Source organism: Pseudoalteromonas sp. Z1A8 (assembly GCF_011378855.1).
Classification (GTDB): domain Bacteria; phylum Pseudomonadota; class Gammaproteobacteria; order Enterobacterales; family Alteromonadaceae; genus Pseudoalteromonas.
This window is the reverse complement of record NZ_WTLB01000027.1, coordinates 1-57,671: the sequence shown is the minus strand read 5'-3', so window position 1 is coordinate 57,671 and position 57,671 is coordinate 1. Positions and strand designations below refer to the sequence as shown.

At 39.5% G+C, this 57,671-nt stretch carries 45 protein-coding genes (1 of these 45 running past the window's edge); 26 read left to right on the top strand and 19 right to left on the bottom strand.

Annotation, left to right across the window (positions count from 1 at the left end; all coding sequences use genetic code 11):
- The 5 genes from GQR55_RS12025 to GQR55_RS12005 form a co-directional block, all read left to right on the top strand.
- Nucleotides 1–267: the 3' portion of a DUF3413 domain-containing protein gene (locus GQR55_RS12025; protein WP_166420795.1), read on the top strand. It extends 1,230 nt beyond the left edge of the window; the window shows 267 of its 1,497 coding nt (coding positions 1,231–1,497); its start codon lies beyond the left edge, outside the window; its stop codon occupies nt 265–267.
- A gap of 103 nt (nt 268–370) precedes the next feature.
- On the top strand, nt 371–850 hold the full coding sequence (locus GQR55_RS12020) for a DUF4124 domain-containing protein (RefSeq protein ID WP_166420794.1): 480 nt from the start codon (nt 371–373) through the stop codon (nt 848–850).
- 103 nt (nt 851–953) lie between these two features.
- Nucleotides 954–2,672 (top strand): bifunctional isocitrate dehydrogenase kinase/phosphatase, encoded by a 1,719-nt coding sequence (aceK, locus tag GQR55_RS12015; RefSeq protein ID WP_166420793.1) that lies wholly within the window; start codon nt 954–956, stop codon nt 2,670–2,672.
- A gap of 16 nt (nt 2,673–2,688) precedes the next feature.
- Entirely contained in the window at nt 2,689–3,627 is a 939-nt protein-coding gene (locus GQR55_RS12010; RefSeq protein ID WP_166420792.1) for a LysR family transcriptional regulator, read from the top strand.
- A gap of 177 nt (nt 3,628–3,804) precedes the next feature.
- Nucleotides 3,805–4,248, top strand: a complete 444-nt coding sequence (locus tag GQR55_RS12005) for a PA2169 family four-helix-bundle protein (protein WP_166420791.1) — start codon at nt 3,805–3,807, stop codon at nt 4,246–4,248.
- 210 nt (nt 4,249–4,458) lie between these two features.
- Here the strand turns inward: GQR55_RS12005 and GQR55_RS12000 are convergent, their stop codons facing one another.
- Genes GQR55_RS12000 through GQR55_RS11990 form a run of 3 tightly spaced genes read right to left on the bottom strand, consistent with a single transcriptional unit; the run spans nt 4,459 to nt 9,146 of the window.
- On the bottom strand, nt 4,459–7,494 hold the full coding sequence (locus GQR55_RS12000) for a TonB-dependent receptor (RefSeq protein ID WP_166420790.1): 3,036 nt from the start codon (nt 7,492–7,494) through the stop codon (nt 4,459–4,461).
- A 9-nt stretch (nt 7,495–7,503) separates the two neighbouring features.
- The gene (locus GQR55_RS11995) at nt 7,504–8,583 is read right to left on the bottom strand and encodes a FecR domain-containing protein (protein WP_166420789.1); all 1,080 of its coding nucleotides are present in this window, start codon (nt 8,581–8,583) and stop codon (nt 7,504–7,506) included.
- Entirely contained in the window at nt 8,580–9,146 is a 567-nt protein-coding gene (locus GQR55_RS11990) for a sigma-70 family RNA polymerase sigma factor (RefSeq protein ID WP_166420788.1), read from the bottom strand. Before GQR55_RS11990 ends, GQR55_RS11995 begins: the two co-directional genes overlap by 4 nt.
- Nucleotides 9,147–9,251: 105 nt before the next feature.
- Here GQR55_RS11990 and GQR55_RS11985 point away from each other — a divergent pair, with 105 nt between their 5' ends.
- Entirely contained in the window at nt 9,252–9,767 is a 516-nt protein-coding gene (locus GQR55_RS11985; protein ID WP_166420787.1) for a DUF2937 family protein, read from the top strand.
- On the opposite strand, the gene GQR55_RS11980 is transcribed toward GQR55_RS11985, so the two are convergent.
- Nucleotides 9,747–10,634: a LysR family transcriptional regulator gene (locus GQR55_RS11980; protein WP_165739734.1), complete on the bottom strand. Its 888-nt coding sequence runs from the start codon at nt 10,632–10,634 to the stop codon at nt 9,747–9,749. The two genes, GQR55_RS11985 and GQR55_RS11980, sit on opposite strands and share 21 nt — an antisense overlap.
- Nucleotides 10,635–10,756: 122 nt before the next feature.
- On the opposite strand from GQR55_RS11980, the gene GQR55_RS11975 reads away from it, so the two are divergent.
- The 8 genes from GQR55_RS11975 (at nt 10,757) to GQR55_RS11940 (ending at nt 19,661) form a co-directional block, all read left to right on the top strand.
- Entirely contained in the window at nt 10,757–11,407 is a 651-nt protein-coding gene (locus tag GQR55_RS11975; protein ID WP_166420786.1) for a peroxiredoxin-like family protein, read from the top strand.
- Nucleotides 11,407–12,174 carry a haloacid dehalogenase type II gene (locus GQR55_RS11970; RefSeq protein WP_165739737.1) on the top strand — a complete coding sequence of 256 codons (768 nt, stop codon included), beginning with the start codon at nt 11,407–11,409 and terminating at the stop codon, nt 12,172–12,174. Before GQR55_RS11975 ends, GQR55_RS11970 begins: the two co-directional genes overlap by 1 nt.
- A gap of 220 nt (nt 12,175–12,394) precedes the next feature.
- Nucleotides 12,395–13,003, top strand: a complete 609-nt coding sequence (locus tag GQR55_RS11965; protein WP_165739739.1) for a PilZ domain-containing protein — start codon at nt 12,395–12,397, stop codon at nt 13,001–13,003.
- Nucleotides 13,004–13,060: 57 nt separating this feature from the next.
- Nucleotides 13,061–14,116: an agmatine deiminase family protein gene (locus GQR55_RS11960; RefSeq protein ID WP_165739741.1), complete on the top strand. Its 1,056-nt coding sequence runs from the start codon at nt 13,061–13,063 to the stop codon at nt 14,114–14,116.
- Complete coding sequence (locus tag GQR55_RS11955; RefSeq protein WP_166420785.1) at nt 14,113–15,006, top strand: carbon-nitrogen hydrolase; 894 nt, start codon at nt 14,113–14,115, stop codon at nt 15,004–15,006. The genes GQR55_RS11960 and GQR55_RS11955 overlap by 4 nt, the downstream gene beginning before the upstream one ends.
- Before the next feature lie 71 nt (nt 15,007–15,077).
- The gene (gene mfd, locus GQR55_RS11950) at nt 15,078–18,551 is read left to right on the top strand and encodes a transcription-repair coupling factor (RefSeq protein WP_166420784.1); all 3,474 of its coding nucleotides are present in this window, start codon (nt 15,078–15,080) and stop codon (nt 18,549–18,551) included.
- Entirely contained in the window at nt 18,551–19,387 is an 837-nt protein-coding gene (locus GQR55_RS11945) for a peptidoglycan binding protein CsiV (protein ID WP_166420783.1), read from the top strand. Before mfd ends, GQR55_RS11945 begins: the two co-directional genes overlap by 1 nt.
- A gap of 19 nt (nt 19,388–19,406) precedes the next feature.
- On the top strand, nt 19,407–19,661 hold the full coding sequence (locus GQR55_RS11940) for a hypothetical protein (protein ID WP_010554066.1): 255 nt from the start codon (nt 19,407–19,409) through the stop codon (nt 19,659–19,661).
- A gap of 48 nt (nt 19,662–19,709) precedes the next feature.
- Here the strand turns inward: GQR55_RS11940 and GQR55_RS11935 are convergent, their stop codons facing one another.
- The 3 genes from GQR55_RS11935 to GQR55_RS11925 form a co-directional block, all read right to left on the bottom strand.
- Nucleotides 19,710–21,062 carry a hypothetical protein gene (locus tag GQR55_RS11935; RefSeq protein WP_024599138.1) on the bottom strand — a complete coding sequence of 451 codons (1,353 nt, stop codon included), beginning with the start codon at nt 21,060–21,062 and terminating at the stop codon, nt 19,710–19,712.
- A gap of 107 nt (nt 21,063–21,169) precedes the next feature.
- The gene (locus tag GQR55_RS11930; protein WP_166420782.1) at nt 21,170–23,857 is read right to left on the bottom strand and encodes a TonB-dependent receptor; all 2,688 of its coding nucleotides are present in this window, start codon (nt 23,855–23,857) and stop codon (nt 21,170–21,172) included.
- Nucleotides 23,858–24,477: 620 nt separating this feature from the next.
- Nucleotides 24,478–24,903 carry a hypothetical protein gene (locus tag GQR55_RS11925; protein ID WP_166420781.1) on the bottom strand — a complete coding sequence of 142 codons (426 nt, stop codon included), beginning with the start codon at nt 24,901–24,903 and terminating at the stop codon, nt 24,478–24,480.
- Between the two features lie 339 nt (nt 24,904–25,242).
- Here GQR55_RS11925 and ccoN point away from each other — a divergent pair, with 339 nt between their 5' ends.
- From ccoN to ttcA, 11 genes are all read left to right on the top strand, one after another.
- The gene (gene ccoN, locus GQR55_RS11920) at nt 25,243–26,676 is read left to right on the top strand and encodes a cytochrome-c oxidase, cbb3-type subunit I (RefSeq protein WP_166420780.1); all 1,434 of its coding nucleotides are present in this window, start codon (nt 25,243–25,245) and stop codon (nt 26,674–26,676) included.
- A gap of 12 nt (nt 26,677–26,688) precedes the next feature.
- Nucleotides 26,689–27,363 (top strand): cytochrome-c oxidase, cbb3-type subunit II, encoded by a 675-nt coding sequence (ccoO, locus tag GQR55_RS11915; RefSeq protein ID WP_166420796.1) that lies wholly within the window; start codon nt 26,689–26,691, stop codon nt 27,361–27,363.
- Nucleotides 27,364–27,368: 5 nt separating this feature from the next.
- Complete coding sequence (locus GQR55_RS11910; RefSeq protein WP_166420779.1) at nt 27,369–27,554, top strand: cbb3-type cytochrome c oxidase subunit 3; 186 nt, start codon at nt 27,369–27,371, stop codon at nt 27,552–27,554.
- Nucleotides 27,551–28,585 (top strand): cytochrome-c oxidase, cbb3-type subunit III, encoded by a 1,035-nt coding sequence (gene ccoP / locus GQR55_RS11905; protein ID WP_166420778.1) that lies wholly within the window; start codon nt 27,551–27,553, stop codon nt 28,583–28,585. Before GQR55_RS11910 ends, ccoP begins: the two co-directional genes overlap by 4 nt.
- A gap of 149 nt (nt 28,586–28,734) precedes the next feature.
- Nucleotides 28,735–29,226 carry a FixH family protein gene (locus GQR55_RS11900; RefSeq protein WP_166420777.1) on the top strand — a complete coding sequence of 164 codons (492 nt, stop codon included), beginning with the start codon at nt 28,735–28,737 and terminating at the stop codon, nt 29,224–29,226.
- Nucleotides 29,227–29,234: 8 nt separating this feature from the next.
- The gene (locus GQR55_RS11895; protein ID WP_166420776.1) at nt 29,235–31,610 is read left to right on the top strand and encodes a heavy metal translocating P-type ATPase; all 2,376 of its coding nucleotides are present in this window, start codon (nt 29,235–29,237) and stop codon (nt 31,608–31,610) included.
- The gene (gene ccoS / locus GQR55_RS11890) at nt 31,607–31,774 is read left to right on the top strand and encodes a cbb3-type cytochrome oxidase assembly protein CcoS (RefSeq protein WP_002963071.1); all 168 of its coding nucleotides are present in this window, start codon (nt 31,607–31,609) and stop codon (nt 31,772–31,774) included. The genes GQR55_RS11895 and ccoS overlap by 4 nt, the downstream gene beginning before the upstream one ends.
- Nucleotides 31,767–32,438 (top strand): sulfite exporter TauE/SafE family protein, encoded by a 672-nt coding sequence (locus GQR55_RS11885; RefSeq protein ID WP_166420775.1) that lies wholly within the window; start codon nt 31,767–31,769, stop codon nt 32,436–32,438. The genes ccoS and GQR55_RS11885 overlap by 8 nt, the downstream gene beginning before the upstream one ends.
- Nucleotides 32,439–32,480: 42 nt before the next feature.
- Nucleotides 32,481–33,227, top strand: coding sequence for an FNR family transcription factor (locus GQR55_RS11880; RefSeq protein WP_165728835.1), 747 nt, complete (start codon nt 32,481–32,483; stop codon nt 33,225–33,227).
- A 94-nt stretch (nt 33,228–33,321) separates the two neighbouring features.
- Entirely contained in the window at nt 33,322–34,248 is a 927-nt protein-coding gene (uspE, locus tag GQR55_RS11875; protein ID WP_166420774.1) for a universal stress protein UspE, read from the top strand.
- Nucleotides 34,249–34,421: 173 nt separating this feature from the next.
- On the top strand, nt 34,422–35,336 hold the full coding sequence (gene ttcA, locus GQR55_RS11870; protein WP_166420773.1) for a tRNA 2-thiocytidine(32) synthetase TtcA: 915 nt from the start codon (nt 34,422–34,424) through the stop codon (nt 35,334–35,336).
- A 67-nt stretch (nt 35,337–35,403) separates the two neighbouring features.
- Here the strand turns inward: ttcA and GQR55_RS11865 are convergent, their stop codons facing one another.
- From GQR55_RS11865 to GQR55_RS11820, 10 genes are all read right to left on the bottom strand, one after another.
- Nucleotides 35,404–36,465, bottom strand: coding sequence for a hypothetical protein (locus tag GQR55_RS11865; protein ID WP_166420772.1), 1,062 nt, complete (start codon nt 36,463–36,465; stop codon nt 35,404–35,406).
- A 217-nt stretch (nt 36,466–36,682) separates the two neighbouring features.
- A complete protein-coding gene (locus GQR55_RS11860; protein ID WP_166420771.1) occupies nt 36,683–37,753 on the bottom strand; it encodes a hypothetical protein in 1,071 nt (356 codons plus the stop codon).
- Between the two features lie 295 nt (nt 37,754–38,048).
- A complete protein-coding gene (locus tag GQR55_RS11855; protein WP_166420770.1) occupies nt 38,049–39,374 on the bottom strand; it encodes a PAS domain-containing methyl-accepting chemotaxis protein in 1,326 nt (441 codons plus the stop codon).
- 162 nt (nt 39,375–39,536) lie between these two features.
- Complete coding sequence (gene recD, locus GQR55_RS11850; RefSeq protein WP_166420769.1) at nt 39,537–41,579, bottom strand: exodeoxyribonuclease V subunit alpha; 2,043 nt, start codon at nt 41,577–41,579, stop codon at nt 39,537–39,539.
- Complete coding sequence (gene recB / locus GQR55_RS11845; protein ID WP_166420768.1) at nt 41,576–45,154, bottom strand: exodeoxyribonuclease V subunit beta; 3,579 nt, start codon at nt 45,152–45,154, stop codon at nt 41,576–41,578. The genes recD and recB overlap by 4 nt, the downstream gene beginning before the upstream one ends.
- Entirely contained in the window at nt 45,141–48,440 is a 3,300-nt protein-coding gene (recC, locus tag GQR55_RS11840; protein ID WP_166420767.1) for an exodeoxyribonuclease V subunit gamma, read from the bottom strand. The genes recB and recC overlap by 14 nt, the downstream gene beginning before the upstream one ends.
- Nucleotides 48,441–48,598: 158 nt before the next feature.
- Complete coding sequence (locus GQR55_RS11835) at nt 48,599–49,660, bottom strand: alkaline phosphatase D family protein (RefSeq protein WP_166420766.1); 1,062 nt, start codon at nt 49,658–49,660, stop codon at nt 48,599–48,601.
- Nucleotides 49,657–50,781: an alkaline phosphatase family protein gene (locus tag GQR55_RS11830; protein WP_166420765.1), complete on the bottom strand. Its 1,125-nt coding sequence runs from the start codon at nt 50,779–50,781 to the stop codon at nt 49,657–49,659. The genes GQR55_RS11835 and GQR55_RS11830 overlap by 4 nt, the downstream gene beginning before the upstream one ends.
- A 74-nt stretch (nt 50,782–50,855) precedes the next feature.
- The gene (locus GQR55_RS11825) at nt 50,856–53,225 is read right to left on the bottom strand and encodes a TonB-dependent receptor (protein ID WP_166420764.1); all 2,370 of its coding nucleotides are present in this window, start codon (nt 53,223–53,225) and stop codon (nt 50,856–50,858) included.
- Nucleotides 53,226–53,424: 199 nt separating this feature from the next.
- The gene (locus tag GQR55_RS11820; protein ID WP_166420763.1) at nt 53,425–54,468 is read right to left on the bottom strand and encodes an alkene reductase; all 1,044 of its coding nucleotides are present in this window, start codon (nt 54,466–54,468) and stop codon (nt 53,425–53,427) included.
- Between the two features lie 236 nt (nt 54,469–54,704).
- Between GQR55_RS11820 and GQR55_RS11815 the strand changes: the two genes are divergently transcribed.
- Nucleotides 54,705–55,094 (top strand): DUF2750 domain-containing protein, encoded by a 390-nt coding sequence (locus tag GQR55_RS11815; protein ID WP_138585855.1) that lies wholly within the window; start codon nt 54,705–54,707, stop codon nt 55,092–55,094.
- A 67-nt stretch (nt 55,095–55,161) separates the two neighbouring features.
- On the opposite strand, the gene GQR55_RS11810 is transcribed toward GQR55_RS11815, so the two are convergent.
- Complete coding sequence (locus tag GQR55_RS11810; RefSeq protein ID WP_166420762.1) at nt 55,162–56,031, bottom strand: alpha/beta hydrolase; 870 nt, start codon at nt 56,029–56,031, stop codon at nt 55,162–55,164.
- A gap of 106 nt (nt 56,032–56,137) precedes the next feature.
- On the bottom strand, nt 56,138–57,463 hold the full coding sequence (locus GQR55_RS11805) for an OprD family outer membrane porin (protein WP_166420761.1): 1,326 nt from the start codon (nt 57,461–57,463) through the stop codon (nt 56,138–56,140).
- Nucleotides 57,464–57,671: the final 208 nt, after the last annotated feature.

Sequence of the window (57,671 nt, the reverse complement as noted above, 5' to 3'; positions counted from 1 at the left end):
GCTACAAGTGTTGGCCAATATTTAAATTGTAAAGCTATTGCTAAGCAAACAATGCTGGGCGTTAACTTATACAAGAAAAAAGATGATATGGGCGTTAATTATTCACAAGGCGTAGTTATAGCCTATAAAAAAGATAGAATTACTTTGATTGACTCAGATGGTAACTTTAAAAACATATCTGCAGCCGAAGGGTTTTCTATTGAACAAAGACTCGACATCCCATTTTTAGTACAGAGCATTAAAAAGCTCAAGACCTTTACCCAATAACCTTGGGTGTGCTGTCTAATAACCTAGCTTGCTATATCGCCAAGCTAGGTTATAGTTTTATATTGTTTTGCTAGCCAAAATATAAAAATCAAGGATGACAGACATGTTTCAAACTCTTCGCTATATCCTCTATTCTAGCTTTTTACTTATCAGTTTTTTTAGCTTTAGCGATACCACTTACTATAAATGTGTAACAGAAAAAGGCACTACCTTTTCTCAACTTCCCTGTGACGACGAAGCAACAACTTATAAAGTTAACACAACGGGTAATCAGTATTCAGGCCCAAAAGTTGATTACACTAAACAACTGAACGAACTAGAACGTGAAAGACTCCTGTCAGGTTTACAGGCAGAGCTACGCAGTAATAACCACAAACTCACAATACTTGATCGTAATAAGCAGCGTGCTGAATATAAACAACAAGAACGGTTAAATCATATTCTAGCCGTTGATGATAAAAAACGTATTACTAAAGATATTACTAAAAAACTAAAAATGATTAATAAAGAGTATAAAAAAGACGTATCGGCCATCGCTAAGCAGATTAAAATTCTCGAAAAAAAGATAGCTAAATACCAATAACTTCTCATTAAATAGCGCGTAATATTTATCTTGGTTTTAAACTTAAAATAACATACCCTTAACACTATAGAGTATAAGCTCTAGGGACTATTAAGGAGTGCAAATGCAGCCTCGCCATATTGCTGAATTAATTTTAACGGGTTTTAAAAAGCACTATCAGTTATTTCAAAAAACAACAGCCAAAGCCCCCCTCGCCTTTGCAAAAAAAGATTGGCAAGCAATTAATGATATTAGCCGTTTGCGTATCAGCTATTATGATGATCGTGTTAACGAAACCACACAAGCTCTAAAAAAAGAAACCCCAACAGAACAGCTTGATGAAAGCCTATGGCTTGAAGTTAAAATAATATATCAACATTTTTTATGTTTCCACCCTCAAGCAGAACTCGCCGAAACCTTTTATAACTCTGTCTTTTGCCGGCTGTACCATAGGCGCTATTTTCATAATGACTTTATATTTGTAGAAGCAACTTTAAAAGATGCGCCTTCGGTGCCTGTAGAGGCAGAATATAGAACGTACTTTCCAGTAGTTGATGGCCTAAAGCCAACAATAAAACGCATTATTAATCATTTTGATTTTAAAGCCCCATTTGTAAATTTAGAGCGTGATATTCGCCTTCTTGTAAAAGCTTTTTATAAACAAGCCCCCGATACTCACCATCAACCTTGGCAAATGCGCTTTGATATTTTGCACACACCTTTTTATCGTAATAAAGCAGCTTATATTGTTGGTCGTGTTGTTTCAAAAAGTGGCGTTCAGCCTTTTATAATCGCCGTATTGCACGATGAAGATAACGGGTTATATTTAGATGCTCTTTTGACTAAGTCATCTCAAATGCGTGTTATTTTTGGCTTTGCCCGCGCTTATTTTATGGTAGAGACCCACGCACCTTCAGCACTTGTTCGGTTTTTAAATCAGCTTATGCCAAACAAAACAATTGCTGAACTTTATAACGCAGTGGGTTTTCATAAGCAGGGTAAAACTGAGTTTTACCGAGAGTTTTTAAACCACTTATCTCACTCTAGTGATGAGTTTACAATTGCACCAGGTACTCCCGGTATGGTGATGATGGTATTTACCCTTCCCTCATTTGGCTATGTTTTTAAAGTAATAAAAGACAAATTTGGTGAGAGTAAACCCTTTGGCCGTGATACCGTATTAAAGCGCTATCAACTGGTAAAAAACCATGATCGCGTTGGCAGAATGGCCGACACCATAGAGTATTCTAACGTCGTATTTCCTTTAGCGCGTTTTGATAGTAATTTACTTGCGCAATTACATAAAACAATTGGCTCATCAATGGTAATTGAAGGCGATTGGTTGATCATCAAGCATTTGTATATTGAACGGCGCATGACACCACTCAATTTATTTTTAGAAAATGCTGATGAAGAAAGCGCCGCAGACGCGATTGAAGAATACGGACAAGCTCTAAAAGAAATGATTGCCGTTAATATATTTCCTGGCGATATGCTGTTAAAAAACTTTGGTGTCAGTAAGCACAAACGTATTATCTTCTACGATTATGATGAAGTTCAATACCTAACCGATATGAACTTTAGAGCGTTACCGAAAGCAAAGTGCTACGACGATTATTTAATGGATGAACAAAGTTACTCTGTTGCACCACAAGACGTATTCCCAGAGCAGTTATGTACATTTGTAATGCCTAATCCTATGTATAAAAATTTTTTTCTCAGCACTCATCCAGAGCTTATAGATGTTAGCTTTTGGAAGCAGGCGCAACAAAATATAAAAAATGGGCAGGTAAGTCATATTTACCCATACCCGACAGCACAGCGATTTATCCATCACTGGTAGACGCAAAGGACACACAATGAATATAAGTAAAATAGATTTAAATTTACTCGTTTACCTCGATACATTGCTTCGAGAATGCAACGTAACACGCGCTGCTAATCAATTGAGCATAACGCAACCTGCAATGAGTAATGGCCTTAAACGCCTTCGTAACTTATTTAACGACCCTATTTTGGTTCGTACCAGCGATGGTATGGTCCCGACAGAGCGCGCTTTGGAGTTACAGCCTGTAATACGTGGCATATTAATGACGCTTGAAGAAACTCTAGCACCTAATCGAGAATTTGAGGCAAGCCAAAGTAAACGTGTGTTTAGAATCATGGCCAGTGATTACGCGGCAAGTACATTAGCCCCAAAACTACTTAGTAAATTGCACGACGAAGCTCCAGACACTACATTAGATATACTTACCCCAAGTGATGTAACCTTTCATGACGTAGAAAACGGTAAAGTAGATATGGCAATCAACCGTTTTGAAAACTTACCTCAGTCTTTTCATCATAAACGCATTTGGAAAGACAGTTTTTGCTGCTTAGTTAAGGCCGATAATCCTATAATTGAAAACTTTAGTCTCGACAGCTACTTAAAAGCACGCCATATATGGGTGAGTAAAACAGGTTTTGGCGTAGGTGTAGGTATGGACCCTAAAGATGTGCAAAAACTTGGTTGGGTTGACGAAGCACTTGCCCACTTTGGAAAACATCGTAACATTGCCACTTTTACGCGTAACTATCATGTAGCGATTCATTTAGCTAAAGAGAAAAATTTGATTGCGACCCTTCCTTCAAAAGCCGCTAATATATACTTAGATGATCCGGGGCTTAAAATTTTAGAACCACCGTTTCCAATTCCTCCTTTTGAGCTTGATATGATTTGGAGCCCGTTGTTACATCGAGATGCAAGTCACATTTGGTTACGTCAAAAAGTAGCTGAAGTAGCTGAAGAGCTAAAATAACTTTATTACACAATATGATGTAAAATTTGCTAGGTTAATACTTGTTCTATTAACCTAGCAACTCCAAAAGAAAAAATAAAACCTTAATAAACAGAAGCTTAAAACAAGGCATCAACTTGGAACACACCTTGCTTTTATTAAATCGAACTATACATCCATTTAATAAAAGAGGTCATTATGAACACCCATCAAGGATCAGAAGTAAATCATATTACTGACATCATTCAAGTTATGAACAGCGGCATCGATTTTTATCAACAAGCACAGGCAAAAGTTGAAGACCCTGCTATTGGCGCACTTTTTCAGCGCATGATAGATGCCCGAAAAGTGAGTGTTGAGCGCTTGCAGCCCTATGCAATTAATGAAAAAGGCGAACGCGAAGATGGCTCTTCTTTCGCAGTCGAAGCACGACGTGCATACACAGCTTTATTAACTACATTCAGCTCACATAACGACAGCACATATGTAAAAGAGCTTGAGGAAGTGGAAGATAAAACCCTTGCAGAAATTAAAGCAGCGATGGATAAACCACAACCCGCTGATTGCGAAGCTGCACTGGCTAAAACATTATTAACAATGCAAAGCTGCCATGCAGAAATGAGCCGTATGCAAAAGCATTAAGCTTACATAACGCATAAATAGAACCCAGCCTAGCGCTGGGTTTTTTATTGCCTCTAATACACCGCCTCGCTTCACGTCGTATTTAAAGTATATTGTTTAAAAAATTCATTTTGAAGGGCTTGATGATCATCAATAAAATCAGCCCAAGCTAAAACCAAAAAAAGGGCCTTACGGCCCTTTGAGTTAAATAACGAAAGGGAGTGTTATTAATTAAAAACGGTATTCTGCGCCTACGTAGTAGTAAGCACCGTTAAATCCAAATGGTGCCGAACGACGTGAGTAGTCAAACACACCTGAGCTACTTATTACTGTGTTGCCACTAGCATCCACAATAGTACCTGAGCGAGAGTTACCTATTTCGTTTTTATCTGGGTAAACGTCAAACAAGTTGTTTGCACCAATGTTTACCGACAAATCTTCAGTAACGAAGTAGTTAACTTTAACGTCAGTTAAAATCTCTGCACCATACGTTTGACGACCACCATCTTCTACTGTGTACTCACCAAAGCGATTAAGTGAAAGGTTAACTGTCCAATCATCACGTTGATAAAGCGCACTTAAGTTAATACGATCCTCTGGTTGCCACTCTTCAATAATAGAGATGTCTTCCGCTGAAAATATATCGTCTACATTTACTGTCTCAAGGCTTGAGCCAGCAGGCGAAAATAACGATACAACATCTGTTTTAGTAAAGTTAGCTGCAAGTGTAAAATCAAGCGTACCGCCTAAACCTTCAGTGTTCCACGTTGCTACAAAATCAACACCACGAGTTTCTGTATCTGCACCATTTAAGAAGAACTGACCTACGCCAGCACCCGCACTATTCAGTGCAGCATCAAGGCTTGTAGATAAACCTTTACCTAAGCGGTCACTAATTACAATACGGTCGTCAATATCAATTGAGTAGTAATCAACGGTTACATTAATATTATCGGTAACGTTATACACAATACCTAAACTACGGTTTTGTGATTTTTCTTCTTTAAGCTTTGGAATACCTAAGCTTTGCGCAAGTGTTGAATCATTTCTAAATGTCCCTACTTCTTCTGCCACTAAGTTACCATTAGTACCAACAACAAATTGCGTACTTACATTGTTGAAGTAAAGCTGTTGCATTGAAGGCGCTCTAAAACCTGAGCTTAATGCACCACGTAGTGAAATATCGTCGGTTACAGACCAGTTACCAGCAAGTTTAAAGTTTACAGTGTCGCCAAAGCCTTTGTAGTTATCGTAGCGAAGTGCACCCGATAAAATTACATCTTCAATTACATAAGCTTCTGCATCTATGTAAAATGAAATTACATCACGCGATTCATCAACTGATGATGCAGGAGACGAGCCACCAAAACCTTGCGAACCACCCGATGCGTCTTCAGAGCCAACACCGCCACTTAAACCGTTGTAAATACTTACACCGTTAGTTGTATCGTAATCGCGGTATGCGTACTCATTGCCTTCTAAAATGCGGTATTCGTCAGTACGTATTTCAGCACCCATTGCTAAAGAATAATCATCAAAGTTTTGCGTAAAATCAATATTGATTGTTTGCAGTGATAATCCCATGCCGTAAGCGTATGCTTCACGTGGGATAGTTGTACGAATATCAGCAGCACTTAAACCTTGGTCATAACGTAAAAAGTTAGCGTATGAGGCATTGATAGTGTCACTTGTCGTGTAATCAATGCTGTTTTCACCGTAGGTATATGATAAATCAAGGCTTGCATCGTTATCAAACTCAGTTTTATAACCAAAGTTGTACGAGATATCGTCGATAGTTGTATTAATTTTTGGTAAGAAGCCTAGCGGAATAGTCGCATCGTTATCTTGCAGTACAGGGTTACCACCAGCATTTGCATTATGACGGAAAAATGCAGCCGACTCGTTTTCGCGTGTTGAGTAAGTAATAAAGCCGTAAAGCTCGCCATCACCTAACTCGTAACCGGTATTAATTGTTAAACCAAACTGCTGAGAATCAGCATCACCAATTCTAAATGTATCTCTATCAGCTGTTAATTCACGCGGATCGCCAGCAAGTAAAGTACCGTCACTTAGTTCTGTACAACCATAAAACTGACAAGAGCCATGTAAACCTGCACGGTTAGTCGGTGCACGGTCACGGTAATTGATAGTTGTATTTAAATAACCGTCATCACCTAGCGCAAAGCCTTTATTAAAATCAAGGTTAATGGTTTCGCCATCGCCTTCAGAATATTGACCGTAGTTAATAGCCGCTTTGCCACCTTCGCTACCATCTTTAAGCACAATATTAATAACACCTGCAATTGCATCAGAACCATACTGAGCAGCAGCGCCATCACGTAATACTTCAATGCGTTTAATTGCAGAGGCTGGAATTGCATTCATGTCAGTACCTGCGGTACCACGCCCAACAGAGCCATTAATATGAATAATACTTGCTTGGTGACGACGTTTGCCGTTAATTAACACCAATGTTTGATCGGGACCTAAACCGCGAAGTGTCGCAGGTCTTAAAGCATCAGTACCGTCACTAATTGCAGAGCTTGAAAAGTTAAATGAAGGGGCGATAGACTGTAGCATACGACCAACTTCTGTTTGGCCTGTATTTTCAAGCGCTTCTGCACTTAAGATATCGACTGGAACGGGTAAATCTTCAACTGAACGTCCTGCTACACGGCTACCGACAATAGCAATTTTTTCAATTTTTTCTTGAGCGACTTCTTCTGCTGCGTTTACACCTTGCGAATTTACTGCAAGTAAAGCTGGTAATACTGCTGCACTGACCGCTGAAAGCTTCATCATGTTGTTATCATTCCTGTTGATTTGTTTGAGTTTTATACTCAGTAAACCATTTTGATCAACAACCGCATCGAGCTCAGTCCCACCTAATAATGCCTCTAGGGCATCTAGCTGAGTGTAAAATCCATAAACTGAATTTGCGTCATACTGCTTTGCCAACTCATAAGAAAACACCACGGTTTGCTCTGTTTGTTTAGCATATTCAATTAAGGCTTTGTCTGCTCGCTGCGCTTTTATATCAAATTGCACCATTTGCCCAGTGGTTTGAGTTGCGGCTTGTACACTCAAGCTAAAAATAGCCGGTGCAAGTACACTCAATCCACTCAATAAATGCGTTTGGTTACTGCGCAACTTATATAAACAGCTGACAAACAAAAATCCTCTATAGTTTTGTTTCTTTTTTTTAATATTTTTTTTACGTTTAATCTTTATAGGTGCAACTTTAGCTAGCATTAGTTTGATTTTCATAACGTCTACTTATGATTCTGTATGGTGTTTTAGCGTTACTACATGCTCACCTAAACGCTCATGATCAATAGAAAAATTAGTCTGTAAACTCTCTAGTAAACCTTCAACGTCACCTGCTTTAAATACCCCAGCTACTTTAATACTGGCGAGCTCGTCTGATGAAAGCTCAAAACGTGTAGCGGTATAACGGCTTACTTCATTTAACGCATCACTTAGCTCTTCTCCATTAAAAATAAGCATGCCATTTTGCCATGCCAAATCGCGTTGTACGTCGTTCATTGAAAGCTGGGTAATTGGTTTTGTAACGCTTTGCTCTATAATTACTTTTTCGCCTGAGGTAACAATATTGGCATTAATTTGACGAATTTTTTGCGTGCTGTTATCTGCAAGTTGATAATCTTTAAAGTCATTTGCATCAACCGCAACACTAGGGTCGGTGATCATCACTTTGCCTTCGGTAACAACAAGCTCTAAATCTGACGAAGTATTGCGCTGTACATTAAAAACAGTACCCAGAGCGGTAAAACTTTTATCTCCCGCCATAACACTAAACGGGCGCGTAGCATCTTTTGCTACATTAAAACGCCCTTCTCCACGGCTTAGCAGCAATTGCCTACGACCTTTACTATAAGCAACTTCTAGTAAGCTATTAGTATTAAGCTGCACTATGGTGCCGTCTGGCAATACATAGGTTGCTTGCTCACCTACTTTTGTTTTGTAAATTTTAGTGTAATTAACTTTTGCAAGCTCTTGGTTATAGCCATTTTCTAAATTAATTAATAAGTAGCTGCATACCATTAGTGCTGCAAATAAACTCGCTGCAATTGAGTAAGAAAACATCCACTTATTTTTTGATGATTTAGTATTGCCACGCTGAGGGAATAAATGACTTAATTCATTTAATACCGAAAGTTCATCCCACAACTGGGCAAGCTCATAAATAGAGTCCTGATGAGCGGTGCTTTGCATCATCCATAATTTAAATTGCTCTTTTTCATCATCAGTTAAACCACGATCAATCGCGCTTATCCAATCACATGACTTTTCTAAAATTAAATCTTTTGAATTAAATTGATGAACATTACTCATTCTGCGACCCTCTTAACGGATATAGGGTGTGCTTGAGCTTTAGGGTGCGTTTGAGAGCCTTGCTCATGTTCACGCATGTACAACATGGTTTGTAACAATCCTTTGGCAATGTGTTTTTCAACAGTGCTTTGGCTTAACTGCATTTGGTCTGCTATCTCTTTTTGGCTCATGCCGTACACTTTTTTTAATATAAAGCATTTACGAATCGATGAACTTAGTTGCTCAGTAGCTCTACAAAAAAGTAAAAAGCGCTCTTTAGATGTATATTCATCTTCGAGCTTCATTGATTTGAGGAGTACGGGTAATTCGTTATCGTTTTCTAACGAATCATTAAATTTATTGTCCCACTTAGCTATATGGTTAAGTGCTAGGTGTTTTGCTGTTTTAAGCATATAACTGCGGGTAAACTGGATGTCTTGCTTTAAATCAGCTTCATAGCTTTTTACAAAGGTTTCTTGCACAATATCTTCTACATCTTCGGGTTGAACAATGCGCGATACAAAGCGTTTGAGCTGCTTAGAAATATCAACAAATGTTGACGTGAACTTTACTTTTTTCGTCATCCTTAACATCCACCTGTTGTTATTATTACCGATAGGTTACGAGTTTTTGATATAAAAACAAGCTCAAATGTTAATTTTGGGTTATTTAAATGGATAGGAAGATCAATGAGTAAAATTTTAGATTATATCCGCCTTAGTTTCTTTGCATTTGGTTTACTACTTGGGGTGCAAATCCCTGCATTTGTGAGCGATTTTGGCCAGGCCTTATCAGCCCAATTAATTGAAGCTAATAATGCAATTGCACCATTTAAAAACGATGCTGCTAAGTATTTTAATAATGATTTAGACAAGCTAATAAAACACTATAAAAATATTGATGATAAGATTGTGAATAAGGGGGCAAGTAATATAAGTACTCTTTACAATCGACAACAAGACTTACAGGTCGCTGTGAATCGGTTTGCTCAATCTCCGTATATATTTACTCTAATCAGTGGCATGAAGGATATAAAGCAACAAGTATGGCAACGCTTTGAAGGTCAAATTATTTTAAAAAAAGACTCTATTATAGCCGCAATTGTTGCAGCTATTTTTATTGCCGTACTAGCAGAACTTACTGGTTATTTATTTTTAACTGGAGCAAAGCGCTCATTTAAACGCTTATTCGCAGCTCAAAAATAACGATTTCATAAAGTCATAAAAAACATCGGTTTTGCGGGTAGTTAAACTATTTTGCGGACGTAAAAACCACACTGGCGCATCATCTTGTGCCATTACACCGGGCATAACTTCAACTAAAACTCCATTTTTAAGATCTTCATTAATCGCTATTTTAGATTTAATAGCTATACCATGGCCTGCAATAGCAGCTTGGGTCATATTATCGGAGTTTGAGATAGTAAAACGGGTTTTAGCATTAAAAGTATGGATTTTTTTATGTTCGTCAAAAAGCTTTAACTGTCGTTGCCACGGTAAACATACCCAATAATGCTCGCTCAATTGCGTTAAATTTTCAGGCATGCCGTATTTTTCTATGTAACTAGGAGCTGCACAAAGTATGCGGCTATTGTTTACTATTTTACGAGAAAGCAGTCCTGAGTCATTTAATTGCCCTACTCTAATAGCAACGTCCTGTGCATCATCAACCACATTTACAAAATGATCCGTTATTAAAAAATCAAGCTTTAGCTCTGGATAAGCGTGCTCCAGCTCATTAAGTCTAGGCATTACATATTTTGAAAAAATCCAAGGCGGCATGGTTACGCGCAATAAACCACTTACTGATGAGCTTCGTGCACCAATACTATGCTCAGCATCGTGAAGTGCTTCAATTATAGCACCCACTCGTGCGTAAAATATTTCTCCGGCGGGAGATAACCGTACTCGTCTGCTGTCTCTAAAAACAAGTACTGTTGCAAGCTCACGTTCTAATTTACTTAAGCGATGGCTTACCGTTGCAGGCGATAAACGCTGCTCGCGCGCAGCAGCAAGCACCCCTTTATTTTCAACTACGGCTATAAATGTTTCTAAGTCGCTTAAATTATACATAAAGATGCCATTGTGCACTTTTCAATGTTTAACATTTTCGAATGAAGCTTTCAGTTTTGCAATGTTTATTTAAATATGTAAAACACTATAATTGCAGATAGTCTAATTATTGAGGTTCAATCATGAGTTTAAAAGCGCAAATAGATGCCTACAACGTACAAAAAGATGCCAAATTACCGACTGACGTTTTGGCATTAATGAACACTACAAACGAAGAACTTATTGCACAGCATATTAAAGATAATGCGTTGCAAATTGGTCAAAAAGTAGAAAACTTCAGCTTAGCCAATCATCAAGGCGAAAACATTGAGCTTGCAGATTTATTAAAAAAAGGCCCGGTAATTATTAGCTTTTATCGTGGTGGCTGGTGCCCATATTGTAATTTAGAGCTAAAAGCACTGAACGATTACTTACCGCAATTTAAAACTCAAAGTGCTCAATTAGTAGCAATATCACCGCAGTTACCTGATGAAACACTCTCAACGGCACAAAAAAACGACCTTGAATTTGATGTGCTTTCAGATGTGAGCAATAAAGTAGCTGAGCAATTTGGTTTATTGTTTACACTTGATGAGCGTATTCAAGCGTTATACACACAATTTGGTATTGATTTTGAACACTACTACGGCGATAAAAGCTTTAAATTACCGCTACCTGCTACTTACGTAATAAATCAAGATGGTGTTATTACATACGCATTCTTAAGTGAAGACTACACCCTACGCGCAGAACCTATTGATGTTATGGCAGCACTTGAATCGGAGAAAAATTAATGTCTATTTTAAAATCGTTAAAAACACTGACTCTTTCATTACTTGTGGGCACAAGCCTTGTATCTGGTTATGCAGTAGCTGATGAAGCAAAAGAACAAACAAAGCCTAAAGTGCTTATTTTTGATGTAAACGAAACCCTACTTGATTTAACGTCAATGCGTACCTCTATTGGTAAAGCACTAGGCGGACGTGAAGATTTATTACCGCTGTGGTTTTCAACTATGTTGCACCATTCACTAGTAGATACTGTAAGCGGTAGTTATCACGACTTCGGACAAATCGGCGTGGCATCACTTCTTATGGTTGCGCAAAACAATAATATTGATATTACTAGTGAACAAGCCAAAACAGCGATTGTTACACCACTTCTAACTTTACCACCACATTCTGATGTTAAAGAAGGACTGGCAAAACTTAGAGCGCAAGGCTATAAATTAGTAAGCCTTACAAATTCCTCAAACAAGGGTGTAAAGGCACAATTTGAAAGCGCTGGTTTAATGTCTTACTTTGATGCGCGTTACAGCATTGAAGATATTAAAATTTACAAACCTGATTTACGTGCTTATGAGTGGGTACTTAAAAAGTTAAACGTAGCACCAAATGAAGCAATGATGGTTGCAGCCCATGGCTGGGATGTTGCTGGCGCAAAAGAAGCAGGCTTACAAACTACGTTTATAGCTCGCCCTGGTAAAGCACTTTACCCATTAGCTAAAAAGCCAGATCACGTGGTGAAAGATTTACATGAATTAGCCGCTCTACTTAAATAAGTATGTGCTGATGAATCAATACCCAAGCGGCCAATGTTAGGATGACATTGGCCGCTTTTTTATAACTAACCCTAAATATGTCTTAGTGTATTTATTTTCATAATCTGTATGTTAAAAATTGAATGTAAACAAAGCATTTAGCCCGCTATGCGTTATTTTATCTGCTAGCAATTTAGTACTCACAACGCTACTATTAAATAAATACGTGGTGGAGAACATAATGAATAGTGAAAGATTAGGTGAGTTTGAGCAGTACTTTCAAATTAATGAAAGTATAAGAGTAAATTTATTCGCCGTATCGAACGGACAAATTCCTAAATCGCAGCTTGAGCTTGAAGACGATATCCCCCCACTATTTAGATTAGCTAATGAAGTGAGTGAGCTTGAGCAAAGCTCGTTACGCCCACTGCGTAACTTAGGCGATATAGCACAAGAGCTAGCTACATTTTTACAAGCGCAGTCACGTAAAATAGATTTAATAATGAGCCATATTTTGGCCTCAGAACAAGCGCAAGATAATGCAATCCAATGTGATAGTTACGGCGGCGGTGGTATTCGCTTTACTTCTCCTGAAGTACACTCAATTGGCCAATCATTCAGAACTAAGCTATTTTTGCACCACGAAGCCTCTGCGGTTTATTGTTACACCGAAGTTGTGGCAGTAGAAAAACAAGATAGCGAACATTATCAATACACCCTGCTTTTCACCGCTATTAGAACCACTGACCAAGAACTAATTGTTAGAGCGAGTTTACATGCTCAAACCCGCCAACTTAAAAAACGTCAAGAATTAGAACTAGCCCAAGATGATTCAAACAACGATAATTAGCTGACATCTTTTTGTAAAATGCTAAACTAGTGTCATCTTAATTAGTATATAAAATTCATGAACTTTAGACTTTTACCAGAATGGGCCAAGCAAGACGCTGTTATGCTTACGTGGCCTCATAAAGACACCGATTGGGCTGATAATTTAGCACGTGTAGAACCTGTGTATGTTGAGCTTGCTAAATATATAACAACGCAGCAACAGCTTGTTATTGTGGCACATAACAGTGCCTTAAAAATGCATATTACAGCATTGCTAAATAGCGCTAATATCTCTCTTAATCGTGTTCATTTTGTAGTAACGCCTACTAACGATACGTGGGCGCGCGATCATGGTCCGCTTACTTGCGCCGCCATTGATACGCCAGAGCAATTAAAAATCTATGATTTTACTTTTAATGGTTGGGGCAATAAGTTTGAAAGTGCATTAGACAATCAAATTAATCGTACATTGGTGAAAGAGCTAAGTAGCAAAAAAAATCAATATCAAGCGCTCGATATGGTGCTTGAAGGTGGCGGTATTGAAATAAACGAGCATGGTGTGTTGCTAACAACCAGCGAATGTTTACTAAATAAAAATCGTAACCCAGATTTAAACCCAGCTGACATAGAAGTACTTTTAAAAGAGCACTTAGGTGCGACGAGCTTTTTATGGGTTGATCATGGCTTTTTAGCCGGTGATGACACCGACAGCCACATTGATACCTTAGTACGCTTTGCTCCAAATAATACCCTTGTATATGTAAAGTGCAACGATAAAACTGATGAGCACTACAGCGCACTTGATGCAATGGAAAAACAACTAAAAGCCTTTAAAACTGCCGATAACACCCCATATAACTTAATTGAGTTACCGTGGCCAAAAGCCGCTTATGACGATGAGCAAACACGCTTACCGGCTACCTACGCTAACTACCTAATTATTAATAATGCTGTGCTTGTTCCAACGTATAATGATGCCAATGATGAACATGCGCTTGCACAAGTTCAAAAAGCATACCCACAACACACTATTATTGGCATTAATTGCCAACCCATTATTGAACAATTTGGCAGCCTGCACTGTATTACAATGCAATTACCTCGTGGATTTTTAGCTGGAGCAGCACTATGACAAGCCCTGCAAAGTTAACCGTTGCGTTAGTGCAACAAAGCAACAACGATAGTGCTGAACAAAATATGGCAAAATCAATCAATGCCATTCGTGAAGCCGCTCAAAAAGGTGCAAAACTAGTTGTACTTCAAGAGTTACACCGAAGCCTCTATTTTTGCCAAACCGAAAATGTTGACGTATTTGATTTAGCCGAAACAATTCCGGGCCCTAGCAGTAATACCTTAGGTGAGCTTGCTAAAGAGCTAAGCATTGTAATCGTCGCGTCTTTATTTGAAAAACGCGCTACGGGCCTTTATCACAATACTGCGGTTGTATTAGAGCAAGACGGTAGCATTGCCGGTAAATATCGCAAAATGCATATTCCTGATGATCCTGGCTTTTACGAAAAATTTTACTTTACCCCTGGTGATATCGGGTTTGAGCCGATTCAAACCTCGGTAGGTAAATTAGGCGTGCTAGTATGTTGGGATCAATGGTTTCCTGAAGCGGCGCGTTTAATGGCAATGGCAGGCGCTGAGGTATTAATTTATCCTACTGCTATTGGTTGGGATATAAATGACGACATTGCTGAGCAAACTCGTCAAAAAGATGCCTGGGTTATTTCCCAGCGTGCTCACGCTGTTGCCAATGGTGTGCCGGTAATTAGTTGTAATCGCGTAGGCCATGAAAGTGACCCAAGCGGACAAAGTGACGGCATTGCGTTTTGGGGTAATTCGTTCATTGCAGGCCCACAAGGTGAGTTACTAGCCGAGGCTAATAATACTGATGAGCAAATTTTAGTGGTAGAAATTGATCAAAAACGCTCAGAAAACGTAAGACGTATTTGGCCGTTCTTACGTGATCGACGAATTGATCACTATAAAGACCTAACAAAAATATACCGAGACTAAGTAACCTGAACTCTGGGTCACAAATATAATGGCTCTTACTTGCTAAGAGCCAACTATAAATGGAGTAATAAATGGCGTTTGAGCAATGGGCAGCCTTGCCTTGGGTAAAATCTCAAAAAGATAAAATTCAATGGGGCCAGCTAAGCGGAAGTGGTTTAAGCATTGCCATTGCTGAAGGTGTTAAACAACAAGATAACTTAGTCTTAATTGTTACGCCCGATACACCAAGCGCACTGCGCCTTGAAACAGAGCTAGAATATTTATTACCCGATAACCCGGTAATGGTATTTCCTGATTGGGAAACTCTGCCATACGATCACTTTTCTCCCCATCAAGATATTATTTCAGCCCGTTTAGCCACTTTAAACACCTTAAAAAAAGAACAACAAAGTGTGTTAATTGTACCTGTATCTACCTTAATGTTGCGCACAGCCCCAGCCTCATTTATTTATGGTTCAACAATCAACTTTAAAGTAGGTGACAAGCTAGACACACATAACTTTCGTGATAATTTAGAGCAAGCCGGTTATTTAAATGTTCAACAAGTAATGGAGCACGGCGAATACGCTATACGCGGCTCTATCGTTGACTTATACCCGATGGGTAGCCCGCATCCATTCAGACTCGACTTTTTTGATGACGAACTCGACACTATTCGTTTATTTGATGTAGAAACGCAGCGTTCTGATGAAAAAGTAGATAAAATTGAGCTACTTCCAGCACACGAATTTCCTACAAATGAAGCCGATATTGAGCGCTTTAGAATAAGCTACCGTGAAAAGTTTGGTGCAAGCTCACAGCAAGACTCGGTATACATGCAAGTAAGTAAAGGTAACTGGCCTGCAGGTATTGAATACTACATGCCGCTGTTTTTTGAAAAGCTAGCCACTATTTTTGACTACCTGCCAGATACAACAACCGTTATGCAACTAGGTGATTTAGAGCATGCGGCAGATAACTTTTGGCATGATGTAAATGTACGCTATGAAAACCGCAGAGTTGACCCACTTCGCCCATTACTTGAGCCCAATACGCTTTATCAGCCTATTGAAGAGCTGTTTTCTAATTTAGGTAACTTTGCACGTATTCGTTTATCCCTTGCAAAACTCGGAACTAAAGCAGGTAATAAAAACTTAAGCGTTAACGAACTGCCGGCTATTCGAATCGATCATAAACAGCATGAACCTTATGGCGCGTTTATAAATTATGTAGCAGAGCAAAAAAAGAAAAAAGGCCGCATATTACTCAGTGTTGAATCGGATGGTCGTCGCGAATCATTACTGAGCATTTTAAAACCAAGCGGTTTAAAATTTAAAGAATTTGAAACACTCGAACAATTTACAAAAAGCGCGAGTGATGTGGGTTTAATAGTAAGCCCGCTTGAGCAAAGTGTGGTACTGGGTACTAAGCCCAGCCTTTCTATTATTACCGAGCAAGAACTGCTTGGCATTAAAGTATCTCAGCGTAGACGCCGCAAGCACAAGTACGAAGCCAGCCAAGATGCACTAATCCGTAACTTAGCCGAGCTTAAGGAAGGTCAACCTGTTGTGCATCTCGATCATGGTGTTGGGCGTTACCAAGGTTTGCAAACAATTGATGCTGCAGGTGTAGTTACTGAGTTTGTTACGATTACTTACGCAAGTGAAGCTAAATTGTACGTGCCAGTATCTGCATTGCATATGCTGAGTCGTTACTCTGGTGGTGAAGAAGCCAGCGCCCCGCTGCATAAGCTTGGTTCAGATGCATGGGAAAAAGCTAAAAAACGAGCGGCTGAAAAAGTCCGCGATGTCGCCGCCGAATTACTCGACATTTATGCACAACGCCAAGCAAAACCTGGTAATAAATTTACCCTAGATGCCCCTGCATATCGTCAATTTAGCGATAGCTTCCCGTTTGAGGAAACTGATGATCAGCGAAGCGCCATAGAAGCCGTATTAGGTGATATGCAATCAAAGCAAGCGATGGATCGCTTAGTGTGTGGTGACGTAGGCTTTGGTAAAACAGAAGTAGCCATGCGTGCTGCTTTTGTAGCGGTTAACGATGATAAACAAGTGGCAATTTTAGTGCCTACCACTTTGCTGGCTCAACAACACTTTGAAAACTTTAAAGACCGTTTTGCTGATTTTCCTATTGAAGTTGGTGTACTTTCGCGTTTCAACTCAACTAAAGAACAAAAAGACACGCTTGAGAAAATGGCCAACGGTAAGCTCGATATAGTTATCGGCACGCACAAACTTATTCAGCAAGACATTAAGTTTAACGACTTAGGTTTACTCATTGTTGATGAAGAACATCGCTTTGGTGTACGCCAAAAAGAAAAGATTAAAGCACTACGTGCCGATGTAGACATACTTACACTCACTGCAACGCCAATACCGCGTACACTTAATATGGCTATGAGTGGCATGCGTGATTTATCAATTATCGCGACCCCGCCAGCTAAACGTTTAGCGGTTAAAACCTTTGTACGCCAACGCGATGTAGAACTAATACGCGAAGCGGTACTGCGTGAAATTAAACGCGGTGGCCAAGTTTACTTTTTACATAACAATGTAGAAACTATTGAGCGTGTTGCACAAGAGATCAGTGAATGGGTGCCTGAAGCAAGCGTAACCTCAGCTCACGGTCAAATGCGCGAGCAAGAACTTGAGCAAATAATGACTGACTTCTATCATCAAAAATACAACGTGTTGGTATGTACCACGATTATAGAAACCGGTATCGATGTACCTACAGCCAACACCATTATTATGGATAGAGCAGATAAACTCGGCCTTGCACAGTTACACCAATTACGTGGGCGAGTTGGCCGAAGCCATCATCAAGCCTATGCTTATTTACTGACTGGTGACCCAAAAGCCCTTTCTAAAGATGCGAGTAAACGCTTACAAGCAATCGAATCGTTAGAAGATTTAGGCGCAGGTTTTGCCCTAGCAACACACGATTTAGAAATTCGTGGTGCGGGTGAGTTACTTGGCGACGATCAATCAGGTCAAATGCAAACTATCGGTTTTAGCTTGTACATGGAAATGCTCGAGCAAGCTGTAAATGCGCTACGTGAAGGTAAAGAACCAACACTTGAAAACCTACTTAAAAAGCAAACCGAAGTGGATTTAAAACTGGCTGCACTATTACCTGATGATTACATACACGATGTAAATGCACGTTTAGGTATGTACAAGCGCGTTGCAAGTTGTGCTAACCTTGATGACATGGATGAACTGCAAGTTGAGTTGATAGACCGTTTTGGTTTACTGCCAGATGCTGCTAAAAACTTGTTTAGCCTGCAGCAACTTAAAATGCAAGCCAGTAATTTAGGCATTACAAAAATTGAGGCTAATCCTAAAGGCGGTTACTTTGAGTTTAGCCAAGATACCAAGGTTAACCCTAGCTTCATTATAGGTTTGATACAAAGTGCGCCTAAGGTGTACAAAATGGATGGCGCGAATAAACTGCGCTTTGCTATTAGTGAGGCTAATGCCCGCGAACGCTTAAAAATGGTCACTGCAATGATTGCAGATTTCGAAAAAAAGGTTAGCCATTAATGTTGCTAAAAAAATCGCTTGTTATTTTATGCTGCTTATTTAGTAGCACTGCATTTGCAGAGCGTTGGTTTGAGGTTGAGGTGCTGGTATTTAAACAGCGCCCTGCTCCATATTTACAAGAAGACTTTACCCTTAAGCACAAAGCTATTGAGGATAAAAATTCTCTAGATTTAATGACGCCACTTTACACAGAGCAAGCAATGCAAGCCTGTATAGATGGCGATGAGCGTTTTCAAAAACGCTCTTTTACCGATTCCTTAGTTAATTCAAACCCGCAATCGGGTGTATGCAGTGACAGTACAGACTACATACAAAGCTATGATGAGCTACCTGTCACACCTCTAGCCCCCGCTAAAGATGATATGCAGCAAACTTATTTATTAGCGCCAGAACAACTGCAATTTAAAGCGCAGTACCAACAGCTAGCTCGCAAAGGATTAACACCTATTCTACATACTGGTTGGCGCTTTGAAGGCGCAAGTAAATCGCGTGCACCAAGTATGCATTTAATAGCAGGTAAACACCTTAAAAGTGATTCCAACGTAACCCCTAGCTATTCAAATCCTGATTTTGTAAGTTTATTAAATTCACAACCTGAACTATTTAACGACCCAGACCAATCAAAAGCAGAGTGGGAACTAGACGGTTTATTTAAAATACACTTGCGACATTATTTATACATTACAGCTAATTTTGATATTAGCCAAAAGCTAGAAAATGGCGATATAGAGTCAGCCCGCTTTTCTCAGTTTAGACGTGTAATAAGTGGTGAAGTACATTACTTTGACCACCCACGAATGGGCATGATCGTCCAAATCAGAAAATTCAAACATTAATACTAAGTAGGATATAACAATGAAAAAACTCCTTATCATCGCAGCTACATTAAGCCTTGCGGCTTGTTCTAAAGTAAGCCTTGAAAGCTACGAAAAAATTAAAGTAGGTATGGATAAGACTGAAGTTGAAACCATTTTAGGCAGTGCTGATAACTGTGTTGAAAAAACACTGCATACTAATTGTGTGTGGGGCGATGAAGCGAAAAATATCGAGATCACGCTAGTGTCAGACAAAGTAACTTTATATAGTAAACATGGTTTAGCTAATAAATAAATTTAAAAAAAAGGACTGATTTTATCAGTCCCTTTTTTATTCATAAGCTTACTTTTTCGAGTAAATAAGCTCAATATTGACGATTTTACTGCGATTTAACGTTATTTTATAGCGTTGGTAAAGTGTTCTATCTTCCTCAGTCAGCACAAGCACCATGTTAAGTTGGTAGCGCCGCTCAACCGCCTGTTTAGATATTTTATTACTGTCTAAATGATATAACTTCCCTTCACCACGTTTTAAATAACGCGCAAATGGCGCAAGACTAAATTGCAGAGTTTGTTGCAAGGTATCGTAACCGGGTAAAAATTCTTTTGCACTTACACGCGTTTCACTCGCAAAATGTAACCACTGCGCAGCTTGTTTATTTTGCTGTCGACGTTTTGAAAATATAGACTTTACTTCTTTAGGGATTTTTTTAAAGCGTGTGTATTCAAGCCAAATTAGCTGACTCGCTATTTTGTCTTTGGTAATACTATTTTTAAAACTAAATCGCCACTTAGGTCGCCCTTGTACAATAGCTCGCCAAATCATACGCGTAATATCTTCTTTAAATATTTCACGTAGCCCGTAAATAACCCCTAAAATTAAAATAAGCGTCGCGGTGACTTCAGTAAATGTTGAGCGAGCATTAAGTATTACAACCATCACAAATGCCATTATAACGGCTGTTACCGTGCCCTTAACTAATCGCTTAAGGTAGCTATTAAGAAACCGCGTTTGACGCTGTAATATTACGCCGTGCTCAATTAAGCGTTGTAACAAGCGCATTTTATTTGTTATTCGATTAGCGTCTTGCATGGTGGTTTCAGAATTATAGTTTTTGTCGGCCCGATACGCATTTTCGTTTTTACAAAACTGCATTAAATCGTTACGTTCTTTTGCATAATCGCTACTACGGGGCCCTTCATCTAAAAGCTTTAAAAAAGATTGCTCAACATGCCAACTTAAATAGTTATCAGCATTGGTAAAAAATGGCAGTAGCTTTTCGTCATCTGGTGTATAGCGGCGCAGCTTTTTTAAAAGCCCCTCACTTTGTTCATATACTTCGTTAGCACGTTTATAAAAGTCTTCGGCTTCGTCAATTTTTAACGCGTCTTTTATATCGGCATCAAGGGCTAAACGTACTTGATAACAAAATAAGTTAAGATTTTGACGATAATCTTGTTGCTCACCTTTATTTTTACTCACAAAGCGGCTTCGAACCAAAGGCAAGTGTATATTATTCGCGTTATACGCTAAATGAGATTTGAAGTGGTTATTAAAATATGATTCTTCGGTAAGCGTTTGCGGATTAATCCCCATTTCATTAGGGATAGAAAAATACAGATCTATGCGCTGTTCAGAACGAGGAGTTAGTTCTGGCTCAATGACAAAAGATAAGTTTTCATCTTGTTTTAACAATCAGTTCTCCTTCTAAAATATCGTTTTAGTTTACTTGTCTCCTTTGTTTTGTTCAATAAAAAAGGCCCAGTAAATACTGAGCCTTAATACGGTTAATGTGCTAGATATTATAGTTTAATATTGATACCAGCAAATAAACGACGACCTAATGTGTCGTAAGTGTACGGGTCAGTGTTTGAATCATTATTACCTGAGTAGTACGGTGGCTCTTTATCAAACATGTTATTAACGCCTGCAGAAACAGTTAACACGTCATTGATCATGTAAGAAGCACTAATATCGTGATATACAATTGAAGGTGTTTCAGGAGCTAAACAGGTATCATCGCCGATACATGCAAAGCTGTCCATTCCAGCAATATAACGCGCTTCATATGTAGCATCCCAGTTGTCACCTTTAACGTTTAAGTTAAAGTTAGATTTAATATCTGCGTAACCGCCAGCACCACCAGTGATAAAGCCTGAGTAATCTACTACTGCGCCTGTATCAACAACATACTCATCTAAATAAGTTGTATCTAAGCCTGTTTTCCAGCTTAAACCTAATGCATCAAACGCATAAGTAAGGTTTAAATCGATGCCAGACGTTTTCTCAGAACCAATATTACGTAATTGGTTATTGAAAACAATACGGCCATCAGCTTGGAACACAGCAGAAGTACTTGTACAAATTGCATTAGTACTGCTGTTTGCATTACCGATACATTGGTCAACAACATATTGGTTATTGTAAGTAGAAATAGCGTTTTCGATTTCAATGTCGTAGTAATCTACAGTCATTGAGAAGCCATCCAACCATTCTGGCTCGTAAACAACACCAACAGTAAGCGTATCTGCTTCTTCTGGAGTTAAGTTGATGTTGCCACCGACTGTTACTTCAGCTTGGCTATCTGCGCCTGGGTAGCTAACTTGCTCGTAAGATGGAGCGTTACCAGAGTAAAGCTCATCAACTGTAGGAGCACGGAATGCTGTTGAACGAACACCACGTAGCATTAGTTCGTCATTTACACGCCATGTTAAACCTAGCTTCCAAGTTTCGTCTGAACCAAACGTGCTGTAATCAAATGCACGAATAGCTGCACTAAGCTCAACTGCGTCAGCAAAAGGTGCATCAGCAAGTAGTGGAATTGCAAATTCAACGTAGGCTTCGTTTACATCAAATCCACCGCTAGTTGCATCAACACGAGGATCATTACCTAAGCCTTGTGCAGAAATTGAGTCAGGTGTATAAAACGCTTTTTCTTGACGGCGCTCAACGCCTGCAGCAAACGCTGCATAACCTGCTGGCATTTCAAACATTTCACCTGAAAGTGATGCTGCCAAAATGAATAACTGACTCCCACCTGAGTTTTGCTCTGTGTAAATGTAGTCTTGTACATTAGATAAAGCCCAATCAGCTTCATTTAATGGATTAAATGTACCTGCTGAAATTGCAGTATTAATAGCAGAAACATTATGTAGGTTACTTAATTTATCTACTGAATCATTACGACCAAAGTTAGCAGAAAAATCCCAAGAGTAATCACTGATCACACCTTCAGCACCAACAACAATACGTACTGTATCTACTGTTTGAGATAAACCACGTGCACCACTTTCAGTCATACGGCGACGGTAGCTAATATTGTCATTGTAAGCGTAGTTAGTTGGTGTTGTTACAAAATTACCATTAGCATCTTCTACAAATGCACCATTAGCAACTTGACGTTTATCATACGTTTGGCCTAATAAACTATTACCCATACTTTCGTTATAATTAAAACCAAAATTAATAGGCTGTGGAGCTAATTGCTGTTCTGACCAACGTTTAGTGTAAGTAAACTCACTGAAAAAGCTAGTATCGTCGCTTAACTCATAAGTCCCCATACCAGTAAGGTTTAAACGTTCCATTGGCGTGTATAAGTAGCTTTGCTCTGCGTAGTTGTAAGCATCTGCTGCATCAGTAAAACGATGTAAACTACCACCACGGTTGCTTAAACCGCTGTCGTTTGCTAAACCTTTTTGCTCTACTTCGCCTTCACTATTAGTAATACCTGTAGTGTTTACGTTATAGATATGGCCGCCTTCACTAAATGATGAACCACCACAGAAAAGACCGTTTTCACCTTCAAATAAAGGACAGTTAGCAAAACCACGATCGCCTTGGCTAGCTTCTCCACGATTCGTGTACTGAGCGCCAAATACAATATTACCTTTATCGAATGAAGTACCAACTGTAAAGTCGATAGATGTTTCAGATGCATCGTGCTTTGATGTCATTGCTGAGTTAACGTTTAAATCTAAGCCTTCAAAATCATTTTTTAGAATGATATTCACAACACCAGCAACAGCATCAGTACCATAAACAGCAGATGCGCCATCTTTAAGTACTTCTATCTGCTTGATCATAGAAACTGGGATAGTGTTTAAATCAACTGTAGAAGCTGCGCCAGTACCTGAGTTGATCATACGACGGCCGTTTACAAGTACTAATGTACGTTGTGAACCTAAACCACGTAGATCTATTGATGCACCACCGCCAGAACCATTGTTAACGCCTGGATTAGTCATTGCGCCGCCAGTAGCGGTCATTTGCTGAAGAACACTATCAACCGATGTAGCGCCAGAAGCTCTGATCTCATCTGCACCAATTAGTGTAACTGGGCTAGCGGTTTCCATGTCAGAACGCTTAATACGAGAACCCGTTACTTGAATTTTTTCGATTGATTTTGCAGCTTCGTCTGCCGCTAAAACTTGCACACTTGAGAACATTGGGATCGCTGCAATTACAGCTAAACCAAGAGTTGATTTTTTCATGAAAGAACCCTACTTGTTGAAATTTACCTTTATTGGTAATGCTCACTTGTTATAAGAATAGTGAGTTAGGCGAGCAACTTAGGCGCTTTTAACTGAACGAAAACTTAACGACTGTTTATTTTATATATCACAACAAAATAGAATAACTTTATTAGGAACATACGTTACAACTTGTTTCATTGTTAACAAGTAAATACACATTTATATCAAGGCTTTGAGTATAAATAAACACTTAATCAATACAGATGAAATCAAACCGCATCACTTTGTAATTAAATGTAATTAATCGAATGATGTACCAAATTTAGATAAATTAACAAGTTAATCACAGTGCATTATTAAAACCGCAAAACTAAATGTTAATTACTAACCATATTTATGCATGCTTAGCGATTAAATAGTCTGATTTAGCTACTTTAGGACGTTTTTTGATTAGATTTTTTATTCAGTCACAATTAAAGTTGAACTTTTTGAGAGCACTCATTCACCATTGAAGCTTTATCAGTATCAAAACCTAAAAAGGCAATTTTATTGATCTTGTCACTCAAATAATCGTATGTATAAGAAAACGAACTCACATCAAAAATGTAAGCTGTATGCAAGAGTTTGCAGCCGCAACTTTAATACGTTACGTAAAAAGAGTAATTAAGTGTTTGTATTACAGAGGAGGCATTATCTTTAACGGTTAGTTCCAAATTCCAGAGCATATTTTTCTCAGAACAAATGCCAACCATAGTATTACTTTGCCAAAGATCATTATGTTGTTTAAATTGCTGGGGAATGTAACCCATATACATGGTAATGCCTTTAAGCTTGGCATCTTCAATTGTAATGTTAACTGGTAAATCACTAAAAATAGTAAATGGGGTCTCGGGGGAAAGGGTTTTCTCGCTTAACCATACTTTAACATCATTTGAAAAAGTACAAGGCTCATTGGCTTCGCATTGGGCGTTTTTAAGAAATTTTTCATCTGTATTTTTAGAAAAATCACACGCTGTTAATAAAAAAAACACCGCCGTAAATAAACTTAACCTGTATATAAGCATAACAATTTCGCACTAAAGAAAAGCAAATACTAATAATCACGACTATAAATAACAAGTGCGAGTGTTACTATTAGGCCAAATTAGGCACAAACTGTATCAAAAAATAAACAACAAGCTCACAAAGTTTGATTGATGTCATAATTTTATGTAATTGACCTATCTTTTTTAGGCCAAAAAATTTATCATTTCACCCGCAAAAAATAAGGGTTTCTCAAGTTTTTTTTCTGAAGCTTTCATGTATTGAAAGTTTTAGATAACACGCTTGAGAAAATAGTAGGCCCCACTTTTAAAGGTGGGTAATTCATTTCTAAACGCATTTATTGCAGCGGAAGCCAGAAAATGAGCCAAACAGTAGCATCACAAACTGAGTATAACTATAAGGTTGTACGCCAATTCGCTATTATGACAGTGATTTGGGGCATCGTTGGCATGAGTATTGGGGTTCTGATTGCTGCCCAATTAGCTTGGCCAGCACTTAACTTTGATACACCATGGTTAACTTACTCTCGACTACGTCCGTTACACACGAACGCAGTAATTTTCGCATTTGGTACTAGTGCACTTTTTGCGACGTCTTATTACGTCGTACAACGTACTTGTCAAACGCGTCTTTTCTCAGACAAACTCGCCGCCTTTTCATTTTGGGGCTGGCAGTTAGTTATTGTATTAGCAGTAATAACGCTACCTTTAGGTATTACTAGCTCAAAAGAATATGCAGAACTTGAATGGCCAATCGATATTTTAATCGCTGTGGTTTGGATTGTTTACGCTGTTGTATTTTTTGGTACCTTAATTAAGCGTAAAGTATCGCACATTTATGTTGCTAACTGGTTCTACGCTGGCTTTATTATTACTGTTGCTGTGCTTCACATTGTAAACAGCATGGCAGTGCCCGTGTCGTTAACTAAATCATACTCAATCTATGCAGGTGCGGTAGATGCGATGGTTCAGTGGTGGTATGGACATAACGCTGTAGGCTTCCTACTTACTGCTGGTTTCTTGGGTATGATGTATTACTTTGTACCAAAACAAGCAGGTCGCCCGGTGTATTCATACCGTTTATCGGTAGTTCACTTTTGGGCTTTAATTTCATTATATATCTGGGCTGGCCCTCATCACCTTCACTACACAGCGCTTCCTGATTGGACGCAAAGTTTAGGTATGGTTATGTCTATTATCCTATTCGTACCGTCTTGGGGTGGTATGATTAACGGTATTATGACACTGTCTGGCGCATGGCATAAACTACGTACCGACCCAATACTGCGTTTCTTAGTTGTTTCATTGTCTTTCTACGGTATGTCTACGTTTGAAGGTCCTATGATGGCAATTAAATCTGTAAATGCGTTATCTCACTACACAGATTGGACAATCGGCCACGTACACTCAGGTGCGCTAGGTTGGGTTGCTATGATTTCAATTGGTGCTATTTATCACTTGATCCCTGCATTATTCGCGCAAGGTCGTATGTATAGCGTTAAATTGGTTAATACCCACTTCTGGTTACACACTGTAGGTGTTGTTTTATACATCGTTGCAATGTGGATTTCAGGTGTAATGCAAGGTCTAATGTGGCGTGCAGTAAATGCTGACGGTACATTGATGTACAGCTTTGTGCAGTCTTTAGAAGCGTCGCATCCTTTCTATATCATGCGCTTTGTAGGCGGTGTATTCATCGTAGTAGGTATGTTAGTTATGGCTTATAACGTTTATCGCACTATTTCAGCTGAGAAAGAATCTCTGAAACTAGACGCGCAAGCACAATTAGCATAACGGAGTGAGATGATGAGCAATAAAAAGTCACAAAACAAACATGAAATAATAGAAAAGAACATTGGCCTTATGGCTATTCTGACTGTTTTTGCTATTAGCTTTGGTGCGTTAGTTGAAATTACTCCGCTAATGTTCCAAGACGATACAACTAAGCCTGTGGATGGTCTACGTCCACTTAGCGCACTTGAAATGGAAGGCCGGGATATATTTGTTAAAGAAGGTTGTCATACTTGTCATACGCAAATGATTCGTCCTTTTCGTGATGAAGTTGAGCGTTATGGTCACTACTCTGTAGCCGGTGAATCTGTTTGGGATCATCCGTTTTTATGGGGTTCTAAACGTACTGGTCCTGACTTGGCTCGTGTTGGTAAGCGCTACTCGGACGACTGGCACTATGCTCACTTAGTTGATCCACGTGCAGTGGTTCCTGAGTCGAACATGCCAGGCTTTCCTTGGTTAGCAGAGAATACGCTTGATACCAGCCTCACTCTGAAAAAACTACAAATTTTCCGTGATAATTTTGGAATTGATAGCCGCACAGACCGTTACGACGGTCTAGGTTATGGCAGCGACGAAGAGCTTCAAGCTGATGTTGATAAAGTTAATGCTATGAATGACGGCAAAGGCGCAACAGAAATACAAGCTCTAATCGCGTATTTACAGCAACTTGGTACCCACTTGAAGTAAAAATTATGGATTACGGAACATACAGAGGCATTTTGACTCTGGTAATTTTAGTATTGTTTATTGTGATTGTTGCATGGGCATATAGCAAGCGAAGCAAAACTCGTTTTGAAAGCGCCGCTAATGCCATTTTCGAAGATGAAAAAAAACATGACAACACACTCTCTAACGAGGAAAAGGAGTCTGAAAAATGACTAGCTTTTGGAGTATTTGGGTTATTGTATTAACCCTATCATGTTTGTGCATTTTGTTTGGTCTACTCGTGTGGAATTTAAAAAACTACGCTGGTGTACCTGAAGGTGAAAGCTGCGGACATGAATATGATGGAATTGAAGAGCTAAATAATCCACTGCCAAAGTGGTGGACTTACATGTTTTTCGCAACTTTTATTTGGTCTGTATATTACCTTGCGGCTTACCCGGGTTTAGGCAACTGGGAAGGTTTAGGTAAATGGACGAGCTCTAACCAAGGTATTACCTCTTTAGCTGAATCTAAAGAAGCGATTGCTAAAGCGAAAGAAGAAGGTCGCTTTGTAAAACTTGATAAAGAGTACGAAGCTGCAGAAGAGCGCTTTGGTCCTATTTTTAATAAACTTGCACAAGTACCCGTTTTAGATTTAGTTAGTTCTAAGTTTGAAGGTGACGCTGCACAGCAAATAGCACTTGATAATGATAATAAACATGAGCAAACAGATGGCCAAGTAGCCATTGAAATTGGTCAGCGTTTATTCTCACAAAACTGTGCGCAATGTCATGGCTCTGATGCACGTGGTGGTACTGGCTTCCCTAACCTAACTGATAAAGATTGGTTATATGGCGGAACACCTGACAAAATTAAAGAAACACTTCTTTATGGTCGTATTGCAGCAATGCCAGCTTGGGGCCCTGCTCTTGGCGAGCAAGGCGTTAAAGAAATGACAGCACATGTGCTGAGCCTTTCTGGTCGTACTGTTAACCAAAAAGATGCAGCGGCAGGTGCTGCTAAGTTTGCAATGTGTGCCGCATGTCACGGTGCTGACGGTAAAGGGTCGGTTGCACATAACCTTCCATTTGGCGCGCCAAACTTAACCGATAACATTTGGTTATACGGTGGCTCTCAACGTGCAGTTGAAGAAACACTTAACCACGGTCGTGCTGGTGTAATGCCAGCATGGAAAGACATTTTAGGTGAAGATAAGATTCACTTATTAACAGCTTATGTTTATAGCTTATCGCAAGATAAATAAGCATACAGTTAATAAAATGTTTATAAATTAATTTATTTAATTCAATAGATTAATCCAGATCAAAAAAGCCTCCACTGTGAGGCTTTTTTTTAGTCTTTTACGTATAAATCCTATAAAATAACGCTTCCTAAACTTACTTTAGAGACACTATGCAACCTACTCCGTGGTATAAAAATTTTTGGCCTTGGTTTTTAATCTTTTTTCCGTTAGTTGCCATTATTGGCTGTATTAGCTTATTTATTACAGCAATAGGTAACGGCCCAGACATGGTTGTCGACGACTACTATAAAAAAGGTAAAGCAATAAACTTAGAACTGACTAAGTTTGAAAAGGCAAAGGCACTTTATTTACATGGCGAGTTAAATGTAACTAACGAACGTGTAAGCTTTAAATTTACAAAAGGCGACAGCAGCAATGTGCATGTGTTAAAACTCTCGTTTTACCATCGCACCATAAAAGCACACGACTTTGAAGCAACACTGACTCCTAATGCCAATCAAGAATTTACTGCATTACTTAATGAGTATACTCCGGGTGCATATTCAGTATTTATTGAGCCAATAGATGGCAGTTGGAAAATGAAAGAAAATATAACGTTACCAACTGAACAAACCGTTTTAGTTACTCCTAATTATAAGTAGTAATAACTATGTCTAACTCTTGTTTTCATTGCCTTGAGAGTGTGCCAAATGGATTTAGTGCCAGCGTTATAATTGACGACAAAGCCCAGCCAATGTGTTGCATTGGCTGCCAAGCTGTTGCACAAAATATTGTTGACCAAGGTATGACCGATTACTACAAATACCGCACCGTACGTGCCGGTAAAGTAGAACAGCTAGTACCTGAGCAACTCGCATTTATAAAAAGTTATGACAACGAAGACATCCAAGACGAATTTATAGCGACTACCGATAATATCTCAGAGGTATTACTGAGCGTTGAAGGTATCACTTGCGCCGCTTGTGCGTGGCTTATCGAAAAACAACTTTTAAATTTAAACACAGTTAAACGTGTTGATGTAAATACCTCAACCAACCGCGCTATGATTCAGTGGGATAAAACCAGAACCCCATTGAGTGAAGTAATTACCTCGCTTGCTAAGATTGGTTATAAAGCATATCCATTTCAAGCCGATACTGAAGCACAACAAAAACAGCAAACTGCAAAAGCCTATATTCGCCGTTTAGGTGTAGCAGGCTTAATGACCATGCAAGTAATGATGTTTGCATTTGCCATGTACTTTGGCATGTTTTCAGGTATGGACAGTAATTTTGAGCAGTATTTTAGGTGGATCAGCTTAGTACTTGCCTCTCCCGTTGTTCTATATAGCGCACTGCCCTTTTTAACCAATGCTATAAATGGCTTAAAAGCTAAACAACTCAATATGGATTTACCTGTCTCGCTGGCTATTTTTGGTGCATTTGGTGCAAGTTGTTACGCTACATTTATGGAAGTGGGCGAGGTATATTTTGAATCTGTATGTATGTTTACCTTTTTGCTGTTATTGGGGAAATACCTTGAATTTAGAGCGCGTTTAAAAGCGAGCGAGTTTACTGCCAACTTACAAAAACTACTGCCATTAACAGCGCGCACTATTAACGAAAGTGGTGACGAGCTTATAATTGCAGCAAAAAAACTAAAACTTAATGACATCGTACTTATTAAAGCGGGTGAGACAATTCCTGCCGATGGCGAACTTATTAAAGGTAAAACCACGGTTGATGAGTCTATGATGACCGGTGAACATCAACCCGTAACTAAATTTATTGGTCACAATGTTTATGCCGGTTGCGTTAACCACGATGGCGTTATTGAAATAAAAATCAATAAAATTGGCCAAAATACACTTTTAAATCAAATTATACGCCTGCAACACAATGCATTAACCAAACGCCCTAAACTGGTTGAAATTACCGATAAAGTCGCGCAGTGGTTTATAGCCTGCTTACTCATATTCGCTTCAATCACTGCGATTGGGTGGTACCAAATTGATCCAGAACACGCATTTTGGATCACTATTTCGGTTTTAGTTGCTACTTGCCCATGTGCACTGAGTTTAGCAATACCTACCGCGCTTACCTGCGCTGTTGCAACGCTTACCCGTAAAGGAGTGTTAATTAAACAAGCACATGTGCTCGAAACACTCTCGCAAATCACTTTATTTGCATTTGACAAAACAGGCACTCTTACACAAGGTAAATTTAGCCTTGATGAAGTAGATATAATCGATAAACAATATACAAAAGCGCAAGTGCTAGATATAGCAGCTAGGTTGGAGCGCTATTCTGAACACCCTATCGCTAGCGCATTTGATGAAATTACCCCTGCTCATCATAACCTTGATAACGTTGAAGTACACCCAGGGCTGGGCATTAGCGCACAAGATGCAACTCATCATTACGCAATTGGTAAAAGTGGTTGGTTTGATAGCAAAAAATCAAATGCACAAGCAAGCTTATATATAAATAAACAAGTTGTTGCACGTTTTTACTTTGTTGATAAAGTTAAAAATGATGCTAAAAAACTTATAGAGTCTCTTCAATCGCAAAACTTAACGTGTCATATGTTAACCGGTGACGCCTCAGATGCAGGCCAAAAAGTAGCAAAACAACTTAAACTCGAAAGCGTGCAATCTGGATGCTCCCCACAAGATAAACAAACAGCCGTTGAACAGTGGGCGTCACAAAACGAAGTGGTTGCTATGGTCGGCGATGGTGTAAACGACAGCCCAGTATTTGCCAGCGCACACTTATCAATTGCCATGGAAACAGGTGCAGATATATCAAAAAATAGCGCCGATGTGGTGCTCCTTAATAGCGATTTAGCCTCAATCGATCACTTACTTAATGTAGCTAAACAAACCAGGCGCATTATTAAGCAAAACCTTGCGCTGTCTTTATTGTATAATGCGTCCATATTACCACTGGCAGCATTGGGCTTAGTTGCTCCGTGGATGGCTGTGATTGGCATGTCTGCCAGCTCAATTATTGTGATAAGCAACTCACTAAGGCTATTAAAGTTATGAGCATAATTTACATTTTGATCCCCATTGCTATTTTGTTTGTCATTATTGCTATCGGCGTTTTCTTTTGGGCTGTAAAAAGCGAGCAATTTTCTGACTTAAACAAGCAAGGTCACAGCATTTTGTTTGAAGACGACAAAGAGCAACATAACAAAAGTAATGATTGACCCTCTTTATACCAGCGCATTCTTAATGGGGCTAATAGGTAGCGGACATTGCATTGCCATGTGCGGTGGTATAGCAAGCTCATTACAACTGGCAAGTGATAAACATAAAACGTTTACCTATTCATTTGCTTATAATATTGGACGTGCACTGAGCTACATGGCAGCAGGCGCGCTTGTTGCTGGAATTAGTAGCCAATTTGCACGGCAAAATACGTCTTTTTCTTTAGCCCTTTCATTCATTGCTGCTATTTTTATGCTCCTAGTCGGCGTGTATATAATGCGCTTAGGGCCCACTTTGCAATGGCTTGAAAAGGTTGGTAAAACCTTGGTGTGGCAGCACATTGTTAAGCTCAACAAATATTTAATGCCTATTAACACCCCTTTTAAAGCCCTAGGTTACGGTGCTCTGTGGGGATGGCTGCCTTGTGGTTTAGTCTATTCAGCGCTTACATGGGCAATGACTAGCCCAAGTGCTTTAGATGGTGCTTTAGTGATGCTTTGTTTTGCTTTAGGTACTTTTCCGGCAATGATTACGTTAGGCGTTACTGCACAAAAACTAAATACTATTATTAACCATCCATGGACTCGTATTGTATTAGGCAGTGTTATAATTTGGTATGGTATCTACTTATTGATTATTGCAACCGACAAGCTGGTACACTAATCTAGACAACGTCGTGAATAAAAATTAAAAACGGATTAAATTATGGATTTTTCTCAAAGTCGCGCTAAGGGTAATTGTGCTATTAGCTGTAATAATTGCAGTATTAGTCAATTGTGTTTGCCATTTTCACTTAATGGCCAAGAAATGGATAAGCTTGACGAAATTATTGAGCGAAAAAAACCACTGCATAAAGGCGACTATCTATTTGAATCAGGCGCACCGCTGCAAGCTATATATGCAGTACGCTCTGGCTCATTTAAATCATATACATTATCAGAGCAAGGCGATGAGCAAATTACTGGTTTTCATTTAGCCGGTGACTTAGTAGGTTTTGACGCAATAAGTAAAATGGCGCATCAAAGCTTTTCGCAAGCGCTAGAAACGTCAATGGTATGCGAAATCCCATTTGATACGCTTGATGAACTTGCTGGTAAATTACCAAAACTTCGCCAACAAATAATGCGTTTAATGAGCAGCGAAATTACATACGATCAAGAAATGCTGTTATTACTTAATAAAAAATCAGCAGAAGAGCGCCTAGCTAGTTTTATTTATAACTTATCTGAGCGCTTTGGCGAGCGTGGTTTTTCACGTAAAGAATTTAGATTTACAATGACTCGCGGTGAAATTGGCAACTACCTAGGCCTAACTGTAGAAACGATTAGTCGTTTATTAAGTCGTTTTCAAAAAGCAGACTTAATAAAAGTAGAAGGTAAATTTATTACTATTTTAGATAATGATGCGTTAGCTAAAACTGCAGCCATAGTAAAACCTCGTCAAATTAAATAGTTTGATTTAGAACAACAATTTATATGCTACCCCTTTAACTGTTTTATATTTACGTTACACTAAATGTACACCCGTTATGTAAATGGAGTAGCATATGAACACTATTAAACGCATTATTGCGATTATTGACCCTACCAAAGATGATCAACACGGTTTAGCACGTTCAATAGATTTAGCTAAAAAGTCTGGCGCAAGTATTACCGCTTTTATGACGGTGTACGACTTCTCTTATGAAATGACAACCATGCTCTCTGGCGATGAACGTGAAGCAATGCGCGATGCCGTATTAAAAGATCGTGAGCTATGGCTAAACGATTTAGTCTCTCCTTATAAAGATATAAATATTGAAACCCAAGTGGTTTGGCATAACCGCCCTTACGAGGCGATAATCGATACCGTTATTGATCAAAAATACGATTTAGTTATTAAAGGCACACACCAACATGGTGCACTTAAATCAGTTATTTTTACCCCTACCGATTGGCACTTAGTACGTAAATGTCCCGCTCCTGTATTGTTTGTAAAAGAAATGGCATGGCCTGCTAACGGTAATATTTTAGCTGCTGTAAATGCGGTTAGCGAAAATGAAGAGCATGTAGCACTTAATAAACGCGTTATTAAAGATGCACAATTTTTATGTGAACTTGCCAACGCAAAGCTTAATTTAGTTAATGCCTACCCCGCTACACCGATTAATATAGCAATCGAAATCCCTGAGTTTAACCCTGGGCTCTATAACGAATCAGTTAAAAAACACCACCATGAATCAACTAATGCATTGGCAGCTGAGTTTAATTTAAGTCAAGAGCAATGTTTTATTGAAGAAGGCCTACCAGAGGATGTAATTCCTGATGTGGCTAAGCGGTTAAATAGCGAATTAGTTGTTATTGGTACTGTTGGACGCACTGGCTTAAGCGCGGCGCTTGTGGGTAATACAGCAGAGCATGTAATTGATAGTCTAGACTGTGATGTACTGGCACTTAAACCTGACGGTTACGTAAGCCCGCTGGCAAAAAACTAGATTAACCAAAAGATCTTTTAGCAAGTAACTGTCCGCACATTACTTGCTAAAAACACCATGCTTAAATCGCTTTTAATTACATCCTAAACTCGCATATTCAGATGGTTTGGGTATAATACGCCCCTTTATTTTTAGCAAATAACTTTGCTGTATTGTTTTACTAGGGGGCGTAATTGTCACACTCAGATCAAGCTAAAGCTCAATTTAACTTAAATAAGCTGCAAAAGCGTTTACGTCGCCAAACTGGTCAAGCCGTTATGGACTTTAATATGATTGAAGAAGGTGACCGCATAATGGTATGCCTTTCTGGCGGCAAAGACAGCTACACTATGCTTGAAATGCTTCAGCATTTAAAACGTGTAGCACCTATAAAGTTTGACCTGGTTGTTGTAAATCTTGATCAAAAACAACCCGGTTTTCCTGAGCATGTATTGCCTGAGTATCTTGATAAACTAAATGTTGAATACAAAATAGTAGAAGAAGATACCTACAGTATTGTTACTGATATTATTCCTGAAGGTAAAACAACGTGTTCACTTTGCTCACGCCTACGTCGTGGTATTTTATACCGCACAGCAAAAGAGCTAGGCGCTACTAAAATAGCCCTTGGCCATCACCGCGATGACATGATTGAAACCTTATTTTTAAACATGTTTTATGGCGGTAAATTAAAAAGTATGCCGGCTAAATTAATGAGTGATAACGGTGAGCACATGGTTATTCGCCCGCTTGCATACTGCAGAGAAACCGATATAGCTCAATATGCATTTGCACAAGGCTACCCTATAATTCCGTGTAACCTTTGTGGCTCACAAGAGAACTTGCAGCGTAAACATACAAAAGCAATGCTCGCTAAATGGAATGCAGAGCACCCTGGCCGTATTGAGAGTATTTTTACAGCCATGCAAAACATAGTGCCTTCACATTTAGCTGATGCTGATTTATTTGATTTTAAAAACTTACAAACGGGTGAAATCATTGATGGTGGCGATATCGCCCTTGATAAGCCTGATATACCTAAAGTGCCTATTACTAATGAGCTTGATGAACAAGAATCGCCAAGTGTAGTTACTTTAAATCTAAGCTAACAAATTTAAGGGGGTTGTATTTATACAAACCCCCTTAAATTTACCAATTCAGCATTGCGTTCTATTTTTAACTCTCAGCTAAGCCTTGTAAAAATTCCAAACTTAACTTTTCTTGTGCATTGGCCTGGTACGGCAACTGTTGCAAACTATCGTATGCAAAATCAGTAATATCAAAATAACTTATTTCACTATTCCCAAAGCTGTTACGCTCACCGGGGCTTGGCGACATTCTCTCAATTACAAAATTACTTAAGCGCATATCTGTAATACCGTGAGGTAATACTGACCAATGGGCTTTTAAGTTTAGTGTTTGGCTTCCCTGTGTTAAACGTTCCTTAGATACTAAATGAGCAAGTGGTGTATCACCACTGTATAAATTAGCCCTAACACGATACAAACCGCTTTTTACCACGGTTAAATTAGCTGGCACGACCATGTTTTCATCTTGTGCATATGCAGTTTCAAAACCTGTTAAAGTCGCACTTGGCGCCATATATTGAATTTGCGCAACTACGGGGACTTTTTTACCAGCAACATCACCCTCTACAAACACTTGCAAACTACGAGGGTAATCATCTTCGCCTTTAAAAGTGATAGTTGCCTCACCTTCACGTGCATTACCTGTATGAGTGTTTAATACTTCTTTCGTGTCTGTATTTGCAAGTTCAACGACCACTTTACCAAGTCCTTGAGCGCTTACTTTTATTGTTATTTCTTCTGGGTATACAAAGCGATACTGCTTAAGGCTTAACGTTAAAGCATCACCACTTTCACCAATCGGGCTCGATACAGGATAGAATTGATTTGGCTTTAATCTATCTTCATCTAAAGCGCTTAATGGCTGAGAATAAGGAGGAAATTTAAGTGCACTTTCATATTGCATAACCACTTGCTGCGCTGCTTTTGTTAAGTCTTCATTAAACGCGATTTGCTTTTTTGATTGTGATTTATTTACTTTAGGTACATCTATAGGAATTACTTTTACAGGTGATAAATCAGCTACACTAGTTGCCTGCTTTAACTTCGGCGCTATTGACTCAAAAACTCGATGAGTATTATTTTTACTTGTAAACCATAGCGAAAATAAAATAGCGCTAATAATTAAAGCAACGACATAAAATTTTTTCATTAGTTAAATTTAATCCTTTATAAGGCGTATAGTTTTTAATACCAATCTGCTTATATATGGGGTCTATTTAACGTTAAGGAAATTACGCTAGAACTAGGCAAAAATTTTTGTATCTAGTTGTTCTAAATAAAAAATTTTTAACGACGTTATAGTGGAATTTAATTCGTTAAATTGATCAAAGATTTATGCAGATTGGTATAACTACACGCCTTGCATGTTATGGGATCACATTATAAATAAGTGCTGATGCGCTTAAATTATTTGAATCCTTAATATAACGATATTGTTTTTTCCAAAACCAACTACCTGTAGTTTTATCAAACGTTTTAAACCCTACGTTATCATCGGCTACATTTACGTTGTTCATCGCTATCGTTACATTACCTTTACGCTGCGCGTTATGTATTTCGTTGTGGCTATAACTGTCACTCATCATCATTGGATAATGGTTTGGCATAAAGCTGTTTACCGCATCACCTTGCGATTTTAAACGGCCATCAGTATCAATACTTTGGCTACAACTTCCAAATGAGCGAGCTGAACTTGCACCACATGAAGAATGCGATGCAACAACCGAATCATCATTGCCTTTTAAAAATCCACCTGTTAAACCTAAATAAGCATTACCATCGGCAACAAAGCGTAAACGAGGTGTACGTGCATCAGGAAATGGCGATATTTTGCGGGCATTATTCACTTTTAAATCGTGTAATACACCAACGGCCTCGGTTACATCACTCCCTAGCCACCATTTGAGTGCGGCATCGACCGCAAAGTTCCATGATGCGCCAGTTAAAGCACTCACTGCTACATCAGCCAGCTCACTTCCACCACCCGCGCCTGCTAAATCAAAGGTAGCCACAATATTAAGCGGCTCTAAGCCTTCGTTTTCTAACCAGTTTTCTTGATTATCAATAATATGGCGTGCAACTAAGTCGCCTGTTGAATGCGTTACAAATACACAACCATCACTGCATAAATTAGAACGTGATATTTGCTTTAATTTTGGCCACACCCAATCGGTAGCAATTTTACCTTCAATACGTTCATACGCAGGCCAATCAATTCGCTCATCTGCGCGATTATTCCAGTACGATTGCCAATATGTCTCACCATCATTAATTACATCACTTCCAGATTTATTGGTTATTTGCGAAGTTTGTAAGCCATGAATTAATATAATTTTGTAGTCTTTACTCGCTGCAGAAAAGCTCATTAACATAGCTAATCCCGCACCGAGTATGTGGCTTGGCTTAATTAATGTGTGTGTGCGTTTTTTGTTGTTCATACAATTCCTTAATGTTGTGTACTTGATATTTTATTATCATTTAAGGTATTCATGTTGGTTTGCGTAAGCTTGTCAGCCTAAGCGCTTACTAGTATTAGGAACAACGGACAAAAATGCAACAATTTATTATCATTTAGGAGGGGGTTGAAATTTATTTCATACTAATTAATGACTTAATAAAGCTATACTTGTTAAATTTGAAATTATTAGATGGTTTTCAAGGGGGATATTGAGGTAGTAAGACTAAAACGAGCACCATTAAAAGTGCCCGTTTTAGAATAAGGACGAAGCTAATCTAACCGTTGGCTTTAAGCTCACTGGTAAATTGCCCGATCGCATTCACAACTTCTTGTGCACCTTCTTGAATTTCCTGCATTACATCACCCGATTTTTTAGATAATGCTAAGCCTTGCTCTGCTTTTTCTTTACCTTTTTCTATTACAGCCACAGTATTTTGTGTTTGTGATTGATTGCGCTGTACCACTTCTACAATTTCTTCTGTTGCTTTTGAGGTACGCGATGCAAGCAACCTTACTTCATCTGCAACCACAGCAAAGCCTCGCCCTTGCTCGCCAGCTCTAGCCGCTTCAATTGCCGCATTTAGTGCTAATAAATTTGTTTGCTCAGCAATACTACTAATGCTTTGTACAATACTCGATATTTGTTGCGACTGCTGATCAAGCGCTGAAATTTCATTTGCAGCTTGCTCCATGTTAATAGCCAACTCCGTCATTACAGCAACCGTATCTTGTATAACGCTCGCGCCTTGTTCAGCTTTTTTGTCTGTTTGAGTTGAGGTGCTATAGGCAATTTCGGCAGCTTGTGATATCGCAATTTCTTGATTTACTTGATCAGTGATAACAGTCGCAAACTTCATCACTTTATAAAGCTCATTAGCATCATTAGATATCGGGTTATATGACGCTTCTAGCCAAACAATATTGCCATGCTTATCAACTCGCTTAAAACGCTCTGCAATAAATTGTCCTTCTCTCAATTTAGTCCAAAATTGCAAGTACTCTTGGGAGTTTGATTCTGACGGTTCACAAAATGTACGGTGATGTTTACCTAATATTTCGCTTTCTTGATAACCCATTGCCGATAAAAACTGATCGTTTGCTTTTAAAACATGACCCTCTAAATCAAACTCAATCACTGCCATAGAACGGTAAATAGCTTTAATGGTATCGCTTTGCTCGCGAGAAGCCGTAATTGTTTTTGTAAGCACACTGCCAAATACAGAAAAATAGAGCAACTGATCTTGCTCCCCTTTTACTGGATGTACTATTAAACGTAACCATTCAGCTTTGCCGTCGCTGCGCATAACTTGTAATGCACCGCCCCAATGCCCTTCTTTTTTAATGGCTTGCTGTAGACTTTTAAATTCTGCAGATTGACGAGAAGATTCAGTAATAAAATCACTAAAAGAATTATTACTTAAGTCATCTTCGGTGTAGCCTAAATTACTTAAAAATTTATCATTAGCGTGCGAAATTCGCCCATCATAGAGGATATTAAGTACTAGCATCTCTCGATAAAGCCCTTCCCATACTTGCTGTAATGGGTAAAGTTCAGCTTTTAAAGACGCTATTTCATTTTGTTTATTTTTAGAAAAAAACATTAATATGCCCACTAATACAATCAATATAAAATTAATTTTAGTATAGGAGACATTTACCATAACGCGATAAATAATAAGAGTTTTAACCGCAACTACATATGAACACTTATATAAGTGAAAATGTACTTATCCAATAGCTTCGACGCAACGTAATCCTCAAGTTTAAAACTTTAATCTCTCATACAAACCTGATGCCCTAGATACGCTTTTATTCATTGCTAGTTGCAGTACTTTTTTGTCAGCCACCAGCTCAAAGGTGTTTTTAGCACGGGTTATTCCCGTATACACTAATTGCCTGTTAATACCCATGCGCGCTTGTTTTAGCGGTGGCAGTACCATGGCTGTGTAGCTAAACTCTGAACCTTGTGATTTATGAATAGTCATTACATAGACTTTATCGTGCGCAGGGAGTCGTGCAGGCGAAAATGCTCGTTGATTACCTTGCTCATCAATAAATATAGCTTTGAGCTGATTACTTTCATCGGGCATTAAAATACCAATATCGCCGTTAAATAACTTAAGCTGGTAATCGTTTTGGCTCACCATAATAGGCATACCCGTATAGTGGTGAGTATTAGGACTAACAGTTATTAAACCTTGCTGTTGCAACACGCGCTCTATTCGCTGATTTAAGCTATGAACGCCGTAATCGCCCTCTCGTACCGCAGCTAAAAGCTGATAACTAGTAAAAGCAGCATGCACCTGTGCAACATCTGCACCTTGGGCAATTAAGTTAAGGTATTTTGCATAATGACTTGCTGCACTTTTAACGAGCTTTTCAATCGGTTTTGCGACAAAGTCGTAATCTAAAATTACATCGTTAAAGCGCCCTTCAGTACTTTCTTGCTCAACGTAATTTAAAATACCGGTGTTGTTGGTGTTTACCGCCAGTGCGAGTTGACCAATACCGCTTTGTGCATCAAACCGATAACTGTGCTGCAAAAAAGCAATGCAATCTGCGAGCTTAAATTCACTCTTGTTTTGAGCTGCTAGTTTAGGCTGATTATTGAAACATAAATTATTTAGTTCATCACAGCGTGCTTGCGAATAGCTTGGCGTTTGCCCAAGTGTTAAACCTTGGCATAAATCGCTCATTACACTGCCGGTATCTACCGAGGCAAGTTGATCTTTATCACCTAAGAGTATTAATCTCGCGTGCGCAGGTAACGCTTCTATTAATTTAGCCATTAGCGATAAATCGACCATACTGGCTTCATCAATAATGAGTACATCTAAATGCAGCGGATTACTTTTGTTATGCCTAAATTTGTTTGTGAACGGTTTTACGCCGAGTAAGCGGTGAATAGTTTGAGCGCTTTGCGGGATTAGCGTTTTAATATCATCTGGAATCGTTGTGAGCTTATCTTTAGCGCCCAAAATAGACTCACTTAAACGCGCGGCTGCTTTACCAGTAGGAGCCACCAGCTTAATGCTAAGCGGCGCCGTTTTATAAAGCGACTGTAAAATAGCCAGTAACTTAGTTACTGTGGTAGTTTTACCTGTGCCAGGACCGCCCGTGATCACACTAAAGCCTTTAGTTGCAGCAATTGCGCACGCCACTTTTTGCCAGTCCGTTTCAATGGTTGAATCAGCAGGAAAATAGGTATTTAAAAGCTCAGCCAATACTTCATTATTAATATTGAGCTTACGCTCGCTCATATCTAATAATCTATCCGCGAGTGTTTGCTCATAACCGGCAAGGCGCGCAAAATAAAGCCGGTCGTTAAACAGTTGCAGTGGTTTACTCTCGCCTACACTTTCATGGCTTTGTAAATAACTAAGCGCTGTGTGCACGTTAAAATCATCATTAAACGGGCTTAGCGTACTGGGTACATTACCATCGAGTTTATTAAAGTCGCCTTTGCGCAAGTTAAAAGGATTACTCCAATCAACTTCATTTAAGGTTAAACAACTGTGCTGACTTTGCTGCGATAAGCACAGCAGTAAAATAATATAAAACAATTCATTATGAACGTTTGATGCGTTATTAGTGCACAATAGCTCAGCGAGTTTTACATCAACGACACGTAGCCGATTTTCAGCTAATAGATACTCAAGTAACGGCACTTCGGTAATTGTATTCTTTATTGCAATGTCTTCTTGTACAGCATCTGGCGTTGTATTGTGTGCTACAACGGATGCTTCATCATTAAGCGTTTGGTCAATATCGTCAAACAAGCCAGGTTGCTCATTTAAATCGCTCATAGCATGGCTCCTTGGCTAAATAAGCCATCTAAAATAATCACTTGTTCTACAGTTAGCTTTTTAAAGTACACGCCTTGCCCTGCCGGCATTCCTCGTAAAAAGGTGTAATACACACCACCTAAATGGGTTTCTATTGAGTAATCGGCTATGCGTTGCTTTAATAAACGATGCAGCGCTACGGTGTAAATTAAATACTGCAAATGATACTGATGGCTGCTCATCGCTTGCTCAAGCATATCGCCTTCGTAATCAGCTGGCGTACTGCCTAAATAATTAGACTTATAATCTAAAATATAATATTTGCCTTGGTAGCAAAATATTAAATCGACAAAACCTTTTAATAAGCCTTTTACCTGCGAAAACTCAAGCTTACTTTGCGTAAAACCAAAATGCTTAACCAGCATTTCGTTTAGCTTAGGTGCACTTAAGCTCTCAAGGGGTAAATTAAACTCCATTTCGACTAGGCAATCATTGGGTGTAAGCACACCTAATGAAAGAAGGCTGTCTTCCTGAGAGCTTTTATCTAGGGGGCACGCAAGAACATCAAGCACCCATTTTTCAGCCACTTCTCGCCATTGATCACCTATGTGATACTTTTCAAGGCTGCGCTTAACTACCTCAGATAAGTTTTGCTCGGTATTGGTGGGGTGAACGATTGGGCTGGTAAAATCTATTTGTTCAAATATTTCGTGCAAACAGCTACCCGGTTTTGGCCCTTTAGGAAAACTATAAGGTGATGGTAGTTCGTCCTCTTGCACGGCAAATTCGTCTTTTTCGTGATCTTCATCACTTCGCCCTGGGGCTAATTGGTCGTTGTGCTTTTTAAAACTCAACGCACTAAAACTTGTTGCTCGCCAGTTACGCTCAATATTTGCCGTTACGCTATTAACACTTAACGCTTGCTGCGTACTTTTACTATTATTAAAGCAAAGTGTCCCCTGTTCTAATAATGTTTGTGAGGTAAATTGCTGATAGCTCATTGCGCTGTTAGCGTCGCAAAATTCACTTAAATGCGTGCGCCATGTTTGGCTACTATCGAGCTCAAGCCCTGCAAATAAAACATGCCCAAGTGAACTACTTTGTATAGCCAAGCGGCTACTTTGCCCTTGCCCAATATTATAAACACCAAGCGCACAAAAATGTACGGCGCGAGTAAGTGCTACATATAGCAGGCGTAAATCTTCAGCTAAGCGCTCTTGCTCTGCTTTTTGCAGGGCATCTTCGTCTTTACTTAAATCGTAAATTAGCTTGCCGTTATTGTGATACAGCGCTTCTTTTGTTTCGCGATAGCCACTGGCAAATGGCATAAATACCAGCGGGTACTCAAGCCCTTTTGAGGCGTGCATAGTGACGATTTTAACTAAGTTGGCATCACTTTCTAGGCGTACTTGTACTGTTTCGCCATCTTGCTGACTTACCTTTTGTGCAAACCATCGCAATAAACGCAGCGTACCTTCAAGCTCTATTTGTTTTTGCTGAAGTATTTCGCCCAAATGCCTAAAATCGGTTAACCAACGCTCAACGTTATACCCTAAACCTTGCCATTTAGCGCTAAGCTGATTGTGGCTCATTAAGCGCTCAAGCATGGCCATAGCGCCTTGCTTGTTCCAAATGTGGCTAAGTTGCGCAAAAAAGTTTAAATGCTCTTGCCATTTATTTTCATCATCGGCGAGCGCGTGTATTTCGTTATAACTTAAACAAAATAGTGGTCCAGCTAAAACACCTCGCAGCAGTGACTCGTCATATTGACCATGCAGCGCCGTTAAAAAGTTAAGTAGGTGATGGCTAAGCTCTTGGCTAAAAACGCTCTCGCGCGATAAGTACACGCTGGCTATTTTTGCTTCGCTTAGCGCTTTTTTCATTATTTGCGCTTCAACACGGTCACGCACTAATATACAAATATCAGCAGCGCTTACAGGGGTACTGCCAATACACGCATCCCCTTGTTTTGCTTTTTCAAGCAGGGTCACTATTTTATTAGCAAAATGAGTGGCTAAATGTGCTTGCCCTAGGCCTTTGTTGGTTGGTTTGTTTTTTTCGTCTGCGGCTTCATCCACAAATACATTAAATTCAAATGCGGTCGCGGGTTTGCCATCAATTAAAAAAGAGTCTTCTGCTTTTTTACCTTTCGCAGCTACTGCGTTAAACGGTATGGCGTCGTTATAAATAAAGCTGTTAGCGTGTTTGCCAAATAAGCTATTAACGCTATTGACTATATCGGTGCTTGAGCGAAAGTTAGTGCCCAGTGTAAATTGCTGATCAGTCTGTACAGCCTCTTTTGCGCCAATATACGTAAAAATATCCGCGCCCCTAAAGCCATAAATAGCCTGTTTCGGGTCGCCTATCATGGCAAGCGTGGTATTTTGTTGCCCATAAATTTTACTAAAAATACCGTACTGAATCGGATCGGTATCTTGGAATTCATCAATCATGGCAACCGGAAACAACTGCGCAATTTTTTGCGCCAGCACATCGCCTTGCTCATTGTTAAGCGCGCTGTGTAAATTGGTCAGTAAGTCATCGGGGGTGATCACACTCTGCTCTTGCTTGCGCTTAACTATGGCAGCTTTTACCCAGCGTGCAGCGTGTTGTATAACTGCTATTTTGAGCCCTTGGTTTATGGTGTTATTAAGTGCGGCAAGCTCGTCAAACTGACTCAGTAATGGATGCGTAAATAATGGCTGATTTTTTTTATAATTACCTGCATCGCTTAAGTTTTCGCTACTCCACACTTCAAACGAATACTTGCTGGTGCCAAATTCAAAAAACAAATCGCCGCCTAAACAAAATGCTTCAAGCGCAACAAGGCTGCCTTTTCGTGCTGGCGTTTTAGAACCACTTAAACCCGAGCCTTTAATAGCACCGATGAACTCTTGCTCTAACACCGCTTTTTTAAATGCGGGTACACGGGTTATATATTCATCGCGTGCTTTCCATACATCATCTAAATTTATTTGTGGTGTAATGTGCGCATTGGCTTTATTTAAAATACTCGCCACTTGAGAAAATAACGCCTCTGGTGCGGCAAATACATCTAAAATAGCATCGGTGCGTTCTTTATTAAGTGGGTATACAAACGCACGCCAAAAATCTTTAATGGTTTCGAGCAGTATGTCGCGCTCATCTAAAATAAATTCGAGATTAAACGCCACACCCGACTCAAACGCATGTTGTTTTAGCATTCGCTGACAAAAGCCATGAATGGTAAAAATAACCGCTTCGTCCATTGATTTAGCAGCTGCATCGAGTAAATCAAATGCGCGGTGTTTATCGTCAATGACGGCAATTACACCTTCAATGAGTTCATCGTTTGGGTCTTGCCCAAGCAGTGCGTCGCGCGCAGCAATAATTCGGCTGCGTACGCGGTCTTTAATTTCTTGGGTGGCGGCGTCGGTAAAGGTCACTACCAAAATTTGCTCAACACTGAGCGGCGTATTTAACTCACCGTCTATTTGCATACCTAATAAGTAACGCAAATAAAGGCCTGTTATGGTGTAGGTTTTACCGGTACCCGCACTGGCTTCTATTAAGCTTTGACCAATGAGCGGCATAGTTAGGGGGTTAAGCGCTTGCATGGTCACTCTCCTTTGCGTGCTCAAATAATGGTATGAGCAATTTATCGCTCCATTTTATAAATTCTTCTTGGCAGTCGTTTAGCGATTGCACCGTTAAGCGAATATACGGATTTTCGCCCTCGCCTCGCCCTATGTATTGTGGGCTAAATTTGCTCATTGCTTTTGTTATATCGCCGCCACTTTTAACGTATTCATAACCACTTACCGGAAAAAATGGCACGGGTTCTTTGCGCAGTGCTTTGTATAATTCAAACCAATCAAGTAACAATGCATCGGCATCAGTTTTATTAATTGGCGCAAAGGTAATTTGCTTATCGAGCCCAAGTAACAATGTTTCTACTTGTTGATCCATACTTTGCGCTGCAAGGTGATAAATAAAGCCTTTAATTAAATCTTTCGCTTTAATACTGGCACTGCGGTAAAACACTTGTTTTTGCAAATACACATGATTAAGCCAACCCTCTATTTTGGTGCCCTCAATGGTAAGCAAAACTTCTATCGGCTCACTTATTCCACCTTTAATGTGCTCTTTAACTTGCCCTGCAAGCGCGTCAACTCGGTGCTCCATACTCTCAAATATGAGGCTGCCTACATTGGCTTGAGGTAACTCACCCCGCTGCAGTATTTGCTCGGTACTCAGTGGTTGCTCATTTATATTGGCTTTAAGTATTTCATCAAGATAAAAATAGCGGCGCAGTGCATCTAAGCTAAATGGCTCTTCGTCTTTTGCTACTTCGTTAAATTGTGGTAGGCGTAAACCCAATGTTTGTTGATAAAAGCTCTCTTGTGCACTGCACACACTTCTAATAAACACATCGAGATCTAACTGCTCAGGCACAGCAACATCAAGCGCGGTAACTGGCTGTGGTTTAATTGACTCACTTGGCAGCCAAATAGGGTTGTAGCTGTGGTTGTTCAGCGCGCTATTAGTTTGCTCGCTCTTTAAGTAATACGCACTATTAAAGGGCTGTAAATGCTGCTGATTGATTAAACATTCTGGCAGCGTTTTTTCGCTTTTCTCGCTTAATACAAAGCTGCGCCCTATGTATTCTAACAGCTCGCTTACAAGGGTTGATGGCATGCGCGGTTGGTTATCAAAACACGAGCGACCAATGTAACTCATGTATAAGTTGTCGCGGGCACTCAATAGCGCCTCTAAAAATAAGTATCGGTCATCTAATTTACGTGATCGGTCACCTTTTTGCTTTTTAGAATACGGCACCAAGTCAAAACCAATAGGCTGTACATTGCGCGGATAGTCGGCATCGTTTAAGCCAAGCATACATACCACTTTAAATGGTACGGCGCGCATTGGCATCAATGTACAAAAGTTTACTTGGCCTACTAAAAACCGCTGCCCTACGCCTTTTTCTTGAATGCCTTGTTTAATTAAATAACTAACAATACGCTGCGAAACCGCTTTGCTGTAATCGCCGTTGTCGTGGTGCTTTTGTAACTCTTCGAGCACGTTTTGCAGCACTAATAGATCCCAGCTGTCGTCGCTTTCACTTTCGTATATCGCGTTTAATAGCTCGCTTAAAATATGCGCTTTATTAATGAGTGTATCGTCGGGCGTTAATTGCTCTTTAAAACTTTGTAGTACATCAATAAAGTGCACAAGCTTATTAAGCGTATCAAGTGCCATGCCCTCTACTTCGTCGGCGCTATAAATACCATTAAACGGGCATTGCTCGTCGCGCATGGCAATACCAAGCAGTAAACGGTTGAGCCCATGTTGCCAGGTATTTAAGTCGATAGCGGGTAAATCAAAGCTGCTTTTATGTTCTGCGTTTATGCCCCATTTAACGCCTACGCGTTCAAGCCAATATTGAATTTGCTCGTATTCGTGTGCTTCAAGCCCAAATTTTTCGGCTATTTGCGTCACTTGTAATAAATCAAGAATATCTGACACACCAAAGCGCGAAAACGGTAAGTTAGCTAAACTCGCAAATGAACTAAGGACAGGCTTTTCTTGCTCTATGGCTAAATCGGCTAGTGCGTATGGAATAAAACGGCTGCCTTGTGCTCCGCCAAATACGGCTTCAATGTAAGGGCTGTAAGTGCCTACATCGGGCATCATGACGATTATGTCTTTGGGGGTAAGCGTTGGGTTTTGATTAAATAAGTTAAGTAAGTAGTCGTGCAAGCGCTCAACTTCTCTGAGCGGTGTATGGCAATCGCTGAGCGTAATGCTAGTGTCGGCTGCGCTGATTGGTAATTTACCTTCGTCGTTTATAAACCACTCTTTGTTATCGGTTAGTGATTCGCCTTTAAACGCAAGCTGATAAATCTCGCTTTGTACTTGCCCTAGTAAGGTGTCGTCAAACACATCAATAAAACCGTCAATCCAACGGGCATCTAACTGTACAAGTTGCTCAAAATAGTCGCGACCTAATTTACCCCACGACGATAACAACGGATTACCAATAAAGTAGTATTCTTCATCTGGATTGGTTTGTTTTTTTTGTTGCGCTTCCACCAGCGGCATTTTAGCGTATTTAGCGCTTATTTTAGCCGCTGTTTTTTCATCTATAATATCGCCCCAGTAATGCTCACTCGGGTTAAAAAAGAATAATATAACCTCTGTTTTTTTACTCAGTGCTTCAAACACCTCAAGCTGGGAGCTGGCAATTGCCGATATACCAAATAAGCTAATGCGTTGTGGCAGTATGCTATTATCCATAGTTTCAAGTGCTGCCAATAATTGCCCTTGCATATTAGCGCGATGAAATTGGCTTTGCCCAAGTTCTTGGCTTAGTTTTACAATACGTCGCCATAAATCAGGTTGCCATGGGGCAATGGTTACATCTACATCATCAAGCTCATCTTTACCGCTATCCCACGTGGCTATCCAGTGTGGTCGGTACATTAAATATTGGTCATACACATCGGCTATTTTTTCGCACAGTGCAAAGGTTTTTTGACCGTCAATATCGCCCTCTAAATAAGTTTTTAGCGGCAAATATAATGGCTCATCAATGCAGGTTGGTAAAATTGCAAACAGTTTCCAAGCAAGGTTGGGTTTGTTAAATGCCGACTCTTTAGGGACATTTGGCAGTAATTGCTGATACAACTGCCAAATAAAGCTCGACGGCAGCGGAAAATCCACCTGCGCTGCGACTCCTAAGTTTTCGCTCAAACCTATTTTTAACCACTGCGACATACCCGGCGATTGCACTAGCACCACATCTTTGTCGAACGGACTTTGCAATGGGTTTACTTTTAACAGCTGGTGGAACTGCGCTTGCAGAGCTTCCATCCGGTTTGATTGAATAATATTTAGCATATAACACGGTCCTTGCTTGAGATAAAACCAGTGTAAGATATTTTTAATATTAGGGGTAGCGCAAAAGGGTAATTGGCTTTAATAAATTAGAGAGTTAAGAACTAATTTACAGGTTTTTAAACGCACAGCATCTATTTTATAAACTGTGCGTAGTGAGTTTATTTATAAGGGCTAATACTTGATAAACTAAAGTCACTTTGCATTATTACTTCGCCATCAATGCCTTTTAATTTAAGTGAAATAGTGGGATCAGTTTGCTGCCAGTCGATGCTTAAATCACCATAATTTACGTTATGAGTAAAATCCCCTACTCGGTGTTTGTTAGGGCTTACGTCTTTCCACTTTTCAGTTAAGCCAGAGCTAGTCATCTCAATTAATGGGTAATCAAGGTTTTGCTGATACTTTGATATTTCACCCCAGTGCGTATCGCCGCTGATGATCACTACTCCATTTACTTTATGCTTTTTAATCAATGCAAATAAACGGTTTCTATCTTCAGGAAAGTTTGCCCATGACTCCCAACCTGTAAAATCGGGTAAAAGCTGTAAACTTGAGGCAATCAATTTTATTGCAGCAGGCTTTTTAAGCTCTTGTTCAAGCCATTGCCACTGCGCTTCACCTAGCATTGATGCGCCCTTCACTTCACTAGGACTATACGGGCCTTGGTTATTTAACTTACGCTTAGTGTAGTATTCAAGCTCACCTACATGGTTTAGCGCATCACGGTTCCAACGTAAATCAGGCATTATTACTTGTATGGTTTGCTCATTTTCACCATACATGTACGAGGTATAAATTCCATCAGGACGAGTGCGACGTGCTGAGTTTGCAGGTTCATCCCAAAAATTAAGCATAATTTGGCGTGATTGCTCTTTATGCGGATACTCTTTACCTGCATCGTTTTGACCATAATCGTGATCATCCCACATAGCAATAATAGGCGTTTGCGCTTTCAACGTTTTAAAACCAGCCTTTGCCCCTAAACGTTGGTACTTATCGGCAAGTACATCCATATCGTTGGTATCGCCATAAATATTGTCACCCAAAAATATAAACAAATCCCCCTGCTCTTTGTTAATTGCATTAAATATGGGTATTTTTTTATCTTGATGCCCACACGAACCAAACAGGATTTTAGATGGCGCAGCAGTAACACTTGCGCTAATAACCAAACTCAACGCCAAGCCAGATAGAGTCAATGGTTTTAATAGGTTCTTCATTTTAAAATCTCGCTAATAGCAGGCGCCATATTTGAATTTATTTCATTTGGGTTCTGCCCAAGAGCCTTTAAAACGGTCGCCGCTATTTGCGCTTGTTTAAGCTCATTTTTAGTTTTAATTAAGCCACTACCTTTTATTGCGGGGCCAATGGCTGCAAGCCAAATATGTTCAGAGCCGACTATTCCTTCTGGGTAGGTATTTTCACCTAACTCTAGCTCAGCAAGTGCACGTTTAGAGCTGTGATGTTGCCAATCATTGGCATTATTGCCACGGCCGTGATCAGTAGTAATAATTAGTGTGGTGTTATTTTTATAACCCGTTGTAGTTTGAATGGTTGCCCATAAGTCTTTTATAAACGCGTCACTTTGCCTCGCCGATTTAAGGTATTGATCGTAATGCCCATCATGCGCAAAATCATCGGTTTCGCCTAAACTTATCACTAACAACTTAGGCTTTTTAGCCAACATATACGCTTTAGCAAAGCGATATGTAAAACTGTCTAGTCGCACGTTATACCAAGGACTGGGGATTTCATTTTGTAGCGCATTTAATAGTGGTGCATCAGTGAATAAATTCTCTTCAATTGACATAAAACCTGCATTTACATACACGTTACTGCGCTTAGTATTTACAATGTATGGGAATACATCCCAACTACCGAATAAGGCTGTGCTATCTTTAAACTCAGGTAACTTATCTAAACGCTCTAAAATAGTTTTATTTGGGTTGAGCACTTTGTTGTTACTATTTATATTTTCGTCAACTTCACCGGTGAGTATTTCGTTGTAACCAGGGTATGAAAAATACCACGGGTTACTTACCGACATAGTAGAGCCGTTAGCTCTATCGCCAATTATAATCCCTTTTTTAGCCACTACTTGAGTTAAAAAAGGCATTAGTAATTGCTGGCGCTCATTTGCTGTTTTTGCCCAAAACTGGGGCTTTAATTGCTCAGGCTTTTTAACAAAATCTGCATTATTAATTAAGCTATTATCAGCCCCATTAAATACTTCTTGCCAGCGTACTCCATCAAGCGTTACCAGCACTACATTTTGCGCTGCTGCAAAGTTGCTCGCTAATACACTTAAGCTAAATAGTGTTACTTTTAAAATCGTTTTCATCGCGTTTTTCCGCCCTTTCATATAATAAAGCCCATCAATGATGGGCTTTTTAAAATTCAATTACTTAAACCTAATTAAAAGTCAGCGGTAAATGTCACTGCTGCTGTGCGCGGCGCACCAATATAGTAAGTAGAGCCATTGCCTGTTCCACCTGCTAAATAGCTTTTGTCAGTAACGTTATAAACAACAAACGATACGTCAATGGCTTTGAACGGGCCTGCATTTACATCAGTTGAATAACCTGCATTAAAATCAAGTACGGTGTAGCCGTCTACTTTATTACGCGAGCGAGTGTCTTCATCTTGCCATGCACCTAAACGCTCGCCTGTGTACTTAGCCGATAAACCAACACGAAATCCATCGCTAAAGTAGTCGGTAGATACCACAAATAAATCTTCTGATGAATCTATTATGCTATCGTCTTTTCTAAAGCTAGGCGCTACATCATTGCCGTTTTCATCTTTTAATATTACGCCTTGTGAATCGTATGCATTTGGATCATCTGATGAATATTCAGAACTGCTATTAGTATACGACGAGTACACGCTCCAACTTGGTGTTAACATATAGCTTGCTGCAAGCTCAAGCCCATTTGAGTCAATGCCCCCTACATTTACGTACGAGCCATTTGTACCAATTGTGTAATCAATACCATCTGTACCGCTTCCTGGTGCAATAAAGGTAATACGGTTATCAAACTTAACACTGTAAGCCGTTGCGGTAAGCGTTAACTTATCGGCTTGATAACGTACACCAAAGTCAATATTGTCGGCAGTTTCTGGTTCAATATTTGTAAGCGTTGAGCTGTCTCGTTCAAGTACACCGTCTTTAATTGCTGCAAAATTTTCGCTGTAGCTGGCAAACAATTCTGTGCTGTTATTTAACTGATACAACACACCACCACTAAATAATACGTCTGAGTCGCTATCTACTTTATCTGAGCTCTCATTGGCAAAATGGTCGTACTTTTGTAACTCAACTAAATACTGTTTTGCACCAATATTTAATGTTAAGTCACCAAAATTAATCGAGTCTTGTAGGTACCATTTGAATGTATCTGTATCAAAAGTATTTTTGTACTGAGTCCAATAAGGCGTGCTATCAAAGTGATGATAAATACGCGCATCAATTACTTTGTGCCAATCACGCGATTCTTCACGTTCGCTTTGCTCATACCAAAAGCCCGCTTCTATATCGTGATCGCCAAATGTAGCTTGGTAGTTTGCGGTTACACCCAAACGGTCTTTGTTGTAATGCGTATGGCGGTATGACATAACAGGCGTAACTGTTGCATCGTAACACGCAGGATTTAAACCAGGACCCGACTCCCATGGCCAGCTTAAACTTGCAGTACACCCTTCATTAGGTGCAAGTGGGCTGCCTTCACTATCAGCAAAACCATAAGAGCCTGCATTAGTACCGCCCTCGGTAGTTGGGTCGCCATTTTCATCAACAGGCGTTGTTAAGTAAGGTGGGATCCAATCGCCGCGACCTGAATTTTTATGGTAATAAGGACTAACGGTTAATAATGAAGTTGGCGAAATCGCGTATTCAAACTTTAAATAGCCTAAGGTATTCTCACGCAGTGTTCCCCACCCTTCTGCAAACATTTGGTCAAAGTGCGGAACTCCCGTCCAATTCCATGTTAGCTGATCCCACTCTGGTGTTTGTTCAAACTGCTCAAGGCTTACGCTGTTATAGTTTGTCTCGCTTACATCATCGTAAGATAAACGCCCAGTGAGTGTTAAGTCGTTAAAGTTAGATACAAATTTAACTTCAGCATGTTGGTTGTCTTTACCCCCATTACTGCCAGAACCAATCCAGCGGCTTGTGTCGGTTTGCGAGTAACTTACATACGCTTGCGTGTTATCAAAAACAGTGCCTGTTTCGTGTTTAATGTAATAACGCGTGGCATCGTGGCTGCCTGAGGTATAAGCAAACGTAGTGCCTTTTTCAAGGCTTGGGTCTTTACTTACAAAATTAAATGTACCGCCTAGTGCTTCAAGTGAAGCCGACTTAATATCAGACGTACCTTGACCAACTTCCACCGTTGCTAAATTTTCGCTATCAAGGTAACGGTTAGCTTTAGCACCACCACCGTAATTAGAGCCACCATTGGGAATGCCATCAACGGTCATTCCTAATTGCTGTTGATTCCCATCAATGCTAAAACCACGCATAGTGATTGTAGTCGACCAATCATCGCCACCAAATGCATCACCTTCGTTTATGCTAATACCCGGTAAATTGTCAATAACCGATAATATGCTCGATACCGAACTTTGTTGCTCAAGCATTGCAGGCTCAATAACATTATTAGCGTAGCTTGTTGGTTTAGCAACAACGGTTACTTCTTCTATTGTGTCATCGTTAGCATAAGCAGATGTTGATACAGCCATGGCAATAGCCATGCTCAAAAGCGATTTGTTTTTTAAAGCGTACATTGTTGTCCCGTTTGATTTTAATTATAAATATGAAAACGAGCACAGTATGAATTTCAAATATGACAACGAGGATGAACTTTATTTACATAAAGATTAAACAAATATGGAAGATTTATGGCGGGAATATGTACAAAAAAAGACACCCAAGGCTTTTTCCTCGGGTGTCTTAATTATTTTCTACAGCTTATTACACAGCCATTTATTTTAATTGTGCTAGCATTTCATCGCTGTACGCTACTAACTCTTCACCGTTTGCAATTTTGCTAACGTAGTCTGGATTTGCAATAAGTGGGCGACCGATAGCGATTAAGTCAAACTTAGCATCGTTAATTGCCTCTTTTGCAGACTCAAAGCTATAGCTGCCTACACCTACTAATGTGCCTTTGTAGCCTGCACGTAAAAATTCAGACGTAGATTTACCTTCAAGTGATTCAAACGTTGTACTGTCGTCAAAAATACCGCCGTGCAAGTACGCTAAATCTCTCTTTTCAAGTTCTGGTAACAAGTAATCAAATACCGCTTTATCACGGCTATCTTCGCTCATGTTAAAGTACGCACCTGGTGTTAATCTAAGTGCAGTACGCTCGTTGCCTACAGCTGCAATAACGGCATCGGTTACTTCTAGAGCAAAGCGCGACATATTTTCAGGCGTTTGACCGTATTCGTCGCTGCGCGTGTTTGCAGCGTAATGTAAAAATTGGTCAACTAAATAACCGTTAGCACCGTGAATTTCTACCCCATCAAAGCCCGCTTCAATTGCGTTTTCAGCGGCTTTTGCAAAATCAGCAACTAGAGCTTTAATGTCATCCGTTGTGGCTGCTTTTGGTGTAATGTATGTAAGCTCGCGCATACGTGGTACAGAGCCTTCAACACCAATTGCAGATGGCGCAAGTACATCACCATCAAAAAAGTGAGGGTGTGCAACACGACCAACATGCCAAAGTTGTGCAAACATTTTGCCGCCATTAGCGTGCACTGCGTCTGTTACTTTTTTCCAACCTTGAACTTGCTCACTGGTAAATAAGCCCGGGGTATTTGGGTAACCTTGCGCATCTGGACGAATAATAGTTGCTTCACTAATAATTAAACCGGTTTCGGCACGGCGAGCATAATATTCAACCATATCTTGTGTTGGCACTAAGTTATCATCAGCCATACAACGCGTTAATGGCGCCATAAGTACACGGTTTTTAAGCTCAATCGTGTTATTTAGTTTAAACGGAGCAAGTAGATCAGTAGTCATTTTTCAATCCTTCATTTAGTGTATGCTTACTACAATGTGGCCTTTTTACAAACATTCAAGCTTATTTTGAATGATCGCTCAAATTAGTGAGAAGTTATACTGATCAATATACAAATTAGATCTGTGTTGATGAAATTAAATAGCAACTTTTCACCACTGTGTCATATAACTCGATATACTTGTGTGCATATAATTTAGATATACTAATATCGATAGTAATTAAAAGTGAGCTAACTATGACAACGCCAAATTTAAGCGAAGAACAAGCAGTAATTTTAGGGCTTGGAGCAAAAAAACGTCTCGCCTATATGTTCGAAACTGTGCAGCAATTTAAGCAAGTATGGATTTTAAACGACGATGATGGCTGCGTTATGCTTGCCAACGAAGATGACGACTGCGTACCAGTTTGGCCAACTCGCGAATTTGCAGAAGCATGGGCAACTGGAGAATGGGCTGGCTGTAGCGCTAAAGCAATCCCACTTGCAGATTGGTTTAGTCGCTGGACACCGGGTCTTGAGGAAGATGACTTACTTATTGCTGCATTTCCTACTGAGGAAGATGATGGCACGATATTGTTTTCAGATGAGTTTGAAAAACAATTAAAAGCGCCAAAGCAAAAATATTAAGGTGTAAAGCCTAAATACTCAGTGTTCTTTATTTATAAACGCGGCACTTAATTTAGTAGCCGCGTTTTTATTGGCAATTTCTAAATGCCAAGTAAGCCTGCGTAATAGCATCTGGATTTTCTACTTGCGGATAATGCCCAAGCTCTACAAACTCTTGTACACGCGCATTGGGAATAAGCTTTTTGTAATGCTCAATCATGTGCTTACCAGAGATGGGGTCTTCTGCGCCTGCTATAAACGTAAGTGGTATATGGCTATTTACAATGGCACCAACCCAGCGTTCTCGGTTTTGCTGCCTCTGTTTTATATAACTAATGAGTTTAGGCATAACGGCTAAGCCATCTTTGTAAACCAACAGTTCCCAAAGTGTGTCTATTACCTGTGTTGTAGGCGGTGTATTTTTTCCAAAAATAGTCACTAGGTTATTGGCAAATTTTTGTTTATTCATTAATTTCGGCACTATCCAACCAAGCCTTGAGAGTAAAATCTTTTGTATAAATAATGGTTTATGCGCCTCAGGAAATAAACCACCATTTAAAAAACACACGCTGTTAATTTGTATTTCACTTTGCGAAGCTACTTGCCTTGCTAGTAACTCTTGGGCCACAGTATCGCCATAGTCATGAGATAAAATATGTACATCATTAATATTTAACGTTTTTAAAAATTGAGTATATAAGTCGGCTTGTTCGGTAATTTTATAAGTAGCGTTTATTGGTTTATCTGACAAACCAAAACCTAGCATATCGAGCGTAATTACAAAATAATGTTCACTAAGCGTTTGCCACATACCTTCCCAATCCCAACTTGCGCTGGGAAAGCCATGTATTAAAAGCAGTGCAGGCTTAGTTATATCGCCGGCTATTTTTGTAAATATTTGATGGCCATTAATTTGAGTAAATTGGCCCTGTGACTGCCATTGCACAAGAGAAAACATGTATTAGCTTAATTTTTATTATTTATTTGTTAGTTTTATCATAGAGGTAATTAAAAAAGGAAATAAAACCAATGTATAAATTTGCATTGGCTTATTAAACGTCATTTTAAAATTTAATAGTGTAATCTACATAGACTCGGTGGTCGGCTCTGCCGCCTTTAACACCATCAACACTGCCTGTTTTTTCGGTTGTATAATCTAAAAACAACCAACGTAAGCTTAAGCCTTTTATTGCCTCAACCTTATAGCGGGTATCTACTGCCCAATATTTTTCATCGGCTTCACCGCCTATTTTACCTAAAGCTGAATTTTCAGCGCCCGTACCGCTAGTGTAATAAAACTTAGTGCTGAGCCCTGGAGATACAGCTTTTAAGTTAATGCCCAGGCGTGCCTGCCATGATATTTCATTTTGGTTTGTTAAATCGGCACCAATCAGTGAGCGTGTCGGGAATGGATTTGTACCATGGTCGCCACTGAAATTATCTTCAATCCAAGCATCGCTTACTTTAGTAAAGGTCGCACCTACACTCCAAATATCTTTTTTCCAATCAGCATCTAAGTAATAGGCAAATCCATCGTTTTCACTTTTAGTTAAGCCTGTTAATACACCAGGTGCATCTTCATCATCCAAGTCACCGCTCTCTGCGCCTGTTACAAATAAATCACCATCATCTTGTGAGGTAAATATACCACTTGAAAGCGTTAACTTACTTTGCTCAAGTTTTATGTCGTAACTGATTTTTAATCCCATTTTACTTAGGTAATTGTGGGACTTTAAATATTCAGCTTCTAATGTTATGTCGTCTTTTTTATGCGTAGCACCTACGCCCCAAATTACACTAATAGCGCCAGTTGCAGATTGATCGGTAGAAAAATCTTCCCATCTATCATCATGTCGACGGCTCCATTTATCGTATACATAACCATATAATTTAGTGTTGCCGATATTATAGTCGCCAAAAACACCTCGAAAAGTATTAGGAATAGCACGGCTGCCTGAGCTTTTTAAAAGCATACTTTTGGTTTTTTGCCCACCTACTTTAACGTGACCGTTGTTGCCCAATTTAAAATCTAAAAAATATTGACCAAATTTAGAAAAGCTATCGTCTACTCCACCACTCTCATTACCTGCTGGTAAAATATTACCTGCGGCTGAACCTGTAGAGTTAATATTCATTACGGTGTAAGTCGATACACCCACACTCAATAAATCGTTTATATAACCCGATGTGTAATTGAGCTCTATACCTTGAGCAAAAGTTGAATCGTCACTTACGTCGTTATCGTAGTCACGGTCAAAATAAACTGATCTAAGTTTTATATTAAATTCATCTTGTTCTGTCAGCCCACTAACAGCAGCATACGAAGGAATAGAAATACATGTTAATACTGCGCCTGTTACCGCAAATAATTTATAGAGCCGTAGAGTCATAGTTATCTCCGTTACCTTGTTTTGTGTTAATTTAATGCAGCAGTGCATAACAACGTGTACGTTTAGCAAAAATGGCAAACGCCGTATAAGGTAATTATATTTCACGCAATGGCGTTTTTTCATTCCTTGAATTCAAGTATTAAGTGCAATCATTATGCAGCCACCAGAACTTCTGATTGCCCCGTAAATAATTCATGAGGGGTTTTAT

Coding starts and splice junctions, on each gene's coding strand:
- GQR55_RS11980 (WP_165739734.1), bottom strand. CDS start 10,634: ATGTATAATTTAAGCGACTTAGAAACATTTATAGCCGTAGTTGAAAAT.
- GQR55_RS11885 (WP_166420775.1), top strand. CDS start 31,767: ATGATTGACCCTCTTTATACCAGCGCATTCTTAATGGGGCTAATAGGT.
- GQR55_RS12005 (WP_166420791.1), top strand. CDS start 3,805: ATGAACACCCATCAAGGATCAGAAGTAAATCATATTACTGACATCATT.
- GQR55_RS11945 (WP_166420783.1), top strand. CDS start 18,551: ATGTTGCTAAAAAAATCGCTTGTTATTTTATGCTGCTTATTTAGTAGC.
- GQR55_RS11865 (WP_166420772.1), bottom strand. CDS start 36,465: ATGAAAAAATTTTATGTCGTTGCTTTAATTATTAGCGCTATTTTATTT.
- ccoS (WP_002963071.1), top strand. CDS start 31,607: ATGAGCATAATTTACATTTTGATCCCCATTGCTATTTTGTTTGTCATT.
- GQR55_RS12000 (WP_166420790.1), bottom strand. CDS start 7,494: ATGAAAATCAAACTAATGCTAGCTAAAGTTGCACCTATAAAGATTAAA.
- GQR55_RS11965 (WP_165739739.1), top strand. CDS start 12,395: ATGAATAGTGAAAGATTAGGTGAGTTTGAGCAGTACTTTCAAATTAAT.
- recD (WP_166420769.1), bottom strand. CDS start 41,579: ATGAGCGATTTAAATGAGCAACCTGGCTTGTTTGACGATATTGACCAA.
- GQR55_RS11815 (WP_138585855.1), top strand. CDS start 54,705: ATGACAACGCCAAATTTAAGCGAAGAACAAGCAGTAATTTTAGGGCTT.
- GQR55_RS11910 (WP_166420779.1), top strand. CDS start 27,369: ATGGATTACGGAACATACAGAGGCATTTTGACTCTGGTAATTTTAGTA.
- GQR55_RS11970 (WP_165739737.1), top strand. CDS start 11,407: ATGTCTATTTTAAAATCGTTAAAAACACTGACTCTTTCATTACTTGTG.
- GQR55_RS11825 (WP_166420764.1), bottom strand. CDS start 53,225: ATGTACGCTTTAAAAAACAAATCGCTTTTGAGCATGGCTATTGCCATG.
- GQR55_RS11900 (WP_166420777.1), top strand. CDS start 28,735: ATGCAACCTACTCCGTGGTATAAAAATTTTTGGCCTTGGTTTTTAATC.
- GQR55_RS11855 (WP_166420770.1), bottom strand. CDS start 39,374: ATGTTTTTTTCTAAAAATAAACAAAATGAAATAGCGTCTTTAAAAGCT.
- GQR55_RS11960 (WP_165739741.1), top strand. CDS start 13,061: ATGAACTTTAGACTTTTACCAGAATGGGCCAAGCAAGACGCTGTTATG.
- GQR55_RS11835 (WP_166420766.1), bottom strand. CDS start 49,660: ATGAAGAACCTATTAAAACCATTGACTCTATCTGGCTTGGCGTTGAGT.
- ccoO (WP_166420796.1), top strand. CDS start 26,689: ATGAGCAATAAAAAGTCACAAAACAAACATGAAATAATAGAAAAGAAC.
- GQR55_RS11830 (WP_166420765.1), bottom strand. CDS start 50,781: ATGAAAACGATTTTAAAAGTAACACTATTTAGCTTAAGTGTATTAGCG.
- ccoN (WP_166420780.1), top strand. CDS start 25,243: ATGAGCCAAACAGTAGCATCACAAACTGAGTATAACTATAAGGTTGTA.
- GQR55_RS11925 (WP_166420781.1), bottom strand. CDS start 24,903: ATGCTTATATACAGGTTAAGTTTATTTACGGCGGTGTTTTTTTTATTA.
- GQR55_RS11995 (WP_166420789.1), bottom strand. CDS start 8,583: ATGAGTAATGTTCATCAATTTAATTCAAAAGATTTAATTTTAGAAAAG.
- GQR55_RS12010 (WP_166420792.1), top strand. CDS start 2,689: ATGAATATAAGTAAAATAGATTTAAATTTACTCGTTTACCTCGATACA.
- GQR55_RS11930 (WP_166420782.1), bottom strand. CDS start 23,857: ATGAAAAAATCAACTCTTGGTTTAGCTGTAATTGCAGCGATCCCAATG.
- ccoP (WP_166420778.1), top strand. CDS start 27,551: ATGACTAGCTTTTGGAGTATTTGGGTTATTGTATTAACCCTATCATGT.
- uspE (WP_166420774.1), top strand. CDS start 33,322: ATGAACACTATTAAACGCATTATTGCGATTATTGACCCTACCAAAGAT.
- GQR55_RS11810 (WP_166420762.1), bottom strand. CDS start 56,031: ATGTTTTCTCTTGTGCAATGGCAGTCACAGGGCCAATTTACTCAAATT.
- mfd (WP_166420784.1), top strand. CDS start 15,078: ATGGCGTTTGAGCAATGGGCAGCCTTGCCTTGGGTAAAATCTCAAAAA.
- GQR55_RS11880 (WP_165728835.1), top strand. CDS start 32,481: ATGGATTTTTCTCAAAGTCGCGCTAAGGGTAATTGTGCTATTAGCTGT.
- GQR55_RS11990 (WP_166420788.1), bottom strand. CDS start 9,146: ATGACGAAAAAAGTAAAGTTCACGTCAACATTTGTTGATATTTCTAAG.
- aceK (WP_166420793.1), top strand. CDS start 954: ATGCAGCCTCGCCATATTGCTGAATTAATTTTAACGGGTTTTAAAAAG.
- GQR55_RS11895 (WP_166420776.1), top strand. CDS start 29,235: ATGTCTAACTCTTGTTTTCATTGCCTTGAGAGTGTGCCAAATGGATTT.
- GQR55_RS11820 (WP_166420763.1), bottom strand. CDS start 54,468: ATGACTACTGATCTACTTGCTCCGTTTAAACTAAATAACACGATTGAG.
- GQR55_RS11860 (WP_166420771.1), bottom strand. CDS start 37,753: ATGAACAACAAAAAACGCACACACACATTAATTAAGCCAAGCCACATA.
- GQR55_RS11805 (WP_166420761.1), bottom strand. CDS start 57,463: ATGACTCTACGGCTCTATAAATTATTTGCGGTAACAGGCGCAGTATTA.
- recB (WP_166420768.1), bottom strand. CDS start 45,154: ATGCAAGCGCTTAACCCCCTAACTATGCCGCTCATTGGTCAAAGCTTA.
- GQR55_RS11955 (WP_166420785.1), top strand. CDS start 14,113: ATGACAAGCCCTGCAAAGTTAACCGTTGCGTTAGTGCAACAAAGCAAC.
- GQR55_RS11940 (WP_010554066.1), top strand. CDS start 19,407: ATGAAAAAACTCCTTATCATCGCAGCTACATTAAGCCTTGCGGCTTGT.
- recC (WP_166420767.1), bottom strand. CDS start 48,440: ATGCTAAATATTATTCAATCAAACCGGATGGAAGCTCTGCAAGCGCAG.
- GQR55_RS12020 (WP_166420794.1), top strand. CDS start 371: ATGTTTCAAACTCTTCGCTATATCCTCTATTCTAGCTTTTTACTTATC.
- GQR55_RS11985 (WP_166420787.1), top strand. CDS start 9,252: ATGAGTAAAATTTTAGATTATATCCGCCTTAGTTTCTTTGCATTTGGT.
- GQR55_RS11975 (WP_166420786.1), top strand. CDS start 10,757: ATGAGTTTAAAAGCGCAAATAGATGCCTACAACGTACAAAAAGATGCC.